Origin of the sequence: Anaeromyxobacter terrae (genome assembly GCF_022690685.1) — a bacterium.
Taxonomy (GTDB): domain Bacteria; phylum Myxococcota; class Myxococcia; order Myxococcales; family Anaeromyxobacteraceae; genus Anaeromyxobacter; species Anaeromyxobacter terrae.
The window spans coordinates 55,605-111,292 of record NZ_JALCYY010000008.1 but is presented as its reverse complement, the minus strand read 5'-3'; the positions used below and the strand labels follow the sequence as shown (position 1 = coordinate 111,292).

At 74.2% G+C, this 55,688-nt stretch carries 53 protein-coding genes (2 of these 53 cut by a window edge); 39 read left to right on the top strand and 14 right to left on the bottom strand.

Translation table 11 applies throughout. The features are described from left to right. Positions 1-1,141: the 3' portion of an alanyl-tRNA editing protein gene (locus tag MNY62_RS05675; RefSeq protein ID WP_242343138.1), read on the top strand. 68 nt of this gene lie to the left of the window's left edge; the window shows 1,141 of its 1,209 coding nt (coding positions 69-1,209); its start codon lies off the left edge, out of view; it ends in the stop codon at positions 1,139-1,141. On the opposite strand, the gene MNY62_RS05670 is transcribed toward MNY62_RS05675, so the two are convergent. After that, positions 1,128-1,445: a Smr/MutS family protein gene (locus tag MNY62_RS05670; protein WP_242343137.1), complete on the bottom strand. Its 318-nt coding sequence runs from the start codon at positions 1,443-1,445 to the stop codon at positions 1,128-1,130. The two genes, MNY62_RS05675 and MNY62_RS05670, sit on opposite strands and share 14 nt — an antisense overlap. 29 nt (positions 1,446-1,474) lie before the next feature. Here MNY62_RS05670 and MNY62_RS05665 point away from each other — a divergent pair, with 29 nt between their 5' ends. Continuing rightward, positions 1,475-2,302, top strand: a complete 828-nt coding sequence (locus tag MNY62_RS05665) for a phosphatase PAP2 family protein (protein ID WP_242343136.1) — start codon at positions 1,475-1,477, stop codon at positions 2,300-2,302. A gap of 79 nt (positions 2,303-2,381) precedes the next feature. Here MNY62_RS05665 and MNY62_RS05660 read toward each other — a convergent pair whose 3' ends face one another. Then, positions 2,382-4,802 (bottom strand): hybrid sensor histidine kinase/response regulator, encoded by a 2,421-nt coding sequence (locus MNY62_RS05660; RefSeq protein WP_242343135.1) that lies wholly within the window; start codon positions 4,800-4,802, stop codon positions 2,382-2,384. A gap of 147 nt (positions 4,803-4,949) precedes the next feature. Continuing rightward, a complete protein-coding gene (locus MNY62_RS05655; RefSeq protein ID WP_242343134.1) occupies positions 4,950-5,321 on the bottom strand; it encodes an ArsC/Spx/MgsR family protein in 372 nt (123 codons plus the stop codon). 22 nt (positions 5,322-5,343) lie between these two features. Here MNY62_RS05655 and MNY62_RS05650 point away from each other — a divergent pair, with 22 nt between their 5' ends. The 7 genes from MNY62_RS05650 (at position 5,344) to MNY62_RS05620 (ending at position 16,047) form a co-directional block, all read left to right on the top strand. After that, entirely contained in the window at positions 5,344-7,221 is a 1,878-nt protein-coding gene (locus MNY62_RS05650; protein WP_242343133.1) for an AAA domain-containing protein, read from the top strand. A gap of 143 nt (positions 7,222-7,364) precedes the next feature. Then, positions 7,365-8,855 carry a sensor histidine kinase gene (locus MNY62_RS05645; RefSeq protein ID WP_242343132.1) on the top strand — a complete coding sequence of 497 codons (1,491 nt, stop codon included), beginning with the start codon at positions 7,365-7,367 and terminating at the stop codon, positions 8,853-8,855. Positions 8,856-8,941: 86 nt separating this feature from the next. Continuing rightward, entirely contained in the window at positions 8,942-9,742 is an 801-nt protein-coding gene (locus tag MNY62_RS05640; RefSeq protein ID WP_242343131.1) for a ribonuclease H-like domain-containing protein, read from the top strand. Between the two features lie 95 nt (positions 9,743-9,837). Next, positions 9,838-10,830 (top strand): MBL fold metallo-hydrolase, encoded by a 993-nt coding sequence (locus MNY62_RS05635; RefSeq protein ID WP_242343130.1) that lies wholly within the window; start codon positions 9,838-9,840, stop codon positions 10,828-10,830. A 251-nt stretch (positions 10,831-11,081) separates the two neighbouring features. Then, on the top strand, positions 11,082-11,903 hold the full coding sequence (locus MNY62_RS05630) for a GIN domain-containing protein (protein ID WP_242343129.1): 822 nt from the start codon (positions 11,082-11,084) through the stop codon (positions 11,901-11,903). Positions 11,904-12,127: 224 nt separating this feature from the next. Then, the gene (gene purL, locus MNY62_RS05625; protein ID WP_242343128.1) at positions 12,128-14,431 is read left to right on the top strand and encodes a phosphoribosylformylglycinamidine synthase subunit PurL; all 2,304 of its coding nucleotides are present in this window, start codon (positions 12,128-12,130) and stop codon (positions 14,429-14,431) included. A 137-nt stretch (positions 14,432-14,568) separates the two neighbouring features. Continuing rightward, positions 14,569-16,047: a response regulator gene (locus MNY62_RS05620; RefSeq protein WP_242343127.1), complete on the top strand. Its 1,479-nt coding sequence runs from the start codon at positions 14,569-14,571 to the stop codon at positions 16,045-16,047. Here the strand turns inward: MNY62_RS05620 and MNY62_RS05615 are convergent. Continuing rightward, a complete protein-coding gene (locus tag MNY62_RS05615; protein ID WP_242343126.1) occupies positions 16,025-17,851 on the bottom strand; it encodes a hypothetical protein in 1,827 nt (608 codons plus the stop codon). The two genes, MNY62_RS05620 and MNY62_RS05615, sit on opposite strands and share 23 nt — an antisense overlap. Positions 17,852-18,145: 294 nt before the next feature. Between MNY62_RS05615 and MNY62_RS05610 the strand changes: the two genes are divergently transcribed. From MNY62_RS05610 to MNY62_RS05595, 4 genes are all read left to right on the top strand, one after another. Further along, positions 18,146-18,799, top strand: coding sequence for a hypothetical protein (locus MNY62_RS05610; protein ID WP_242343125.1), 654 nt, complete (start codon positions 18,146-18,148; stop codon positions 18,797-18,799). Between the two features lie 11 nt (positions 18,800-18,810). Next, entirely contained in the window at positions 18,811-20,370 is a 1,560-nt protein-coding gene (locus MNY62_RS05605; RefSeq protein WP_242343124.1) for a PQQ-binding-like beta-propeller repeat protein, read from the top strand. Beyond that, a complete protein-coding gene (locus MNY62_RS05600; RefSeq protein WP_242343123.1) occupies positions 20,367-22,073 on the top strand; it encodes a PEGA domain-containing protein in 1,707 nt (568 codons plus the stop codon). Before MNY62_RS05605 ends, MNY62_RS05600 begins: the two co-directional genes overlap by 4 nt. A gap of 85 nt (positions 22,074-22,158) precedes the next feature. Next, positions 22,159-22,617 (top strand): acyl-CoA thioesterase, encoded by a 459-nt coding sequence (locus MNY62_RS05595; RefSeq protein WP_242343122.1) that lies wholly within the window; start codon positions 22,159-22,161, stop codon positions 22,615-22,617. Here the strand turns inward: MNY62_RS05595 and MNY62_RS05590 are convergent, their stop codons facing one another. After that, entirely contained in the window at positions 22,618-23,991 is a 1,374-nt protein-coding gene (locus tag MNY62_RS05590; protein ID WP_242343121.1) for a neutral/alkaline non-lysosomal ceramidase N-terminal domain-containing protein, read from the bottom strand. 27 nt (positions 23,992-24,018) lie between these two features. On the opposite strand from MNY62_RS05590, the gene purF reads away from it, so the two are divergent. The 4 genes from purF to MNY62_RS05570 all read left to right on the top strand — a co-directional run bounded on the left by purF (position 24,019) and on the right by MNY62_RS05570 (position 27,743). Then, complete coding sequence (gene purF / locus MNY62_RS05585; protein ID WP_242343120.1) at positions 24,019-25,473, top strand: amidophosphoribosyltransferase; 1,455 nt, start codon at positions 24,019-24,021, stop codon at positions 25,471-25,473. A gap of 138 nt (positions 25,474-25,611) precedes the next feature. Beyond that, positions 25,612-26,748 carry a hypothetical protein gene (locus MNY62_RS05580; RefSeq protein WP_242343119.1) on the top strand — a complete coding sequence of 379 codons (1,137 nt, stop codon included), beginning with the start codon at positions 25,612-25,614 and terminating at the stop codon, positions 26,746-26,748. A gap of 160 nt (positions 26,749-26,908) precedes the next feature. Continuing rightward, positions 26,909-27,196: an HU family DNA-binding protein gene (locus tag MNY62_RS05575; protein ID WP_242337065.1), complete on the top strand. Its 288-nt coding sequence runs from the start codon at positions 26,909-26,911 to the stop codon at positions 27,194-27,196. A gap of 115 nt (positions 27,197-27,311) precedes the next feature. Further along, positions 27,312-27,743, top strand: coding sequence for a GNAT family N-acetyltransferase (locus MNY62_RS05570; protein ID WP_242343118.1), 432 nt, complete (start codon positions 27,312-27,314; stop codon positions 27,741-27,743). A gap of 66 nt (positions 27,744-27,809) precedes the next feature. On the opposite strand, the gene MNY62_RS05565 is transcribed toward MNY62_RS05570, so the two are convergent. Then, positions 27,810-28,553: a TIGR02266 family protein gene (locus MNY62_RS05565; RefSeq protein WP_408628825.1), complete on the bottom strand. Its 744-nt coding sequence runs from the start codon at positions 28,551-28,553 to the stop codon at positions 27,810-27,812. Positions 28,554-28,599: 46 nt separating this feature from the next. Here MNY62_RS05565 and MNY62_RS05560 point away from each other — a divergent pair, with 46 nt between their 5' ends. The 7 genes from MNY62_RS05560 (at position 28,600) to plsY (ending at position 33,584) form a co-directional block, all read left to right on the top strand. Next, positions 28,600-29,166, top strand: coding sequence for a complex I 24 kDa subunit family protein (locus MNY62_RS05560; RefSeq protein WP_332842103.1), 567 nt, complete (start codon positions 28,600-28,602; stop codon positions 29,164-29,166). Further along, complete coding sequence (nuoF, locus tag MNY62_RS05555) at positions 29,163-30,488, top strand: NADH-quinone oxidoreductase subunit NuoF (RefSeq protein ID WP_242343115.1); 1,326 nt, start codon at positions 29,163-29,165, stop codon at positions 30,486-30,488. The genes MNY62_RS05560 and nuoF overlap by 4 nt, the downstream gene beginning before the upstream one ends. Positions 30,489-30,491: 3 nt before the next feature. Next, positions 30,492-31,004: an NADH-quinone oxidoreductase subunit J gene (locus MNY62_RS05550; protein ID WP_242343114.1), complete on the top strand. Its 513-nt coding sequence runs from the start codon at positions 30,492-30,494 to the stop codon at positions 31,002-31,004. 3 nt (positions 31,005-31,007) lie between these two features. Next, positions 31,008-31,310: an NADH-quinone oxidoreductase subunit NuoK gene (gene nuoK / locus MNY62_RS05545; protein ID WP_242343113.1), complete on the top strand. Its 303-nt coding sequence runs from the start codon at positions 31,008-31,010 to the stop codon at positions 31,308-31,310. A 68-nt stretch (positions 31,311-31,378) separates the two neighbouring features. Next, complete coding sequence (locus tag MNY62_RS05540) at positions 31,379-32,569, top strand: YIP1 family protein (protein WP_242343112.1); 1,191 nt, start codon at positions 31,379-31,381, stop codon at positions 32,567-32,569. Continuing rightward, complete coding sequence (locus tag MNY62_RS05535; RefSeq protein ID WP_242343111.1) at positions 32,566-32,976, top strand: DUF2752 domain-containing protein; 411 nt, start codon at positions 32,566-32,568, stop codon at positions 32,974-32,976. The genes MNY62_RS05540 and MNY62_RS05535 overlap by 4 nt, the downstream gene beginning before the upstream one ends. Further along, the gene (plsY, locus tag MNY62_RS05530; RefSeq protein WP_242343110.1) at positions 32,973-33,584 is read left to right on the top strand and encodes a glycerol-3-phosphate 1-O-acyltransferase PlsY; all 612 of its coding nucleotides are present in this window, start codon (positions 32,973-32,975) and stop codon (positions 33,582-33,584) included. Before MNY62_RS05535 ends, plsY begins: the two co-directional genes overlap by 4 nt. 39 nt (positions 33,585-33,623) lie before the next feature. On the opposite strand, the gene MNY62_RS05525 is transcribed toward plsY, so the two are convergent. Continuing rightward, positions 33,624-36,383, bottom strand: a complete 2,760-nt coding sequence (locus tag MNY62_RS05525) for a DNA translocase FtsK (RefSeq protein ID WP_242343109.1) — start codon at positions 36,381-36,383, stop codon at positions 33,624-33,626. A gap of 194 nt (positions 36,384-36,577) precedes the next feature. Here MNY62_RS05525 and MNY62_RS05520 point away from each other — a divergent pair, with 194 nt between their 5' ends. The 10 genes from MNY62_RS05520 (at position 36,578) to MNY62_RS05475 (ending at position 44,740) form a co-directional block, all read left to right on the top strand. Beyond that, on the top strand, positions 36,578-37,963 hold the full coding sequence (locus MNY62_RS05520) for a tetratricopeptide repeat protein (protein ID WP_242343108.1): 1,386 nt from the start codon (positions 36,578-36,580) through the stop codon (positions 37,961-37,963). A gap of 5 nt (positions 37,964-37,968) precedes the next feature. Further along, entirely contained in the window at positions 37,969-38,310 is a 342-nt protein-coding gene (locus MNY62_RS05515) for a TFIIB-type zinc ribbon-containing protein (RefSeq protein ID WP_242337102.1), read from the top strand. A gap of 7 nt (positions 38,311-38,317) precedes the next feature. Beyond that, a complete protein-coding gene (gene gatC, locus MNY62_RS05510) occupies positions 38,318-38,605 on the top strand; it encodes an Asp-tRNA(Asn)/Glu-tRNA(Gln) amidotransferase subunit GatC (protein WP_242343107.1) in 288 nt (95 codons plus the stop codon). Next, positions 38,602-40,077, top strand: a complete 1,476-nt coding sequence (gene gatA / locus MNY62_RS05505; protein WP_242343106.1) for an Asp-tRNA(Asn)/Glu-tRNA(Gln) amidotransferase subunit GatA — start codon at positions 38,602-38,604, stop codon at positions 40,075-40,077. The genes gatC and gatA overlap by 4 nt, the downstream gene beginning before the upstream one ends. Positions 40,078-40,079: 2 nt before the next feature. Continuing rightward, positions 40,080-40,517, top strand: a complete 438-nt coding sequence (locus tag MNY62_RS05500) for a hypothetical protein (protein WP_242343105.1) — start codon at positions 40,080-40,082, stop codon at positions 40,515-40,517. Further along, positions 40,518-41,969: an Asp-tRNA(Asn)/Glu-tRNA(Gln) amidotransferase subunit GatB gene (gene gatB / locus MNY62_RS05495; protein ID WP_242343104.1), complete on the top strand. Its 1,452-nt coding sequence runs from the start codon at positions 40,518-40,520 to the stop codon at positions 41,967-41,969. Between the two features lie 57 nt (positions 41,970-42,026). Continuing rightward, positions 42,027-42,239 carry a hypothetical protein gene (locus MNY62_RS05490; RefSeq protein WP_242343103.1) on the top strand — a complete coding sequence of 71 codons (213 nt, stop codon included), beginning with the start codon at positions 42,027-42,029 and terminating at the stop codon, positions 42,237-42,239. Further along, complete coding sequence (gene mtnA, locus MNY62_RS05485) at positions 42,236-43,249, top strand: S-methyl-5-thioribose-1-phosphate isomerase (protein WP_242343102.1); 1,014 nt, start codon at positions 42,236-42,238, stop codon at positions 43,247-43,249. Before MNY62_RS05490 ends, mtnA begins: the two co-directional genes overlap by 4 nt. Positions 43,250-43,301: 52 nt before the next feature. Beyond that, positions 43,302-44,204: a potassium transporter gene (locus tag MNY62_RS05480; protein ID WP_242343101.1), complete on the top strand. Its 903-nt coding sequence runs from the start codon at positions 43,302-43,304 to the stop codon at positions 44,202-44,204. Positions 44,205-44,275: 71 nt separating this feature from the next. Beyond that, the gene (locus MNY62_RS05475; protein WP_242343100.1) at positions 44,276-44,740 is read left to right on the top strand and encodes a YkvA family protein; all 465 of its coding nucleotides are present in this window, start codon (positions 44,276-44,278) and stop codon (positions 44,738-44,740) included. A gap of 8 nt (positions 44,741-44,748) precedes the next feature. Here MNY62_RS05475 and MNY62_RS05470 read toward each other — a convergent pair whose 3' ends face one another. Continuing rightward, positions 44,749-45,630 (bottom strand): MBL fold metallo-hydrolase, encoded by an 882-nt coding sequence (locus MNY62_RS05470; RefSeq protein ID WP_242343099.1) that lies wholly within the window; start codon positions 45,628-45,630, stop codon positions 44,749-44,751. Positions 45,631-45,679: 49 nt separating this feature from the next. Then, positions 45,680-46,177 (bottom strand): hypothetical protein, encoded by a 498-nt coding sequence (locus tag MNY62_RS05465; protein WP_242343098.1) that lies wholly within the window; start codon positions 46,175-46,177, stop codon positions 45,680-45,682. Positions 46,178-46,375: 198 nt separating this feature from the next. Between MNY62_RS05465 and rplU the strand changes: the two genes are divergently transcribed. From rplU to MNY62_RS05440, 5 genes are all read left to right on the top strand, one after another. Beyond that, positions 46,376-46,681, top strand: a complete 306-nt coding sequence (rplU, locus tag MNY62_RS05460) for a 50S ribosomal protein L21 (RefSeq protein WP_242343097.1) — start codon at positions 46,376-46,378, stop codon at positions 46,679-46,681. Positions 46,682-46,728: 47 nt separating this feature from the next. Continuing rightward, on the top strand, positions 46,729-46,986 hold the full coding sequence (rpmA, locus tag MNY62_RS05455; RefSeq protein WP_242343096.1) for a 50S ribosomal protein L27: 258 nt from the start codon (positions 46,729-46,731) through the stop codon (positions 46,984-46,986). Between the two features lie 102 nt (positions 46,987-47,088). After that, positions 47,089-48,156, top strand: coding sequence for a GTPase ObgE (gene obgE / locus MNY62_RS05450; protein ID WP_242343095.1), 1,068 nt, complete (start codon positions 47,089-47,091; stop codon positions 48,154-48,156). After that, complete coding sequence (locus MNY62_RS05445) at positions 48,153-48,875, top strand: TrmH family RNA methyltransferase (RefSeq protein WP_242343094.1); 723 nt, start codon at positions 48,153-48,155, stop codon at positions 48,873-48,875. Before obgE ends, MNY62_RS05445 begins: the two co-directional genes overlap by 4 nt. A 52-nt stretch (positions 48,876-48,927) precedes the next feature. After that, positions 48,928-50,118 carry an aminotransferase-like domain-containing protein gene (locus MNY62_RS05440; protein WP_242343093.1) on the top strand — a complete coding sequence of 397 codons (1,191 nt, stop codon included), beginning with the start codon at positions 48,928-48,930 and terminating at the stop codon, positions 50,116-50,118. A 31-nt stretch (positions 50,119-50,149) separates the two neighbouring features. On the opposite strand, the gene MNY62_RS05435 is transcribed toward MNY62_RS05440, so the two are convergent. The 5 genes from MNY62_RS05435 to MNY62_RS05415 form a co-directional block, all read right to left on the bottom strand. After that, the gene (locus MNY62_RS05435; RefSeq protein ID WP_242343092.1) at positions 50,150-51,247 is read right to left on the bottom strand and encodes an AbrB family transcriptional regulator; all 1,098 of its coding nucleotides are present in this window, start codon (positions 51,245-51,247) and stop codon (positions 50,150-50,152) included. Then, positions 51,244-52,338 carry a DUF475 domain-containing protein gene (locus tag MNY62_RS05430; RefSeq protein ID WP_242343091.1) on the bottom strand — a complete coding sequence of 365 codons (1,095 nt, stop codon included), beginning with the start codon at positions 52,336-52,338 and terminating at the stop codon, positions 51,244-51,246. Before MNY62_RS05430 ends, MNY62_RS05435 begins: the two co-directional genes overlap by 4 nt. Before the next feature lie 138 nt (positions 52,339-52,476). Continuing rightward, positions 52,477-53,619 (bottom strand): OprO/OprP family phosphate-selective porin, encoded by a 1,143-nt coding sequence (locus MNY62_RS05425; protein ID WP_242343090.1) that lies wholly within the window; start codon positions 53,617-53,619, stop codon positions 52,477-52,479. Positions 53,620-53,836: 217 nt separating this feature from the next. After that, positions 53,837-55,225, bottom strand: a complete 1,389-nt coding sequence (locus MNY62_RS05420; RefSeq protein ID WP_242343089.1) for a sensor histidine kinase — start codon at positions 55,223-55,225, stop codon at positions 53,837-53,839. Then, positions 55,222-55,688, bottom strand: the 3' portion of a protein-coding gene (locus tag MNY62_RS05415) for a response regulator (RefSeq protein WP_242343088.1). 199 nt of this gene lie beyond the right edge of the window; the window shows 467 of its 666 coding nt (coding positions 200-666); its start codon lies beyond the right edge, outside the window; its stop codon occupies positions 55,222-55,224. The genes MNY62_RS05420 and MNY62_RS05415 overlap by 4 nt, the downstream gene beginning before the upstream one ends.

Below are 55,688 nucleotides of genomic sequence, written 5' to 3'. Positions count from 1 at the left end.
CGAGCTGTCCGGACGCACCGCGGTCCTCCTCGACCGGACGGCCTTCTACCCCGAGGGCGGCGGCCAGCCCGCCGACCATGGCACCATCGCCGGCGTGCCCGTGGTGGACGTGCAGGACGACGGCGGCGAGATCCTCCACGTCCTCGACGGGCCGGCGCCCGCGGGCCAGGTCGCCTGCCGGGTCGACGGGGCGCGCCGGCGGGACCACGTGCAGCAGCACCACGGCCAGCACCTCCTCTCGGCCGCCTTCGAGGCGACGCGGAGCGCGCGCACGCTCTCCTTCCACCTCGGCGAGATCACCTGCACGATCGACCTCGACGCTCCCGCCGCCACGCTCGGCGACGACGCGCTGCGCGCGGTCGAGGCGGCCGCGAACGACCTCGTCTTCCGCGACCTGCCGGTCGTGGCGCGGGAGCTCTCGGCGGAGGAGCTCGCGGCGCTGCCGCTGCGCAAGGCGCCGACCAAGGGCGCGCGGGTCGTCGTCGTCTCCGATCCCGGCGCCGCCGGAGTGGGCGTGGTGGACGCCTCGCCGTGCGGCGGGACGCACCCGCGCCGCACGGGAGAGGTCGGCGCGATCGCCGTGCTCGGCGCGCAGAAGTGGGGAGCAGGATCGCGCGTCGAGTTCGTCTGCGGCGGGCGCGTCGTCGCCGCGCTCGCGCAGGCGCGGAGCCGGCTCGGCGAGGCGGCGCGCGCGCTCCGCTGCGCCCCGGCGGAGCTTCCGGCCGTGGCCGCGCGCGCGGCGGAGGACGGGGCGGCGCGGCGCAAGGAGGTGGAGCGGCTCCTTCTCGCGCTCGCCGCGGTCGAGGCGGAGCGGCTCGCCGGGCAGGGCGGCGGGGCGGTGCGGGCCGTGGTCGTCCCGCCCGCGCCGGGCGCCGCCGCGTTCGTGAAGGCCGTCGCCGCTGCGCTCGCCGCGCGCGGTCGGGTGGCGCTCGTCGGCGCCGTCGAGGATGGGCGCGCCCACCTCGCCTTCGCGCGGCCCAGGGGCGAAGGTCCGCACCTCGGGGAGCTCGTCCGGGCCGCGGCGGTGGCGCTCTCCGGAAAGGGCGGCGGCGCCCCCGATCTCGCGCAGGGGAGCGGCCCGGACGCCTCCCGCCTCGAGGCGGCGCTGGCCGAGGCCGAGGCCGCGCTCACCCGCTCCTGAGCGACACGAGCGTCGCACCCCAGCCGCCCGCGCCCTCATCGGCCGCGCGGAACGCGGCGACCGCCGGATGCCTCGAGAGGATCCCCTCCACGGTGCGGCGAAGCGCGCCGGTGCCCTTTCCGTGAACGATGCGTAGCTCGAGGATCCCGGCTGCACGGCACGCCTCGATCCACTCGGGGACGAGCTCGCCGATCTCGGAGGGCCGGAACGCGTGCAGATCGAGCGTCCCGTCGATGGGGAGCGGCACCGGATCGGGGGAGGGCGGATCGCCGGGCGGTCCGCCGCCATGGGGCGGAAGCGGCATGGGGATCCGGGGGATGATAGCTTGCGCGCATGCTCGCCGCCCGCGCCGCCGCCCTCGCGCTCGCCGCCGCCCTCGCGCTCGCCGCCGCCGTCGCCGCGCCGCTCCCCGCCCACGCCGCTCCGCACGCACTCCATTACGATCTCGCCCTCGACGTCCCGCTCACCGCCGGGGCGAGCGTCATCTGGTTCGGGACGGAGCTCGCGAAGTCTCAGCTCGCGCCCACCACCTGCCGCTGGTGCGATCCGCCCGCGTTCGATCGTGAGGCGCGGAAGCTCCTCGTGTGGGGGTACGGCCAGCAGGCCCGCACCGCCTCGGACGTGCTCGCGTTCGGGGTGGTGCCGGCGGCGGCGCTCGCGCAGTTCGCGCTCGTCGCGGACTCCCGGCGCGACGCGCTCCTCGACGCGCTCTTCGTCGTGGAGGCGGTGGCGCTCGCCGCGGACGTGAACCAGATCGTGAAGCTGTCGGTGGGGCGCGAACGGCCGTTCGTGCGCTACGGGAACTACCCCGAGCCCGTCCACAAGCCCGACCCGGACGACCAGCTCTCCTTCTACTCAGGCCACTCGTCGCTCGCGTTCTCGTTCGCTGCCGCGGCGGGGACGGTCTCGAGCCTGCGCGGCTACCGGAGCGCACCGTGGGTGTGGGGCGTCGGGATGGCGCTCGCGACGAGCGTCGCGTACTTCCGGGTCGCCGCCGACAAGCACTACCTCTCCGACGTCCTCACGGGCGCCGCCGTCGGAACCGCGATCGGGGTCGCCGCCCCGCGGCTCCTCCACCCGCGCGAGCGCGAGTCGGAGGCCGGCGCCCCCCAGCGCGTCGCGCTCGTGCCGCTGCCCCTCGGCGTGCGGGTGGTGTTCTGATCTGACCGGGGCCGCGCCCCCGCCCCTGCTCGCCGGGTCTCGCGCGCCACCGCGGGCGGCTTCGCTCGCCCGTGCGCGCTCAGCGGGCGGCCGCCGCGCCCGCACCTTCGAGGAGGCGCGCGAGCGCCGCGCGGAGCGTCTCGAGCTCGAACGGCTTCTCGAGGCAGTCGACGCCGGACCCGTCGAGGAAGACGCGGGCGGACGTCGTGAACGCGCCGCCGGTGAGGAAGAGCATGCGCCCCGCGTGCGGATCGTGCGCCGCGACGAGCGCGCGGTGCAGGTCCATCCCGCTCATCTCCGGCATGAGGAGGTCGCAGAGGATGGCGTCGAAGCGCTCGCCGCGCCCGAGCCGCTCGAGCGCCTCGCGCGCCCTCCCGGCGACGACCACGTCGTGGTCGGCCTGCAGCGTGCGCTGGAGCACCGTCGCGACGAGCGGCTCGTCGTCCACGACCAGGATCTGCGCCCGGGGACGGGCCGCCCGCGCCGTCGTCGCCGCGCCGGACGCCCCCGCCGCCGCGCGCGCGCAGGGCAGGACGACGCGGAAGGACGCGCCTGCGCCGGGCGTGCTCTCGACCTCGAGCGCGCCGCCGAGCCGGGTCACGATCCCGTGGCAGATGGAGAGGCCGAGGCCGGTGCCGACGCCCGGCGGCTTCGTCGTGAAGAACGGGTCGAAGACGCGCTGGAGGTTCTCCGCCGCGATCCCGCAGCCCGTGTCGCGCACCTCCGCCGCCACGCGGCCATCGGGCAGCGCCCGGGTGACGACGCGGATCTCGTTCCGCTCGGGCGCGCCCTCCGCGATCGCCTGCGCCGCGTTGACGAGCAGGTTCAGGAACACCTGCCCGAGCCGGGCGGCGTTGCCGTGGACCGGTGGCACGGGCGCGAGGTCGAGGGTGAGCCGCGCCCGCCGCCGGATCTCCGGGCGCGCCATGTTGATGCAGGACGCGATCACCGGCGCGAGGTCCACCGGCCCGGAGCGGTCGTCCTCGCCGCGCGAGAAGGTGCGCAGGTCGCGGACGATCACGCGCATGCGCTGCGCGCCGTCGCGCGCCTCGCGCACCGCGTCCCCGAGCTGATGCGCGAGGTCCGCGTCGGACGGGGCGGGCGGCGCGCCGGTGAGGAGGCGCTCGACGCGCTCGAGCCGGTCGGAGAGGAACGCCAGGTTCGCGCTCACGTAGGCGAGCGGGTTGTTGAGCTCGTGCGCGACGCCGGCGGCGAGCGTCCCCACCGAGGCGAGGCGATCCGCAAGCGCGAGCCGCGCGTGGAGGAGTCGCGTCTCGGTGACGTCGCGCAGCGCGACGAGGGCGCGCCCGGGGAGGATGCCCGTCGTGACGGTGACCTCGACCTGGCGCCGGCGCCCGCCGCCCTCGAGCTCCGCCTCTCCGCGGTCGCCGCCCTTCGCGAGGAGCGCGCGCCAGCCGCCGGCACCCGCCCCGTCCGTCGCGAGCGCCGCGACCTCGTCGAGCGGCCGTCCCGCGAGCCCAGCGCGCGTCGCGCCGAGCAGGGCGCAGGTGGCGGCGTTCGCGTCCACGATCGCCGCGCCGTCGTCGACGATGAGCATCGGGTCGCGCGCGCCGTCGAAGACGGCGCGGAGCTGGCGCTCGCGCGCGATGAGCTCCTGCTCCGCGTCGGACCGGGCGAGCGCCGAGGCGAGGACGCTCGCCGCGGCGGTGAGGAAGCGCTCGTCGTCGAGCGAGAACGCCCGCGGGCCCCGCGCGTACGCCCCGAGCAAGCGCACCGGCCCGTCGCGGCCCGGAAGCGCCACCTCCAGCGCCGCGGCGAAGCCGAGCGGGGCGAGGTGGCCGCCCGGCCCGCCCGGCGGATCTGCCGGAGGCAGCCTCGCGTGCCGGAGGTCGCCGGCGAGCCGCGCCGCGGAGAGGATCGTCGCGCCGGCCGGTCCCGCCTCGATCACCGCGGCCGCGTCGAGCGCGAGGAGCCCCGCCGTCGTCGCGCAGACCGCGTGCAGGAGCGGCGCGACGCTCTCGGCGTTCATGGCGAGCTCACCGAAGGTCGCGAGCGCCGCCTCGTGCCGGACGCCCGCGCGCAGCTCGTTCTCGTCGCGCTTGCGGCGGGTGATGTCGTGGAAGACCACCACCCGGCCCGCCGGGACGCCGTCGTGACCGAGCGTCGGCGCGACGTGCCGCTCGAGGACGCGGCCGTCGCGGAGCACGATCTCGTCGACGTGGGCCGCGGCGGGATCGCGAAGGCTCGAGCACTCGAGCTCGCCGGACGCGCGGCCCTTCAAGGCATGGAGCAGCGCCTGGCGGGCCGCCGCCGTGTTCCCGAGCTCGCGGACCTCGGCGCGCTCGGTGGCGGGGATCCCCCACAGCTCGAAGAGCCGCTCGTTCGCCGCGAGCAGGCGCCCATCGGCGGCAGTGATGAGGAAGCCGTCCGGCGAGGCCGCGGACAGCGCGTCGAACAGCGTGGCCGGGCTGCCCGTGAACAGGTCCGGCGCGCGCGCGACGGGGAGAATCCGGACGTTGGAGGGGAGCGGGTCGGTCACCGACCCGGCTGGGATGCATGAACCGGTGCGCTTCGGAGCCGAGGTGCGCCGACGAAATGCTCAACGACTTCCGAAGACTTCACGCACAGCCGTGCGACATTGACAGAGGTGTAGGAGGACCCGGGTGCGCTGAGCCTCGCTGCCGGTTCACCCCCCGCGGGAGTCCGGGGGGAAGAGCTCCCCGATCCGCTCCGGCGGCCGGGCCACCAGCGCCCGTCCGCCGGAGATCACGATCGGGCGGTCGAGGATGCGCGGGTGCTGGGAGAGGGCGCGGAGGAGCTCCTCCGCCGGCGTTCGCTCCGACAGGCGGAGGGCCTGGTACTCGTCGGCGTCCGCGCGCGCGAGCGCGTGCGGCGGTGCGCCGAGCAGCGCGAGCAGCGCGCCGAGCTCCGCGACCGTCGGCGGCTCCTCGAGGAAGCGGCGGAGCTCGGGCTCGACGCCCCGCGCGCGGAGGAGCTCCAGGACCCGGCGGCTCGCCGAGCAGCGCGGGTCGAACCAGAGGACGCAGTCGGCGGGCATCGCGGCGGATAATAGGAGAGCCTTGGATCTCGTGCACCACCTCGACCACCTGTCCTCCCTCCTCGCGGCCGAGCGCGAGGAGGAGCGCGCTCGCCTCGACGACGCCCGCCGCCGGCTCGCCCTCGCGGAGCGGGAGGCGCGCGGGCTCGCCCTCGCGGACGTGGAGGCCATCGAGGAGGCGGCGCTCGCCGGGCGAGCGCTCGTCACCTACGCGCGCCCCGGGGGGCGCCCGCTCGGCGGCGCGCGGGTGGGCGTCGGCAGCCTGGTCTCGGTCACCCTACGCCGGGAGGAGCGGACCGACGCGCCGCGCGGCGTGGTGGCGCGGCGGACGCGCGCGTCGCTCGCCGTGGCGTTCGACGAGCCGCCGCCCGACTGGGCGACGGACGGCCGAGTGGTGCTGGAGCTCGAGCCCTCGCCGGTCACCTGGGAGCGGCTCGCCGGCGGCCTCGCGCGCCTGCGGGACGATCCGGCCGGGCGGCGCTGGCACGGCGTGCTCTCCGGGACGCCCCCACGGTTCGAGCGCGCCGCGCGCGGACCGGTCCTGCCCGGCCCGCTCAACGCGGAGCAGGCGTCGGCGCTCGACCTCGCCGACCGCGCGGTCGATCTGGCCCTCGTCCACGGTCCGCCCGGGACCGGGAAGACGACCGTGCTCGTGGAGGTGATCCGGCGCGCCGTGGCTCGCGGCGAGAAGGTACTCGCCACCGCGCCCTCCAACCTCGCGGTCGACAACCTCGTCGAGCGGCTCGCGGCCGCCGGCCTCGCCTGCGTGAGGGTCGGACATCCGGCGCGGGTGCTCCCGGCCGTGCTCGCCCACACGCTGGAGGCGCAGGCGGAGGCCCACGAGGCCGCGCGCATCGCGAGGGGGCTCGTGGAGGAGGCGATCGCGCTCAGGCGCTCGGCGGCGAAGCGGCGCCAGCAGCGCGGTCCCGGCCGCTACAGCGCCTCGCGCGAGAGGGAGCGCGACGCGCGCGCGCTCTTCGCGGAGGCGCGCTCGCTCGAGGCGCGAGCCGAGGCCGAGGTGCTCGATCGCGCCGACGTGGTGCTCGCGACCTTGACCGGGCTCGACGCCCCGGCGCTGGCCCGCCGGAGGTTCCCGCTCGCCGTCGCGGACGAGGCCACACAGGCGGTGGAACCCGCCCTGTACCTCGCGTTGCTCCGGGCCGAGCGGGCGGTCCTCGCCGGCGATCACCTCCAGCTCCCGCCGACGGTGCTCTCGGCGGCGGCCCAGGCGGGCGGGCTCGGCGTCTCGCTGTTCGAGCGGCTCGTCGCGCTGCACGGCGACGCGATCAAGGTCACGCTCGCCGAGCAGCACCGGATGAACGCGCGCATCATGGCGTTCCCGTCCGAGGCCCTCTACGGCGGGGCGCTGCGCGCGCACCCTGCCGTCGCCGAGCGCGCCATCGACGGCGCGCCGCTCGAGGTGGTGGACACCTCCGGGCGCGGCTTCGAGGAGGAGACGCCTGAAGGCTCCGACTCGAAGCAGAACGCGGGCGAGGCGGCGCTCGTCGCCGCCGAGGTGGAGGCGCTCCTCGCGCAGGGGCTCGATCCCTCCGAGGTGGCGGTGATCTCGCCGTACGATGCCCAGGTGCAGCGCCTCCGTCAGCTCCTCGCGGTCCACCTCGATCGCGGGCTCGAGGTGGACACGGTCGACGGCTTCCAGGGCCGCGAGAAGGACGCGGTCGTGGTCTCCCTCGTGCGGGCGAACGAGACCGGCGAGGTCGGCTTTCTCGCGGACGTGCGCCGCATGAACGTGGCGCTCACCCGCGCGCGCGTGAAGCTGGTCGTGGTCGGTGACGGCGCGACCGTGGCGCGGCACCCGTTCTACGCACGGTTCCTGTCGCACGCAGAGGCGAGCGGCGCGTGGCGCAGCGCCTGGGAGCGGGCGCACGAATTGCCGTGAACGCGTGCACGATTTGCCGCAAATGCGCGCTCCGCCGCACTCCGCAGGGGGCCGCGTCAACCTCGACCCGCCGCCATAGGTTCGGTTTCGGCGGGGGCCAAGGCACGATGGGTACAACGGGCGAGAACTCGGAGCGTCGGCTCGTGCCGGCGCCCGGGGATGTCCTTCGCGGCACCAACGGGATCAGCGTCGCGATGCTCGACGCGGTGTTCGACGCCTCGCCGGTCGCGCTCGTGCTCCTCGTCGGGCCCGAGCTCGTCGTCGATCACGTGAACGCCGCGTGCCGCGCGCTCACCCGCCCCGACGTCGATCCCGTCGGCCAGCGCTTCGCAGACGTCTGGCCCACCGGCGATCCCGTCGTCGTGCCGGCGCTCACCAACGTCCTCGCGACCGGCGCCGGTCTCAGCGTCGACGACTACATCGTGCCGGCCGCGGGGCGGTCCCGGCGCTTCTCCGTCCAGGTGAAGCGCGTCCCGTGGCGCCGGGGGCTCGCCCTCCTCCTCGCGGCCTGGGAGACCTCCGACACGTGGGAGGCCCGGCGCGCCGCCGAGGCCGCGGCGGACGCCGCGCTCCGGCGCGCCGCCGAGCTCGACGCGGCCGTGGACGCGATCGCCGACGGCCTCGTCCTCTACGGCCGCGGCGGCGAGATCCTCCGCATGAACGAGACCGCGAAGCGGATGCTCGGCTACGCGCCCGAGGAGGCCGTCTCGTCGCTCGCGGAGCGGTTCGAGGCGATGCGCGTCTTCCTGCCCGACGGCAGTCTCATGCGCCTCGAGGAGACGCCCATCGCGCGCGCGCTGCGAGGCGAGACGGTCTCGAGCGCGCACGTTCGCGTCGAGTACCAGGGCCGGTCGCTCTGGGTCCTCGCGAGCGCCGCCCCCGTGCGCGGCGCAGACGGCGCCATCGTCGGCGCGGTGCTCACCTTCTCCGACGAGACCGCGCTGCACGAGATGGAGCAGGCGCGCGACGACCTCGTGCGGATGATCTCGCACGACCTGCGGACGCCGCTGAACGCGGTCTACAACCAGGCCCATCTGCTCCGGCGTCACCCGGACGACGCCGCGCGGGTCGAGGCGCGGACGAACGTGATCCTGAAGAGCTGCGAGCGGATGAGCGCGATGATCCAGGACCTCGTCGAGGCGACCCTGCTCGAGGACCGGCAGCTGCGCCTCTCCCTCGAGCCCGTGGACCTCGGCGAGCTCGTGCCGGAGCTCCTCGAGCGCTTCCGCGGCGCCCTCGACACGGATCGGGTGAAGCTCGTCGTCCACCCGGACGTCCCGCGCGCCCTCGCCGATCCGGAGCGGGTCGAGCGCATCGTCGTGAACCTCCTCACGAACGCGCTCAAGTACTCGCCGCCGCAGGGAGACGTCACGCTGGAGGTGGCGGCGAATCCGGAAGGGGTCGCGCTCGTGGTGACGGACCGCGGTGTCGGGATCGCGCCGGAGGACATGCCGCACGTCTTCGAGCGCTTCTTCCGCGCGCGCGGCGCTCGCCAGCCGGAGGGGCTCGGGCTCGGGCTCTACATCACCCGCCTCCTCGTGCAGGCCCATGGCGGCCGCGTCGACGTGTCGAGCCAGCTCGGCCAGGGCAGCACCTTCCGCGTGATCCTCCCCGCGGCGGTCGCTTTGCACTGACCTCGCCTCCGCGCGTAAGCTCCCCACCGCTTCGTTCCCGCCGCGCGCGGGGCGCCGGCTCACTCGAACTTCTCGGACGGACCCGCTTGATCCGCAGCACCTTCCGCCTCGCGCCCGGCGTCGGCCCCTGGCTCGAGTCGAAGCTCTGGGCGAAAGGCGTGCGCACCTGGGACGACTTCCCCGCGCCGCCCGCAGTCGCGCTCTCCGCCCGCACCGACGCGCGCCTGCGCGACGCCCTCGCCGTCGCGCGCGCCGCGCTCGAGCGCGGCGACGCGGAGACCCTCGCCGCGATGCTCCCGCGCAACGAGCGCTGGCGGCTCTACGCCTCGTTCGCCGCCGACGCGGCGTTCCTCGACATCGAGACGGACGGCGAGGCGGTCACCGCCGTCGGGATCCTCGATCGCCGCGGCCCGCGCGTCTTCCTCGCCGGCCGCGATCTCGACGCGTTCCCGGACGCGACGGCGGACTGGAAGCTCCTCGTTACCTTCAATGGCCTCTCCTTCGACGTGCCCATCCTGCGGAGCGCCTTCCCCGGCTGGCGCCCGCCGCGCGCGCACGTGGACCTCCGTCACCTCTGGGCGCGGCTCGGTCACAAGGGCGGCCTGAAGCTCCTCGAGAAGGAGACCGGCGTCGGTCGGGCCGCGAACCTCGACGGCGTCGACGGGCGCGACGCGATCCGGCTCTGGCGCCTCCACCTCCGCGGCGACGCGACCGCGCTCCGCACCTTCGTCGAGTACAACCTGCACGACGCCGTGAACCTCCGGACGCTCATGGACCTGGGCTACAACCGGATGATCGAGCGACTGCGGCTCCCCGCCTCGCCGGTGCCGGTCTGCGAGCGCGGCGATCACCGCTACGACATGACGAAGCTCCTGCTCGCCTTGTGACCACGGTCCGCGCTGGCGCGCCGCCGTCGCCGCCGTTAACCGACGCGCAGCGCTCCGGAGCGGCCACCCTCCCGTCGCGCGCCCTCGCCATGCCCATGACCGCGTTCGGACAGCCGCACGATCGAGACGGTAGGTTCGTGAACCTCGACGGCTCGCATCCCGCCGGGCTCGCGACGGTCCTGCGCTGGGCGGTCTGGGACCGGCTCACCGGCAGGCGGAGGCGCGCTCCGGACCGGGCCGCCGTCCCGACCGTCGTGGCCGACGTCGCGAGCCTCTCCCGGCCGCCCGCGGAGGGCGAGCCCGCACGGCTCACCTGGCTCGGTCACGCGAGCTTCCTCGTCCAGGTCGACGGCGTGTCGCTCCTCGTCGATCCGGTGCTCCAGCCGGCGATCTTCGGCGGCATCGCCCGGAACGTCCCGCCCGGCGTGCCGCTCGACGGGCTTCCGCCCATCGACGCGCAGCTCGTCACGCACAATCACTACGACCACCTCGATCTCCCCACGCTGCGCGCGGTCGGGGCGCCGGTCGTCGCGGGCCTCGGGCTCGCACGCTGGTTCGGCGCGCGGGGCCTCGCCGCCACCGAGCTCGGCTGGTGGCGCTCGACGCAGGTCGGCTCCGTCCGGGTCACGTTCGTGCCCGCCCACCACTGGAGCCGGCGCGGCCCGCTCGACACCAACGCGACGCTCTGGGGCGGCTTCGTCGTCGAGGGCTCGAACGCCACCGTCTACCACTCGGGCGACAGCGCCTACTTCGCCGGGTTCCGGGAGATCGGCGACCGCTTCCCATCCATCGACGCGGCCCTCCTCCCCATCGGCGCCTACGAGCCCGGCTGGTTCATGCTCCGGCAGCACATGGACCCCGAGCAGGCGCTCCGCGCGTTCGCGGACCTCGGCGCCCGCACCTTCGTCCCGATGCACTGGGGCACGTTCAAGCTCGCCGACGAGCCGCTCGACGAGCCGCCGCGGCGCGTCGAGGCGGAGCGCGTGCGGCGTGACCTCTCGCCGGAGCGGGTGCGTGTGCTCGCGGTGGGCGAGACGCTTCGCGTGGCGCGCTCGCTCGCCGTGCGCGAGCCCGCTGCGCCCCGCTGAGCCGCGTCCCCGCCGTGGCGTGGCGGGCGCATCCCTTGCGCCCGCTGCGCCGGCCGGCCGGCTCGACGCGCGTCCTGCGCCGCACGACGGTCCTTGCGCACGCGCTCCCACCTCGCATGGCGACGTGCGCCCCGCGCTGGAGCGGTTTCTCGCGGGGACGGGCGGAGGAGGAATTCTCCGGCGAGCGAGTTGCAGCTATCCTCGGAGACGGCACGCTCCCGCGCGATGGGAGCCGCCGGGGAGCGTCGATCGTGAACGCAGGCGCGCATCTCCTCGGGATCCCGCAGCCCACCTCCTACGCCCGTGCTCCGAGCGCCGTGCCGGGGCGTGCAGCGGCGGCGCGGCACCGTCGCCACCTCGCGACACCCGCTCGCCGCTCGCCCGCCTGCCGCGCGGCCGCCCTCCTGTCCGCGCTCCTCGCCGGCCTGGTGCTCGCCTGCGACCCGTACGTGAAAGGGAACGGGGTCCTGCGCGAGGAGACGCGCCAGGTCGGCGCGTTCGAGGGGCTCCGCGTCGAGGACGGGATCCAGGCGCAGCTGACGGCCGGCGCGTCCGCCCAGCACGTGACGGTGAGCGGCGACGAGAACCTGCTGCAGCACATCTCGACGGCCGTGAAGGCGGACCCGCTCCACGGCCAGGTGCTGGAGGTCCGCTCCACGCTCTCGTCCTTCGACTCCACCCACCCGATCCGCGTGGTCGTCTCCGTGCCGGTGCTCCGCTTCCTCGCCGCCACCGACGGCTGCTACGTGACGGCGAGCGGTGCCGCGGCCGACGCCTTCGCCGTGGACGCCGACGACGGCGCGGACGTGCGGCTCGGAGGGACGGGCGGCGCCGAGCTCTCGGTCCGGCTCGCCGGGGGCCAGCGAGGCGGTGCGCACCTCGACGCGCGCGAGTACCGCGTCACCGACGCGTCGGTCGACCTCAGCGCCAGCGCGCGGGCCGAGCTGCGCGTGGACCAGCGCGTGACCGGGACGCTGAGCGGCGCGGCCCAGCTCGAGAACGTCGGCGCCGGCGCCTGCGAGGTGACCGCCACGGCCGACGCCACCGTGAGCTGCCTCTCCACCCCTCCCTGAGCCGCGGCGCGGATCTCGCCCGCGCCCCGCTCACGACGTCCGGCCGGCCGCCGTCCGGGCGAGCGCACGCGAGCCGACGGCCTGACGGGGGCTGCGCCCCCGCTCGCCGGGTCCCGTGCGCCACCGCGGGCGGCTTCGCCGCGGTCGCGGGGGCGCCCCGCCGGGCTCGCTTCGCTCGTTGACGGTTTCCGAATCGAGGAGCGCCGTCTAGAATCCGCCGCCTCATGACCGAGAAGATCACGCCGGAAGTGGTGGCCCAGCACGGGCTCACGCAGGCCGAGTACGACGAGGTGAAGCGCCACCTCGGCCGCGAGCCGAACCTGACCGAGCTCGGCGTCTTCTCGGTGATGTGGAGCGAGCACTGCTCGTACAAGTCCTCGCGGGTGCACCTCAAGACGTTCCCCACCTCCGGGCCGCGCGTGCTCCAGGGTCCCGGCGAGAACGCGGGCGTGGTGGACCTCGGCGACGGGCTCGCCGCCGCGTTCAAGATGGAGAGCCACAACCACCCGAGCTACATCGAGCCGTACCAGGGCGCGGCGACCGGCGTGGGCGGCATCCTCCGCGACGTCTTCACCATGGGCGCGCGCCCCATCGCCTCGGCGAACTCCCTGCGCTTCGGCGATCCCAGCCACCCGAAGACCGCCTACCTGCTCGAGGGCGTCGTCGCCGGCATCGGCGGCTACGGCAACTGCATGGGGGTCCCGACGGTGGCGGGCGAGGTGATGTTCCACCCGAGCTACAACGGGAACTGCCTCGTGAACGCGTTCACGCTCGGCATCCTCCCGGCCGACAAGATCTTCCTCGGCACCGCGGCGGGCGTCGGGAACCCCGTCATGTACATCGGCGCCAAGACCGGCCGCGACGGCATCCACGGCGCGACCATGGCCTCCGCCGAGTTCGACGCCTCCACCGAGGAGAAGCGCCCGACCGTGCAGGTCGGCGACCCGTTCATGGAGAAGCTGCTCCTCGAGGCGTGCCTCGAGCTCTTCCAGACGGACGCCGTGGTCGGCATCCAGGACATGGGCGCCGCCGGCTTCACCTCCTCGTCGGTCGAGATGGCCGGCCGCGCCGGCAACGGCCTCGACCTCTTCCTCGACCAGGTGCCGCTCCGCGAGGAGGGCATGACGCCCTACGAGATCCTCCTCTCCGAGTCGCAGGAGCGCATGCTCCTCGTCGCCGCCGAGGGCAAGGAGGACGTGGTCCGCCGCATCTGCACGAAGTGGGACCTCGACGTCGCGGTCGTGGGGCGCGTGACCGACACCGGCCGCTGGCGCGCGCACTGGCAGGGGAAGCTCGTCGCCGATCTCCCGGTGGACCCGCTCACCGAGGGCGCGCCCAAGTACCAGCGCCCGATGACGCCGCACCCGGCGCTCCCGGACCTGCACGCCTTCGACCTCTCGACGCTCCCCGAGCCCGCCGACCTCGGCGACACGCTGCTCCGCCTCCTCGCGCGCCCCACCATCGCGTCGAAGGAGTGGGTCTACCAGCAGTACGACCACATGGTCAGGCTCGTCGGCGCGGTTCGGCCCGGCGGCGACGCGGCGGTGGTGCGGATCGCCACCGGCGACGCGCGCCACGCGAAGAAGGCCATCGCCATCTCCGTCGGCGCGAACGGCCGCTACTGCTTCCTCGACCCGCACCTCGGCGCGCAGCACGCGGTCGCCGAGTGCGCGCGCAACATCGCCTGCGTGGGCGGCGAGCCCATCGCCATCACCGACTGCCTCAACTTCGGCAACCCCGAGAAGCCGGAGATCATGTGGCAGTTCGCGGAGTGCGTGCGCGGCATCGGCGACGCCTGCCGCGCGCTCGGGACGCCGGTCGTCTCCGGCAACGTCTCGCTCTACAACGAGACCGAGGGCCAGGGGATCCTCCCCACGCCCACCATCGGCATGGTCGGCCTCGTCCCGGACGTGGAGAAGACCTGCACGAGCGCGTTCAAGCACGCGGGCGACGTCATCGCCCTCGTCGGCACGCTGCAGGGCGAGGTGGGCGGCTCCGAGTACGTCGCCGCCGAGCACGGCAAGGAGGCGGGGCGCCCGCCCGCGCTCGACCTCGCCAGGGAGAAGGCGGTGCAGGAGACGGTGCGCCGCGCCGTGCGCGAGGGGCTGCTCTCGTCGGCGCACGACTGCTCCGACGGCGGCCTCGCCGTGGCGCTCGCCGAGTGCTGCATGATGCACGGCGTGCCGGCCGGCGCCGAGACGACGCCCTGGATCGGCGCGGCGGTGCGCGTGCCGTTCCCTGCGCGGAAGGACTTCGTGCTGTTCGGCGAGGACGCGAGCCGCATCCTCGTGTCGATGCCGAAGGAGAGCGCGGCCCGCTTCGTCGCGCTCGCCCAGGAGTGCGGCGCGCCGGTGATCCGGCTCGGCGCGGTGGGCGGCGACACGCTCGAGATCCAGGGCGCGCTCTCCGTCCCGGTCGCCGAGCTCGCCAAGGCCTGGCGCGACGGCATCCCCGCCGTGCTGCGGCGCGACGTCGGTCACGCCGCCGCCTCCCTCGTCGCGCGCGAGCCCCAGGAGCCGATCAGCTAGCGCCCCTTGCACTCCGGGTCGCGGGGTCGGGTATGCTGCGACCCCGCGCGGCGATGACCCGCGGCAGGACGCCTGGATCACGGGCGTCTCGACCCGGCGCCCGGGTTGCAGAAGCGCCACGCCTCGACCCCGCACGGATGAGCACCGCCGACCACCTCTGCATCTTCGAGCGCGCCAGCGGCGAGCGGCTCCTCGCCGCCGAACGCTTCGTGCTCGCCCTGCCGCAGCTCCTCGGAGCGGCGCTGGACGGCTGCGATCTCGGGATCGACCCCTCCTCGCGCCGGCTGCTCGCGCTCCTGCGCTTCTCGCCGGCCGCGGCGCCCGCGGGCGCGAGCGAGCGGCTCGCGTTCTGGGCCGCGCGCGCCGGCGGTCGAGCGAGCGACATCGGCCGCATCCCGCCGGCCGATCTCGAGGAGCTCCGGAAGGCGCTCGCCGCCTGCGAGCCCCGGCTCGCCGACGTCGCCGGCGCCGAGCTCTACCTCGCGACCGCCGCGTTCTTCACGGACGCGGGCGCGCCCGCCCTCCGCCGGCGGAGCCCCGGCGAGCGGCCGGCGCTCGCGCTCGACCTCGCCGGTGCGTCCGCCGCTGGGGCGAGCTACGACCCCGCCGCTGCCGCGCTCTTCGTCCCCTCGCCGATGGCCCCGCCCGACGGCGACGAGCTCGTGCTGGCAGTGCGCGTGCCGGGCGTCGCGCGGCAGGTGGAGGGCCGCGCGCGCGTCGCCGCCGTTCGCCCGCCGGCGGCGTCCACCTCCGGGGCGCCCGCCGGCTACACGCTCGCGGTCGAGCCCGAGCCGCCCGCGCTCGCCGCCGCGCTCGCCGCGCACGTCGCCCCGCCCGCGCCGTCGCCCTGGGAGATCACGCGCTCCGCCCCGCGCCTCGAGGTCCACGCGCCGGTGAAGGTGCTCGGCCGGATCGCGCTCCGCCCAGCCGAGGCGGCGTCCGCCATCGCCTGCGCCACGCTCGCCTACGAGACCGGCGCCGACCTCGAGCGGGACTTCGTCGAGAACCTCTCCCAGGGCGGCGCGTTCGTGCGGACCGCGAGCCCGGCGGCGGTCGGCGCGCCCGTCGCGCTCGCGATCCGGCTCCCCGACGGCGGCGACCTCCACACCCGCGCCACCGTCGCCTACGTGAACGACGAGGGCATGGGCGTGCGCTTCCAGCTCGAGCCCGCGGAGGAGGCGCGCCTCTACGCGGCCATCGTCCAGCTCACCGCGAGGCCGCGCCGCGCGCTCGTCGTGGACGACGACGCGCTCCACCGCGACATGCTCGGCGACGCGCTCGCGGCGCGCGGCTTCGAGGTGGTGACCGCCGCCGACGGCGCGTCGGGTCTCCGCGCCCTCGCCGACGAGCTCCTCACCCTCGACCTCCTCCTCACCGACGTCTGCATGCCCGGCATGGACGGCGAGGTCTTCGTGCGAACCATCCGCGAGGCGGGCGGCGAGACCGAGCTCGCGGTGGTGGTGGTGACCGGCCGCTCGGACCCCGAGCTCGCCCCCCGGCTCCTCGCCGCGGGCGCGGACGAGGTTCTCGAGAAGGCGCTCGGGGCGGAGCGGGTGGCGGAGGCGGCGGACGGGGCGGTGGAGCGGAAGCGGGTCAGAGCGCGCACGTCCGCGTAGCCAGGAACGAGCCGGTCGAGGTCGCCACCCCGTCGCTGGCGGTCACCGTGTACGAGCGGGTCGTCTCCGCGGAGCACGAGCGGTCAGCGGACCAGCCGATCGAGAAGCTGCACCGATCCGGAAGGCACACGCTCGCCGCTCCGGAGCTGAGCGTCACCTGCAGCGGGTCGCCGTCGGGATCGGCGACGAGGTTCGTCGCCGTTCCAGAGACGGCGGAGATGGCGTACTCGCCCTGGAGGCACTCCGGGTCGCAGCACACGAGCGTCTCGACGCAACTCGTGCTCATGGTGACGGCCTGCGCAGTGACGACGGGAGGCCGGTTGCCGATCACGAGCCGGGAGAGCGTCGCGGCCGGGGAGAGCGAGAACGGGTCCGCCACGCGCTGCTGGATGTCGTGCGGGCCGACGAAGTTCGCCGCCACCGGCGCCACCGCGGACGGGAGGCTGCACGCGATCAAGACGCGACCGTCTGCGTTCAGGACGTAGTCGGGGCAGGCCGCGTCGCCCGTGGGATCCCCCTGGACCATCGGATCGCCATCGGGGTCCCGCCAGGTGGCGAGCCCCGCCGAGGCGCGGTAGGCGCCCGCGACTGCGTCGTAGACGTGGTCGGTGTCCCAGGAGGAGATCCGGGCGACGATCTCCGGGGGCCGGTTCCCGATGACGACCGGCCAGGTCTCGCTCGCTGCCGCCCCATTCACGTCGCGCACCGAGAAGGTGATGGTCCGCTCGAGCCCCTCGCCGCCGATGAGGAAGGCCGCGTCGCCCGGCTCGGAGTAGGGGAGCTCGATGCTGAACGCCGCGCGATCGCCGAGATCCTGGACGTCGAACGACGCCGAGCCGTCGCCGACGTGATGCCCCGAGACGGTCTGGCCCTCGAGCGGGTCGCCGTCGGGATCCGAGAGGACGACGCCGATCGCGCCGTGCGCCGAGAACCGGGACGAGGCGGCGTCGAACGCGTGCTGGAAGACGGGGATCGTCTCCGTCACCACCGGCGGCGCATTCCCGACGCTGACGCGCGTCGCGGCCGTGCCGATCACGCCCGCGCCGTCCCGTGCCTCCACCCGGAAGACCCAGTCCCCCGAGATCGCGGCGCCGTCCGTCTCGACCCGCACGGTCGGCGTGGCGACGTCCGGCCCCGGCTCGAAGAGGACGCGCCGGGTGGCGTCGACCGCGCGCCCCGCGGGCGGCTCGACCGTCCAGCGGAAGCTCGCGCCCGCGACCGCCGAGGTCGCGGAGAGCGCGACCGCCCCCCCGAGCTCGGTGAGCGGCCGGCACGTGAGCGGTTCCCCCTCGCAGCGATGCTCCGCCACCACGTCCGCGCCGGCCGTCACGAGCGGCGCGCCGGAGCGTGGCGCGACGTCCACGAGCACGCTCGCGGGGTCGCTCTCGACGGAGAGCTCGTCGCTCACGACGAGCGACACCTCGTAGCGGCCCGGGCAGGCGAACCGCACCGCCGCCGTGGCGGCAGTCCCTGCGACGAGGGGAGGCTCGCAGGGTGCGTCCACCGCCCGGACCGTCCACGCGTAGGCGACGATCGCGTCGTCCGGCGCGTCCGGGTCGGAGCTGCGCGATCCGTCGAGCGTGACGACGGCGTTGGCCTCGACGACGCTCAGCGGGGAGATGCCCGCGAGCGGCGCCGCGTCGGCGACGCACGCACGGGCGAGGCAGCGAGAGGCGGGCGGACACGACTCGGCCGTGTCGCAGGCGATCGGGCGTGGCCCGCCCTGCGAGCAGGCGAGCGCGGCCGCGAGCGCGAGCGGAAGCGTGGCGCGGAGCACGGGGCGCGCTGGGCGATGGGTCGGCATCTCTGTTCTCCGGAGAGCGTCGGCGGTAGCGACGAAGAGTAAAGGTTCGCTGCGGGTGGTTTCAATCGCCGGGCGCCAATGCGACGATCGTTCCAGCGCTCGCGGGCGTGTCCTGCGCTTGCCGCGGCGCGGGGAGGGTCCGCGGCGCGGCCGATCGGGTCCGACACCGGGACACAGGAGCGCCCACGCGCCGACCCGCCGCTCCTCACGGTCGGCGCACGTCACTTGCAGTCCCGGCGCGGCTGCTCGAAAATCCACGGTCCGTCTCACTCGCCCCTGGAGGCACCGCCCGACATGGCTCTGTCCGGAGCGCTCACGCTGACGCTCGCGCTCGTCGCCGGCGCGAGTCAGGACCGGCTCCTCTTGTGCCGACCCCGCGTCGCCGGGGACCCGGTGCTGGCGCGCGGGGACGCGCTCGCCGAGGCGGCCCGCAAGGCCGGAGGGAAGTTCCTCGACTACGGCGTCACCTGCGAGGACGTGGCCGAGGGCGCACGGGCCGCGCGGCGGGCGGGGCTCGCCTACGCGGTCGCCGCCGGCGCCGAGGGGCGACTCGAGGGAAGCCGCTTCGTGCTCGTGCTCGCGGACGCGGCGAACGAGACGGAGCGCGCGCGCCGCACGCTCGAGGTGGCGCCGGGCGCGGACGCCGTGAAGCCGCTGCGCGCGGCGCTGCGCGAGCTGGTCCGGGCGCTGCCGCCTCCGCCGGGCCCGAGCCCGGCCCGCGTCGCCGCCTGGACGACGGTCGGCGCCGGCGTCGCCGCGGTCGCCGCCGGGACCCTCCTCGCCCTCTCCGCGCGCTCCGCCGCGGACGGGGCGAACGCCGCCACGGACCCCGCCTCGTACACGCGCTCGCGCCAGACCTGGGAAGACCGCCGCCGGTGGAGCGGCATCTCTTTCGCAGCGGGGGGCGCCGCGATCGCCGCCGGGCTCACCTGGCGCTTCGTCTTCTGAGGAGACATCCCATGAGGCACGTCGTCATCTCCGCAGCGGCCCTGGCCCTCGCGTGCAGCTCGGTCGAGGACCGCGCCGCGTGCGCCACGAGCGTCGAGTGTCCGGCCGGCCAGTACTGCGCGCGCACCGCCGACGGCAACGTGTGCTGGCCGGATGCAGTGGCGCCCGTGGTGTCGTCGGTCTCCGCGTCGTGCTCGACCACCCCGTGCCTGCGCGACGGCGTGCTGCGCGTCGAGGCCACGGTCGCGGAAGACGAGCAGGTCGCGGGCGTCGAGGTGGCGCTCGACCTCGACGCGGGCGCGCGCAAGGTCGCGATGACGCTCTCCGGAGGGCGCTGGCTCGCGGAGCTCCCGCTCCGGGAGTGGCCGTTCGAGGCGTACGCGCGGCCCGTCGTCGCGAGCGTCGTCGCCCGGGACGGCGCGCGCAACGAGGGCGGCGGAGCGGCGGCGGCGGTGGAGGTGACGAGGTTGAGGTGGGAGCGAAGCCTTGGATCCGGCCAAGCATTAACTTCCGCAGCGGTCACCGACAGCGGAATGATCCTTGTCGCGAATACGGCGGGCGAACTGCACTTCATCGCCTCGCAGGGGGACCCGGCGCGCGATCCCATTCCCGTAACGGGAGCGCAAATCGTCGCCGCGCCCACGATTGGTAAAGATGCCATATGGATCGGCAGCGTCGACGGAACGCTCTACCCGGTAACGCCTGATGGGTCTCAGGTCGGTACAGGATGTGCAACCGGCGAACGTATCGCGAGCACCCCCGCGCTCTTGGTCAACGAGTCGCGAGCTGCCGCCGGATCGCAGGCGTCGATCATAGTAACGGCAACGGCAGCCGGTTCGTGCAACGCGACGACGACCGATGCGCCCGTAATGGCGTCTCCTGTGGTCGCATCCACCGGCGAGATTCTCTCCCCTTCGACATCGGTATTCGAAAGCTTCACACCCACGACCGCAGGTGCTTTGCGGCCAAACTGGAGCCGACCCTATCCCGTCGTCGGGGATGGTGTTGTTGCGCCCCCGGCCGTGGATGCCGACAACGGGGTTTGGAGCGTCGCCCTAGATGGCTCGGTGCACCGCACGCGGCCAGACGGCTCAACCGCCAAGATGACGACGGTCGGCTCAAGCGCCTCTGGGATTGTAATCCTGAGAGATGGCTCCGTAGTGATTGGTGATCTCACCGGCAGAGTACGGCGCACCGCTGCATCCGGTACGGCTCCCTGGTCCGACAGCGGACAACTCAATGGTGTTCCGGCGGCTCCGATGGTCGTGAGCGGCCCCTCCACCCAACTCATCGTCCCCACCTCGACCGGTCGGCTCTACGCGGTGCGTGAATCCGACGGCAGCATCGCCTGGTCGGTGAAGCTCTCCGCTGCGGGCGCGGCCCTCCAGCCGGCAAACATCTACACTACCCCCGGTCAGCCCGCGGGGGCGGTGATGAGCACCGCCTACGTCGCGGGCGCGGACGGCAAGCTGTACGCGGTGATCGTCGATGGCCAGCTCGACACCGCCGCGCCCTGGCCCAAGGCGTTCCACGATCCCCGCAACACCAACAACGCGGGGACGCAGCCGTGAGCGCCCGCGGCGTTCTCGCCCTCGCGGGCGCGCTGCTCGCGCTCGGCGCGAGCGCCTCCGAGCGGCTCGGCGTCATCGCCGTCGCGTATCCGCCGGCCGGCCCGGATGCCGATCTCGCGGAGCTCGCGCACCAGCTCCGCGCGGCGTGCCGGGATCGCATCGGCGGCGTGGAGGACGTGCCGACGATGCGCGCGCGGCTCCTCGGGCAGGCGTCGAACGCGACGCTGTCGGAGCTCGATCGGGCCTACGGCGGGGCGCTCGCGGTGTACCAGAACGGCGAGTTCGAGAGCTCGGTGCGGACGCTCAGCGCGATCGTGGAGGACCTGGAGAGCATCCCGGAGAGCGACGACGCCTACGCACAGTGGACGCGGGCGCTGCTCCGGCTCGCGCACGCCGCAGCGACCATCGGGAGGGAGCGCGACGCGCAGGCCGCGCTCACGAAGCTCGCGCGCACGGAGCCGGCGCTCCAGCCGGAGCCCGACCAGTACTCGCCGGGCTACCGGCGCAGGTTCGAGGAGGTGAAGGCGAAGGTCCGCGCGCTGCCGAAGCGCAAGCTGACCGTGCTCGCCGAGGGGAGGCCCGGCGTCGTCTACGTGAACGGCCGCAACATGGGCCCGGCCCCGGTCGCGGTCACGCTGCCCGCCGGGACGTACCGGATCGGCGGGGCGGCGGAGGGGCTTCGGGTCCCGAGCTTCACCGTCGATCTCGAGGCCGAGGACCGCACCGTGGTGCTCGACTTCGCGCTCGCCGAGTCGCTCCGCGCCAACGCCGGGCCCGGGCTCGCGCTCGCGCCGGAGCAGCGCGCCTACGGCATCATCCGGGCGGGCGCGTGGCTCGGGGTGGACAGGCTGGTGGTCGCGAGCCGCGCCGTGGAGGGCGGCGCCCAGTTCCTGCTCGGCTCCATCTACGACGTGCGCCGCGGCGCGCTCCTGCGCGAGGGGAGCGTCCGGATGGTGGCGGGCAGCGTCCCCGCCGTGAACCTCGGCGCGCTGGCGTCGTTCCTGCTCACCGGCCAGTCCTCGCGCGACGTGAAGGACCGCACGCCCGACGTCCCTCGCGTGCCGCCCGCGCCGCTCATCGTCGCGGCGGCTCCTGCGCAGACTCCGCCCGCCGCGGCGGCGCAGCCGGCTCCGCAGCAGCCGAAGGACGCCTCGCGCCAGCCTTCCACCGCGCAGGCCGCAGCCGTGGCGGCTTCCCCTGCCCGAGCGCCGGCTGCGCTCGAGAGCGGCAAGTCGCCCGCCGTCCCAGCAACCCCGGCCGCCTCCGCGACGCCCGCTCCGCGCGAGACGCCGTCCACCGCCGGCGCGGCACTCGCCTTCGCTCCGCCGGCCGCCTCGAAGCAGCCAGCACTCACCGTCCTCGGTGACCGGTCGCACAGCGCACCGGGAGCCTGGATGCGCCCGACCGCCATCGGCTCCGGCGCCGCCGCAGTGCTCCTCGCGGCGCTCGCCCTCCAGCAGGGCCTGTCCGCCTCGAGCAAATCGAGGGACGCGGACGGGATGATCGACGGCGAGACCTCGAGGTTCAAGCCCGGGGCCGATCCGGCGCGCTACTACGCCCTCCAGCGCGACGCGGATGCGGCGCGGAGGAACGCCTACGTGTCCGCCGGCTTCGGAGCCGCGCTCGCAGCCGCCGCCGGCGTGCTCGGCTGGATGTCCTGGGATCGGACCCCGGAGCCGGCGCTCGTCGCGTTCAGCTTCTGACGCGCGTCCCCTCCTGGCGCGCGCAGCCCGGCCGCGTTCGCGCTAGAACGCCGCCGCGGCAGCGCCGCGCCCGGAGGATCCCACCATGGACCGATACATCCAGACCTTCACCGTCCGCTGGGGCGACTGCGACATGAACGGCCACGTGCGGAACACGATGTACAGCGAGTACGCCATCGAGACGCGCATGGCGTACCTGACCGCGAACGGCTTCAGCTACGAGCACTTCGGAGACCTCCACCTCGGCCCGGTGCTGCTCCGCGAGGAGATCGACTACCTGCGCGAGATCCGCGCCGGCGAGACGGTCACGGTGGACTTCGTCCAGCTCGGCCTCTCGCCCGAGGGCGCGAGGTGGAAGATCCGCCACGACCTCTGGAAGCCGAACGGCAAGCAGGCCGCCCGCATCGTCGTCTCGGGCGGCTGGATGGACCTCCACACCCGCAAGCTCGTCCCCGCGCCCGAGGCGCTCGCCGAGGCGATGCGGCACGTGCCGAAGGACCCGGCCTTCGAGGTGCTCCCCGCGCTCGGCTCCTCGCGGAGGTAGTCACCGCCCGCCCGCGGCGCGGGCGGCTGCCTCGGCGCCCGTGTCGCGCGGCAGCGGAGCCTCGCCCCGCGCGGCCGGATCGGCGCGGACGGCGGCGACCGCCGCCTCGATCCCGTGGCCGAGCCGTGCCGCGAGGTCCGGACCGTAGTACGTGCGCACCGTCTCGCCGCGCCGCGCCTCGATCTGCTCGGGCGTGTCCACGTAGCCCACGTAGCCGCCGGCGAGCGAGACGATCTCGGTGCCTGGACCCGCCTCGTCGCGCCACGCCTCGCCGACCTCGGCCACCGGCTCTCCGGGCACGAACGCGAGCACCGCCGGCCCGAGCCGCAGCGCGGCGAGCGGCGCGCGTGCGGGGACCGCGCCGTAGGCGAGGTTCCCCGCCGCGGCGCGCAACAGCGCGGGCAGCGCGCCGGGCGCGGGCGCGGGGAGGACCACCTCGCCCGCCGCGAAGCCGAGCGCGGGGGCGGCGACGCGCTGGAAGCGGAGAGCATCGACCGTGCGTGAGAACGCGTCCGCGTAGCGCTCCGGCGTCACCGGGCCGCCTTCGGGCAGCGCGACCGACTGATCGCCGAGCGCGCCCTGGAAGAAGAGCCGCACGCCCGCGGCGGGCGCGTCCGCGTGGAGGAAGCGGCCCGGCCAGTCGCCGGAGATGAGCCGGTTCCGCTTGCCGAGCGTGGTGGGATGGGCGGCGAGCACCGCGAGCTCCGCGAGCGGCGCGCCGCCGCGCCGCGCGAGCCGCACGGCGAGGAGCCGCGCGTCCTTCGCCCCGCCGCCGCGGTTCCGCACGAGCGCGTCGGCCCGGCCTCGCGCGAGCTCGAGCTCGACCGGGGCGACCGCGCCCGCGGCGCGCCGGATCGCCGCCGCGATCCCGGCGACGACCGCCTCGCGCATGCGGGGCTCGTAGGGCGCCGCGCCGATCCGCTCGCCGAGCAGGTTGTCCCAGTAGCCGCCCGGCCCGGCGTGCGTGTGCGTCGCGGCGAGGACGAGGCCGTCGAGCGCGAGGTCCTCGACGCGGGCGCGCACGGCCGCCACGAGCTCCTCGGGGACGACGAGCAGCTCCGCCGACACGAGCGCGATCCGGCAGCCGGGCGCGCCGAGCACGAGCGCGCGGGCGCCCACCGGATCGCGGATCCCCTCGCTCGTCCAGCGCAGGCGCGCGAAGCCGGCGATGGGCGCCTCGTTCGGAAGGGTGAAGGCGGCCTCTCCCACGCCCGCCGAGAGAGCGCCCGCTCCGCAGGGGGCGAGCGCGATGCGCGCCGGCTCCTCGGGCCGCTCCGGGCGCCACGGGAGCGACGCGATCGCCAGCACGATCACGGGGATGGCGAGCGCGATCGCGGCGCCGCGCAATGCGCGGGTGGCGGGCAGCTTTTTCAAGCGTGCATCGTTATACTCCGGCGCCTCATGGGGTACGACGCCGTCTACGACAAGATGAAGGACGAGTGCGGGGTCTTCGGGATCTGGGCGCTCGGCCAGTCCGAGGAGGCGGCGAACTACGCCTACCTGGGGCTGCACGCGCTGCAGCACCGCGGCCAGGAGTCCGCCGGGATCGTCGCCACCGACGGCGAGACCCTGCACGTCCACCGCGACATGGGGCTCGTCGCGGACGTCTTCACTGCCGAGACGATCGCGCGCCTCAAGGGCGGCGCCGCCATCGGCCACGTCCGCTACTCGACCGCCGGCGGCTCGCACGTGAAGAACGCGCAGCCGCTCGCCGTGCAGTACCAGGGCGGCGCGGTCGCGGTCGCGCACAACGGCAACCTCGTGAACGCCGAGTCACTGCGCGCCGACCTCGAGCGCGACGGCTCGATCTTCCAGGCCTCCACCGACACCGAGGTGATCGTCCACCTCCTCGCCCGCGCGCGCGCGCCGGGCGCGCCCGGCTCGGTCGAGCAGCTCGTCGGCGCGGTGCGCGAGGCCCTCTGGCGCGTGACGGGCGCGTACTCGATGCTTTTCCTCTCGCCCAAGGCGCTCATCGCCGCGCGCGATCCGATGGGCTTCCGCCCGCTCGTGCTCGGCAAGCTCAAGGGGAGCTGGGTCGTCGCGAGCGAGACGACCGCGCTCGACCTCATCGAGGCGGAGTACGTCCGTGAGGTGGAGCCGGGCGAGCTCCTCATCATCGACGGCGCGGGGCTCCGCAGCGAGCGGCTCTTCCCCGCCCAGCCGCCGTCGCGCCTCGGCCGCTGCGTCTTCGAGCACATCTACTTCGCGCGGCCGGACTCGGTGCTGTTCGGCAAGTCGGTGTACGAGGTGCGCCACGCCTTCGGCAAGCGGCTCGCCGAGGAGCACCCCGTGCCGGCGGACCTCGTCATCCCGGTGCCGGACTCCGGCGTGCCCGCCGCCATCGGCTTCGCCGAGAAGGCCGGGATCCCCTTCGCGATGGGGCTCGTCCGCTCGCACTACGTCGGCCGCACCTTCATCGAGCCGCAGCAGTCCATCCGGCACTTCGGCGTGAAGCTCAAGCTGAACGCGCTCCGCGGCGTGCTCGCCGGCAAGCGCGTGGTGGTGGTGGACGACTCGGTCGTGCGCGGCACGACGAGCCGCAAGATCGTGAAGATGATCCGCGCGGCGGGCGCGAAGGAGGTCCACCTCCGCATCAGCTCGCCGCCCACCGCCTGGCCCTGCTACTACGGCATCGACACGCCCACGCGGCAGGAGCTCATCGCGAGCACGCACTCGGTCGAGGACATCGCGACCTACGTCACCGCGGACTCGCTCGGCTACCTCTCCCTGCCCGGCCTCTACGCCGCCATCGGCGAGGATCGCGCCACGTTCTGCGACGCGTGCTTCTCGGGCGAGTACCTCGTCGCGTTCCCGAAGCGCACCCCCGCGCCGCCGCTGCGCGTCGTCGGCGCGTAGCGCCGCACCTCGCCGCTCCCGACCGTCCCGGCGCCGCGCCGCGGCATGCTTCGCGCGGTCGCGCGAGCGCGCTCCATCGGGGTGCCGCCGCGCCTCGGCCGCCCCGCGCGGCCGGGACGTGCATAAGCTCGGGCGCGCATGGCGGCGAACCCAGAGCGCTTCGTCATCGCGGACGGCAGCGTCCACGTGTACCGCCTCTTCGACGTGGCGGACGCGATCGACCTCGCCGCGGCGGAGCGCGCGGTCGAGGTGGCGATGGCCGCGCCCAAGTCGCGCGCGCGCCTCACCGGCGCGCAGTCCGCGACCGCGCTCGAGCTGCCGCGCCCGCCGCTGCGGGTGGCGCTCGGCGCGCGCGAGGTCCCGCTCCGCTTCCGCGGCGCCCGCGCCGCCGAGACGAGCGCGCACGTCTTCGACTACGGGGTCGTCTCGATCCTCTACAAGCTGCCCATCGCGCCCGGCGCGGCGCTCGAGGACCTCGTCGTCCTCGCCGAGGAGCTGTTCGTCTCGCCCACGCCGGAGATCGACCAGGCGGCGCGGCGTGAGGCGGAGGAGCTCTGCCGCGCCCTGGGCGGCGCCCTCGAGCGGCCGCACCGCTGGGATGGCCTCGAGAGCTACCAGATCTTCTTCGCGCGCCGCTTCGCGGACGGACCGCTCCGCGCCCAGGAGCTCCTCGCGAGCGCCCCCGTGGCGGAGCTGCTCCTCGGCGAGACGAGCCCGGTCCGCCTCTCGACCGCCGAGCGACAGGAGGTGCTCTCCCACCACTACACCTACCTGGAGGACGACCTCGCGGTGGTCCACTGGAACAGCGCGCTCGTGGTGGAGCCTTCGGGGGTGGAGGACATCCCCGACCTCCTCGAGTTCGCGACCGCCCACCTGCTCGAGCTGCGCTACTACGACGCGCTCCTCGACCGCGAGCTGCACCTCATCTACGACGAGATCGAGCGGGGGGGCAGCCCGGTCGCGAACATCTTCACCCGCCGGTACCGCGGCCTGCAGCGCCGCACCGCCGCGCTCCTGCTCGAGCTCTCCGAAATGGTGGAAAGGCTCGAAAACGCGGTGAAAATCGTGGGGGACTTCTACCTCGCGCGGCTCTACCAGAGCGCGGTCCGCCGCTTCCGGCTCCCGGCCTGGCAGGAGACGGTCCTGCGCAAGCAGCGGCTCCTCGCCGAGGTGAACGACCTCATCGGCGACGCCGCCGACACGAGCCGGAGCGAGCTCCTCGAGCTCGCCATCATCCTCCTCATCGTCTTCGAGATCGCCGCCGCCTTCCGCTGACGGTGCGGGGCGGCTCCCTCCCTCGACCGGGATCGATCGTCACGATCGGCCCGTTTTTCAGGCCGATCGTGACGGCGTGAAGTTGACGGGGGGATCGGGAAGCGATATCTCCGAGCCATTCGCCGCCCTGGGCGGGCGGTCGACAGGAGGGCTTTCCAACATGACGCAGGCTCAGTTCTTCCAGGCGGTGGCCGAGGGCGCGCAGCTGTCGAAGGCCCAGGTCCGTCAGGTGTTCACGGCGGTCGAGGAGGTCGTGACGAAGCGGCTGAAGGGCGAGGGGAAGATCCCGCTCGGCGGCCTGGGCGCGGTGAAGCTCGTCGATCGCAAGGCGCGCATCGGCCGGAACCCGGCGACGGGCGAGCAGATCAAGATCCCGGCCCGCACCGCCATCAAGATCACGCCCGCCAAGGGCCTGAAGGACATCTTCAACAAGAAGGGCAAGAAGTAGCCCTTCTCGCGATCGAGGTCCCCGGCGCCCGCCTGGCCTCGCGGCCCGGCGGGCGTCGCGTTTCCGGACGGTGCGCGTCACCTGTCGTGAACCGCGCGCGCCCGAGGGAGCAGTGATGAGCGTCGTCGTCGTTTCCGCCGACACCCCCGCCCTGCGCGCGCAGGCGTTCGCGCTGCGCCACGCCGTGTTCGTCGAGGAGCAAGGGGTGCCGGTCGAGCTGGAGCGCGACGAGCACGACGACGCCGCCTTCCACGCGGTCGCGCTCGAGGGCGGGCGCTGCGTCGGCACCGGCCGGCTCGTCCGGCAGCCGGGCGGCGTCGGGCGTGTCGGGCGCATGGCGGTGGAGCGGAGCCACCGCCGCCTCGGCGTGGGCGAGCAGGTCCTCGCCGCGCTGGAGGCGCAGGCGCGCGCCGAGGGGCTCGCCGAGATCGAGCTGCACGCGCAGTGCTACGTCGAGGCGTTCTACGCGCGGGCCGGGTACGCGCGCGCCGGCGAGCGGTTCGAGGAGGCCGGCATCGAGCACGTGGTGATGCGCAAGCGGCTCTGAGGGACGGGCCGGGCGCTCGCGATCACCCTCGGTGTCGCGAGGCGCGGCCTGGTTCGCCCGCGGCCGCTATCGTATCCGCAGCAGCGTCCGGACCGTCGCGATGATGTCCGCGAACTGGACCGGCTTCTGGAGGTATACGTCGATGCCGAGCTCGGCGGCGCGGTCGCGCGCGTCCGGCCCTCCGGCGCTGATGACGACGATGGGCGTGGGGGCGAGCGCGGGGTCGGCCCGCATCCGCTCGACGAGGGCGAAGCCGTCCATGACCGGCATGTAGAGGTCGGCCATGACGAGGTCGATGCGCGGCGGCTCGACGAGCCTGGCGAGCGCCTCGTGGCCGTTCGGTGCGTACTCGACCGCGACGTCCACGCCGTCGCCCTCCGAGCGGAGCTTCCGGAGGGCGTACTGGTACATCTCGACGACGCGCGCGTTGTCCTCCACCACCAGCACGCGGTAGGTGCGCTTCGCCTTGCCGCTCCCGGCGCGGGCGGTCTCGGCGATGCGGGCGAGCTTGTGCCGGTCGTCGACGCGGTCGATGGGGATCTTCACCGCGACGCCTCGCGGCTGGTCGCCGCCTGCGGCGCGCCGGCGCACGACCTCCACCTCGACCTCCACCGGCTCGAGCAGCCCGGGGAAGCTCACCTGGAGCGGGACGCGATCTCCCTCGCGGAGATCGCGATCCGTGCGTATGAAGAGACCGCCGGCCGAGACGTTCTCCGTGACGTCGCGGACGGCCTGCTGCATGCCTGGGTAATCCACGCGGAGCACGAGCGGGACGCGGGGATCGCGACGCTTTTCACGACCGATTTCCATCCGGAGCGGTCGAGTATACAGCGGCGGATCTCCTTGACAATCTTACATGTGCTCACTAGCCTCGCCCGCGCTTTCGCCCTGCCTTCATCGGACCTCTATGACGAATCCACCACTCGTCGGGACGGCCGAAGAACTGCCGCGGGAAAAGGTCGAGCACTTCGACCGTGAGCTCGCGGAGGTCCTTCGTCGCTACCCGCCCGATCGAAAGGCCGCGGCGATGCTGCCGGCCCTCCGTCTCGGCCAGGAAGTCTTCGGCTACGTCTCCCCCGCCGTGCAGCGGCTCGCCGCCGACAGGCTCGGCACCTCGCCTGCGCGCGCGGAGGAGGTGGCCACGTTCTACGTGATGTTCCACACCGCGCCGATCGGCCGTCACCTCGTGGAGGTGTGCACGAACGTATCGTGCTGCCTCACCGGCGGCGACCGGCTGTTCGAGTACCTCAAGCACAAGCTCGGGGTCGCGAACGGCGGCACCTCGCCCGACGGTCGCTTCACGCTGCGCGAGGTCGAGTGCCTCGGGGCGTGCGGCACCGCCCCGGCGATGCTCGTGGACGAGGAGATGCACGAGCGGCTCGACCCGAAGAAGGTCGAGGAGATCCTCGGGAGGCTCGAGTGAGCGACACGCTCATCCTGACGAAGCGCTGGGGGAAGCCCGACTCCGCCGCGCTGCGCACCTACCGGGCCGACGGCGGCTACGCCGCGCTCGACAAGGCGCTCGGCATGGAGCCGGCCGCCGTCGTCGACGAGGTGAAGAAGTCGAACCTCCGCGGCCGCGGCGGCGCCGGCTTCGCGACCGGGCTCAAGTGGACGTTCCTCCCGAAGGACGTCCGTCCCCGTTACCTCACGGTGAACGCGGACGAGTCCGAGCCGGGCACGTTCAAGGACCGCTACATCATCGAGCACGATCCCCACATGCTGATCGAGGGGATCGCCATCACCTGCTACGCGCTCGACATCCACGCCGCCTACGTCTACATCCGCGGCGAGTTCGCGAAGCAGGCGCGCATCCTCGAGGAGGCCATCGACGAGGCGCGCGCGGCCGGGATCCTCGGCCCGCGGCTCCTCGGCAAGAAGGACTTCGACCTCGAGGTGGTCGTGCACCGCGGCGCGGGCGCGTACATCTGCGGCGAGGAGTCGGCGCTGCTCGAGTCGCTCGAGGGCAAGAAGGGCTACCCGCGCCTCAAGCCCCCGTTCCCCGCGATCGTCGGCCTGTGGGGCAAGCCCACCATCATCAACAACGTCGAGACCATCGCGAACGTCCCCTGGATCGTCGCGAACGGCGGCGACGCGTTCGCCGCGCTCGGGGTGGGCAAGTCGGGCGGCACCCGGCTCTTCGGCGTCTCCGGCCACGTGAACCGGCCGGGCGTCTACGAGAAGCCGGTCGCCTACAACCTGAAGAAGCTCATCATGGAGGACTGCGGCGGGGTCGTCGGCGGCCGGAAGATCAAGGCCGTCATCCCCGGCGGCTCCTCCTCGCCGGTGCTGCGCGGCGACGAGATCGACATCTCGCTCGAGTTCGACGCGGTGAAGGCGGCCGGCTCGATGTCCGGCTCCGGCGGCGTCATCGTGTTCGACGACTCGACCTGCATGGTCCGCGCGCTCGCCCGCATCTCCAAGTTCTACGCGGAGGAGAGCTGCGGGCAGTGCACCCCCTGCCGCGAGGGCACCTCGTGGATGGAGGGGATCGTCGAGAAGATCGAGCACGGCCACGCGACCGCCGAGGACGTCGCCAAGCTCGAGCAGGTGGCGGGCAACATCGGCGGGCAGACCATCTGCGCGCTCGGTGACGCCGCGTCGATGCCGGTGCAGTCGTTCGTGAAGAAGTTCCGCGACGAGTTCCTGCGACACGTCGAGGAGCGGCGCTGCCCGTACGGCGACCACGGCTGGGGTCTCGATCAGTCCTCTCGCCCGGCGGTGGTGGGCGGGGTGAGGTACTAGGCGATGCAAATCACGGCCGAGCTCGTCTGCTTCTGGATCTTCGCCGTCCCCCTCGTCGTCACCGCGCTCGGCGTGGTGGTCGCGCGGAGCCCGGTCTACGCGGCGATGAACCTCGTCGCCGCCTTCTTCTTCATGGCCGGGATCTACGTCCTCCTCGCCGCGCACCTCATCGCGTTCATGCAGATCCTGGTCTACGCGGGCGCGGTGATGGTGCTCTTCCTGTTCGTCATCATGCTCCTGTCGCTCGGCGACGAGCACCCGCAGCCCGAGCGCCGCAAGGCGATGCAGTACGTGGGCGTCATGGGCGCGGTCTCGCTCCTCGCCGTGCTCGCCTCCGCCATCTACCGGGTGCCCGACGCCGCCATGGCGACCCTCGCCCAGCCGGAGCGCTTCGGCACGGTGAAGGCGGTCGGGCAGGTGCTCTACACCGACTTCCTGCTGCCCTTCGAGGTGACGAGCCTGCTCCTCCTCGTCGCCATCGTGGGCGCGGTCGTCGTCGCGAAGGAGAGGATCTGAGCCATGGTCCCCGTCACCTGGTACCTCTGGCTCGCCGCGCTCCTCTTCACCATCGGCCTCTCCGGCGTCCTCCTGAAGCGCAACGCGCTCATCGTCATGATGAGCGTCGAGCTCATGCTCAACGCGGCGAACCTCACGTTCCTCGCGTTCGCGCGGCAGTCGGGGAACATCGGCGGGCACGCCATCGCCTTCTTCGTCATCGCGGTGGCGGCGGCCGAGGCGGCGGTCGGCCTGGCGGTGGTCATCGCCATCTACCGCACCCGCGGCAGCGTGAACGTGGACGAGGTCCGCGCGCTGCACGAGTGATCCTGGCCCGGGGCGGGCTCGGTCCCCGAGTTTCACCGCCCTGGGGCGCGCCGCGGTAAGCTCGCGGCATGATCGCTCGCTGCGCCCGGTGCCAGGGCACGTTCCAGACCGACCGCTTCGGCCGCCAGAGCTGTCCGCACTGCGGCGCGGAGCTGCTCCTCGCCGATCCGAACGCGCCGCCCCCCGCGGCCCCTGGGCCGGGGCCCGTCGCACCGGCGCAGCCCGAGGCCCGCCCCGCCGCGGGCGAGGCGCAGGGTGCCGCGGCGCCAGGCCCGGAGGCGCCGCAGGAGCCCCCTCCGTCCCCGACCTCCCCCGAGGCACCTGCGCCCGAGCCGGGCTGGGCGCGCACCTCGAAGCAGCCGGTGTGGGGCGCACCGCCCACGCCGCCCGAGCAGGCCGCGGGCAGAGGTCCTGAGCTGCCGCCCCCGCCAGGCCCGCCGTCGGGCGGCTACGGGCCGCCTCCCGGGGGCTGGGGCCCGCCGCCCGGAGGCTGGGGCCCGCCCCCCGGCGGCTGGGGGCCGCCGCCCGGCGGAGGCTGGGGCCCGCCGCCGGCTGGGCCGCCCGGACCGCAAGGACCGGAGGCGCCCGCGCCGTTCGCCGAGCGGAAGCAGCGCGGCCTCTTCTCGTCATTCCTCGAGACCCTGAAGCTCGTCGCCACGCAGCCGGGCGCGTTCTTCCGGCGCGTGCGCGTCGACCAGCCGGGGAGCGCGGTGCTCTTCGCCGTGATCGCCTACACGGTCGGTACGCTGTTCCAGGGGCTCTACAACCTGGCGACCGGCAGCCGCGTGGCCGAGATCGTCGAGTCGGTGGCGGAGAACATGCCCGAGGAGCAGGCGCGCTACCTCCGCATGTACGTCGAGAGCCTGTCCGGCTCGTCCGCGATCGCGCAGGTCGTGCTCGCGCCGCTCGCGGCGCTCGTGGGCGTCTACCTCTGGGCGGCCATCGTCCACGGCATCCTGCTGCTCGTCCGCGGGGCACCGCGGGGCTTCGGCGCGACGCTCACCGCGGTCGGCTACGCCGCCGGCCTCAACGTGCTGCTCATCGTGCCCGGCTGCGGCGGGTTCCTCGCGCTCGTGTGGTCCGTCGTGGCGATGATCATCGGCCTCGGCGAGACCCAGCGCTGCGGGCCGGGCAAGTCCACGCTCGCCGTGCTCTCGCCCCTCCTGCTCGTCCTCGTCTGCTCGTGCTGCGCCGCGATCGGTCTCGGCTTCGGCGGCATGCTGCAAGGCGGGCGCGGCCACGGCCCGGTGAGCCTGTGACGGCGGCGGTGGGCTGGCGGCGGACGGCGCGCTTCGGCCACGCCGAGGTGTTCGCCGTGATCGGCGCGCTGTCGTTCCTCGCGGCGCGCTTCCTGCCGCTCCTGTCCCTGCCGTTCGTCTGCCCGCTGCGCGGGCTCGCGGGCATTCCGTGCGCCACCTGCGGGATGACGCACGCCTTCGTCCACCTCGCGCACGGCGAGCTCGGCCGCGCCATCTCGGCGAGCCCGCTCGGCGCGGCGCTCGCCGCCGCCGCCTGGCTCTTCGCCGCGCTCGACCTGTCGCGCGCCGCGCTGGGGGCCCCGCTGCCGGTGCCCTCCGAGCGGCTCGCCCGCGGCGCCGTGGCGCTCGGGGTGGTGGCGCTCCTCGCCAACTGGGCGTACCTCGTCGTCCGGGAGATCGGCTCGTGAGCGACAGCGCGCTCGGCGTCCTGCTCGTCGTCGCCGGCTACCTCGCGGGCTCGATCCCGTTCGGAGTTCTCCTCGGCCGGCTCGTGCTCGGCGTGGACGTGCGGACGGTGGGCTCCGGGAACATCGGCGCGACGAACGTGGCGCGCGCCGGCGGCAAGAAGATGGGCGTCGTCGTCCTGCTCCTCGACGCGGCGAAGGCCATCGTGCCGATCCTCGTCGCGCGGGCGCTCCTCGCCGGGACGCCGCGGGCGGAGCTCTTCACGGTGCTGGTCGCGCTCGCCGCCTTCGTCGGCCACCTCTTCCCGGTGTGGCTCGGCTTCAAGGGCGGCAAGGGCGTCGCGACCGGGCTCGGCATCTTCGTCGTGCTCGCGCCGTGGGCCGCGCTCGGCGGGGTCCTCACGTACCTCCTCGCCTACGCGACGACGCGCATCTCCTCGGTGGGTTCGCTCGCCGGCACCGCCGTCTGCGCGATCGTGACCTTCGCGCTGAACGGCCCGGCGAGCCCGGTGAGCTGGGCGGGCATCGCCCTCGCGGCGCTCATCGTGCTGCGCCACCGCGAGAACATCGGGCGGCTCGTGCGCGGCGAGGAGAAGCGGATGAAGGTGTGAGCGTGAACGCCGCGGGCTCCCTCGCCCGCGCGCGCCGCGCTACACGTTCGGGATCGGCGAGACCTCGCCCACCGGCCGGATGAGCACCTGGCGCGGCTTCACGCCGTTCGCCGGGCCGACCACGCCCTCGCGCTCCATGCGCTCGATGATCTTCGCGGCCTTGTTGTAGCCGAGCCGCATCTCGCGCTGGAGCTTCGAGACGGAGACCTCCTCCATGCGCGAGACGAGGTCGAGCGCCTGGTCGTAGACCGGGTCGTCGTCGTCGGAGTCGTAGCGGCCGTCGCCGCCCGAGTCGCGCGCCTTGAGGATCGAGTCGTCGTAGACCGGCTTACCCTGCTCCTTGAGGAACTCGACGACGCGCTGCAGCTCCTCCTCGGAGACGAACGCGCCCTGCACGCGCGTGACCGGCTGGGTCGCGGTCATGACGAGCATGTCGCCGTCGCCGAGCAGGGTCTCCGCGCCCGGGCCGTTGATGATGGTCTGCGAGTCGTGGCGCGAGGCCAGGCGGAAGGAGATGCGGGCCGGGAAGTTGTTCTTGATCATCCCGGTGATGACGTCGGTCGACGGCCGCTGCGTCGCCACGATGAGGTGGATGCCGGTCGCGCGCGCCTTCTGCGCGAGGCGGGCGAGCGAGATCTCCACCTCGCGCGGCGCGGTCATCATGAGGTCGGCGAGCTCGTCGATGACGACCACGATGTACGGCAGCTTCTGCGGAAGCTTCCTCTCGTCGCGGGCCGCCACCGGGTCCGCCGGCGGGGGCGCGGTGGGATCCTCGAACTCGGGGCTCGCCGTCACCGGCTCCGGAGCGGTCTCCGCGGCGGCGCGCGCGGCGGCCTCCTCCTCGGTCTCGCCCGCGACCTCGTCGACCACCACGAGCTTCCGCGGCGGCGGCGCGTCCTTCTCCTCGAAGGTGCGGCTCTCGGCGCGGAGCTTCTCGACCTTGCCGTTGTAGCTCTTGAGGTCCTTCGAGCCCGTGTCGGCGAGGACCTGCGTGCGGCGCTCCATCTCGTCCACCGCCCACTGCAGCGCGCGGGCGGCCTTCTGCGGATCGGTGACGACCGGGAGGAGCAGGTGCGGGATGTCCTCGTAGAGCGACAGCTCCGTCATCTTCGGGTCCACCATGATCATCCGCACCTCGGCCGGCGTCTGCCGGTAGAGGAGCGAGCAGATCATGGTGTTGAGGCCGACCGACTTGCCGGAGCCGGTGGTGCCCGCGATGAGGAGGTGGGGCATCCTCTGCAGATCGACGCAGTACGGGATGCCCTCGATGTTCTTGCCGAGGCCGAGCGGCATGAACCCGCCCGCCGTGGCGAACGACTCCGACTCGAGGATGTCGCGCAGGTAGACGGTGGCGCGATCGCGGTTCGGGACCTCGATGCCGACGACGCCCTTGCCCGGGATCGGCGCGATGATGCGGATCCGCGTGGCGCTGAGCGCCATCGTGAGCTCCTTGTCGAGGTTCTCGATGCGGGCGAGCTTCACGCCCGCCACCGGGGAGAACTCGTAGAGCGTCACGACCGGGCCGGGCCGGATGTGCTTGATGACGCCGTCGACGCCGTGCTGCTCGAGCGTCGCGACGATGACGCCGGCGGTCCGCGTGAGGGCCTGCTCGTCGACGGCCTTCGCCTTCTCCTCGTGCGCGTCGAGGATCTCGGCCGAGGGGAGCTTGAAGACGTCGCCCGCCTTCGTGAACGCGAACGCGGGGACCTCCTTCTTCTTCTCCTTCTTCTTCCCGCGCTCGAGCATCGCCTGCGAGACGATGATCTCGGGGCGGGCGGGGGGCGTGGGCGGCTCGGGCAGCGGCTCGGGCGCGGCGGCCTCGGCCGCTGGCAGCTCCACCACCGCGGTCTTCGCCGCGGCCGGCTCCTGCTCCTCGCGCGCCTTGCGGCGCTTCCGCGCCGGCGGCTCGGCCGGCTCCGGCTCCTCCTCGGGAGCCGGGGCGGCGAGGCCGCCCACCCAGGCAGGATCCTCGAACCCGGTGCGGCGCGCGTGCTCGATCGCGAGCGCGTTCGCGATGGCGCGCGCCTCCTCGCGCGACTCGTCGTCGTCCGCCTCGATGGACGCGGCGTCCGCGAGCGCCTCCCGCTTCCGGTCGGCGGCCTCCTCCGCGCGCAGCTCGGCGACGGCGATCCGGTGCTCCTCCACCGCCGCCGCCACCCGGTCCGACGCGAACCCGAAGAGCCCGCGCGCGGCGCCGGCGATGAAGCCGCCGATCGTCTGCGGCTTCACGTCGGCCGCGACGATGAGGGCGACGATGCCGGCGGCGGTGACGACGATGGCGCTGCCCCAGGTCGAGAGGAGCCCCTCGGCGCTCGCGCTGAGCGAGCGGCCCAGCGCGCCGCCCGCCGGGAACGGCGCGAGGGAGTGGCCGCCGAGCGCGAGGTGGCCGAGCGTCGCCACGCAGAGCGTGAGGATCGCGTAGGCGATCGCGGAGACGATGGAGAGCCGCGGCGGCGCGCCGCGGAAGAGCCGCCAGGCCGCCGCGCCGAGCGCGATGGGCAGCACGAGCGCAGAGAACCCGAGGATGCCGTAGACGCCCGCCGCGAGCCGGTGCCCGACCGGGCCGACGAGGTTCGAGGGGGCCATGCCGCGCGCGATGAGCGCGCCGTCGAGCGACGAGTAGGTCGCGAGGGCGAGGCCGCTCGTCGCGGCGAGCGCGAGGAGCACCACCGCGCCGACGTCGCGGGCCATGCCGGTGCGCGGCGCCTTCTGCGCTCCGCCCCGAGGCTCGGCCTTCTTGTCGCCCTTCTTCGGGCGCTCCTTCTCGGGAAGACGACGGTTGGACCTGGCCTTGCCCATGCGCGCGACCACCTGCCCCTCGCTCCGTGAAACGCCCGCGCCGCGGTGCTGCCGCGCGGGCGCACCCGGGCCCGCCTCGAACGGACGAGGTCCCGTCCAGCGGAGGATATCGGGGGGACCCGGGGGGTCAATTTTTCGGCAGACGCCGAAACCTCGCGTAAAATCCGCGAAACTCGCGACTTTTCCGGAGCGCCATGGACGTCCGCTGCGAGCGCTGCAAGGCCCAGTACGTCTTCGACGACGAGCAGATCACTCCGTCGGGGCTCGCGGTCCAGTGCACCAACTGCGGGCACCTCTTCAGGGTGAAGAAGAAGGAGCTCGTCGTGACCGTGCCGGTGAAGCCCGGCGAGCTCGACAGCGCGCCCATGCCGGCGAGCGCCGCCGCGCCCCGCGCCACCGGCCACGCGCCCGCCGCGGCGCGGAGCGAAGCGCGCGAGTGGCGGGTGCGCCGCCCGGGCGGAGCCGTCCTCACCTGCCGCGAGCTCACCACCGTCCAGAAGTGGATCGTCGAGGGGAAGGTCGCGCGCGAGGACGAGATCTCCGCCGGCGGCGACTCCTGGAGACGGCTCGGCGAGATCGATGAGCTCTCGAGCTTCTTCTCGGTGGTGGCGGAGGCCGAGCGCGCCCGTGCGACGCCGGTCGAGACGCCGCGTCCTCCCGCGCGCGTGCCGCCGCCGCCCCCCTCCGGCTTTCCCCCGCCCGCGCTCCCGTTCCCTCCGCCCGAGGAGCTCGGGCGGTCGGCGCGAGCGAGTGAAGCGCACGCGGCCGAGCCGGCCTCTCGCCCCGCGCGCCGCGGCGCCCGAGGAGCGCTCTTCGTCGCGCTGCTCGCGGTCGCCACGGGTGTCGGCGCCTACGCGCTCAACCCGGGAATGGTGGGACGGCTGACACGCAAGGTGTTGGGCACGACGGCCGCAACCGCGACCCCGCCCCCGACCCCGACCGCGACCCCGACCCCGACCCCGACCCCGACCCCGACCGCAGACGCGACCGCAGCGGCGCCCCCCTCTGCAACGCCGGCCCCCGCCGCCAACCCCCCGTCGCCCTCGAGCCCCGACCCCGCGCACGCTGAAGGGCAGGCCGCCGCCGGCTCGCCGGCGCCCCCGGCCCCCGAGCCCCCGCCCTCCGGCACGGCCGCCGCCCCCACGCCGGAGGGCCCCTCCGCCGTGGTCGTCCCCGCTTCGGCCGAAGCCACCGCCCCGCTCGCGAAGCCGTCGCGCCCCCGCGGCCCGAAGGCGCTCCTCGCCGAGGCGGGGCGGCTCCGTGCGCGCGGCGACCCCACGCGCGCGCTCGAGCTCTACGGCCGGGTGGTCTCCGACGATCCGGAGAACGTCGCGGCCCTGACGGGCCGGGGGCTGTGCTATCTCGATCTGTCTCGTTTTGCGCCGGCGGCGGCCAGCTTCGAGAGCGCGCTAAAGCTCGTCCCGTCGGACGCGGACGCGCTCCTCGGCCTCGCCGAGGCGTACCGGGCGCAGGGACGGGACGCGGACGCCATCCGCTGCTACGAGAGATACCTGGCGGAGCACCCCGACGGCGAAGAGGCGGCCGTCGCGCGCAACGCCATCGCCGAGCTGAGGAGATGACCGACATGCCCGATCGCGGAACCCCTGGGAAGCCGTCCACCACCGAAGACGAGTACTTCGTCCGCGAGGACGCGGAGAAGAAGCGCAGGCTCGCCCTCCAGGTGAAGAAGCAGACCGAGGCGGCCGAGCTTCAGCGGCTGAAGGAGCTGCACTGGATGCGCTGCCCCAAGTGCGGGATGCAGATGCACGAGGTGCGGCTGCGCGGCGTGGACGTCGACGTGTGCTTCTCCTGCAACGGCGTCTTCCTCGACGAGGGCGAGCTCTCCCACCTCGAGAAGCCCGAGTCGAAGGGCGTCATGGCCTCGATCCTGAACTGGTTCAAGCCCGAGACGAAGAAGCCGGTCTAGGCGCGACATGGCCCTCACGCTCGACGAGGTCCGGCGCATCGCGGCGCTGGCGCGGCTCCGGCTTTCGCCGGAAGAGGAGCAGACCTTCGCAGGTCAGCTCTCGGCCATCCTCGACCATGTCGCGCAGCTCTCCGAGCTCGACGTGTCGGGCGTGGAGCCCATGACGCACGCGCTCGCGGAGGGGGTGCCCCTCCGCCCCGACGAGGTCCGCCCGGGCCTGTCGCCGGAGGAGGCGCTCGCGAACGCGCCCGCCCGCGAGGAGACGTTCTTCGTCGTGCCGAGGATCCTCGAGTGAGCGCGCCCGCGCCGGAGCTGAACACCCTCTCGCTCGCCGAGGCGGGCGAGCTCCTCGCGGCGAGGGGCGCCTCCTCGCGGGAGCTCGTCGCCGCCGCGCTCGCCCGCATCGGGGCGACCGACGGCCGCATCGGCGCGTTCCTCCGCACGACGCCCGAGCGGGCCCGCGCCGCCGCCGAGGCCGCCGACGAGCGCGCGGCGAAGGGGGCGCGGCTGTCGCCCCTCGACGGCGTCCCCATCGCCCTCAAGGACATCTTCCTCACGAAGGGCGTCGAGACGACCTGCGCGTCGCGGATCCTCGAGGGCTTCGTCCCGCCCTACGACGCGACCGTCGTGGAGCGGCTCGAGCGCGCCGGCGCGGTCGTCGTCGGCAAGCTCAACATGGACGAGTTCGCGATGGGCTCGTCGAACGAGAACAGCGCCTTCGGCCCGTGTCACAATCCGTACGACCTCGCTCGCACGCCCGGCGGCAGCTCGGGCGGCAGCGCCGCGGCGGTCGCCGCCCGCCAGGTGCACGGAACGCTCGGCACCGACACCGGCGGCTCGATCCGGCTCCCGGCCGCGTTCTGCGGAGTCGTGGGCCTGAAGCCCACCTACGGCCGCGTCTCGCGCTACGGCGTCATCGCCTTCGCCTCCTCGCTCGATCAGGTCGGCCCGCTCGGCCGCACCGTGCGCGACACGGCGCTCCTCCTCCAGGCCATCGCCGGCCACGATCCGCGCGACCTGACCTCGTCGACGCGCCCGGTGGACGACTACCTCGCCGGCCTCGAGGGCGGCGCGCGCGGGCTGCGCATCGGCGTGCCGCGCGAGTGGCTCTCGGGCGGGCTCGCGCCCGGGGTGGAGCGCGCGGTGCGCGAGGCGCTCGCGACCTACGAGCGGCTCGGCGCGACGCTCGTCGACGTCTCCTTGCCGCACTCGCGCTACGGCATCGCCGCCTACTACCTCATCGCGCCCGCCGAGGCCTCCTCGAACCTCGCCCGCTACGACGGCGTGCGCTTCGGGCTGCGCGCCGGTGAGGGAGGAGGCCTCAAGGAGATGTACGCCGAGACGCGCGAGCGCGGGTTCGGCGCGGAGCCGAAGCGGCGCATCATGCTCGGCACCTACGCGCTCAGCGCCGGCTACTACGACGCCTACTACCTGCGGGCGCAGAAGGTCCGCACCCTCGTCCGGCGCGACTTCGACGAGGCGTTCCGCGCCTGCGACGTGGTCGCCGGCCCGGTCGCGCCCTCGGTCGCGTTCCGCCTCGGCGAGAAGACCGCCGATCCGCTGCAGATGTACCTGGCGGACGTGTTCACCATCACCGCGAACCTCGCCGCCCTGCCCGGCCTGTCGGTGCCGTGCGGGCTCGAGCGCGAGAGCGGGATGCCGGTGGGGCTCCAGCTCGTGGGCCGCCCGTTCGACGAGGCGACGCTGGTCCGGGCGGCGCGCGCGCTCGAGCGCGAGGCGGGACCCCTGCCGGCGCCGGAGGTGTGATCGTGACGCGCCGGATCGCGACGCTCCTGTGGGCCGCCCTGCTCGTCCTGCCGCTCGCCTTCCTGGGCGTGGCGGTGACCCGCGCGCGCGGGGCCAACCCCGGCGGGCACGACGCGCTGCTCCTCTGGCTCGCCGTGGCCGCCTCGGCGTTCAACGTCGCGCTCTCGCGCGTCCTCCCGCCGCGCCTCGAGGCGCTCCGCCGCGGCGGCCGCGACGCGGTCACGCTCACGCGGTTCCTCGTCGCCTGGGCGCTCTGCGAGGCGGCGGCGCTCTGCCCGCTCGTCGCCTATCTCGTCACCCGCGATCCGCGCCTCGTCGTGGTGCTCGTCCTCGACCTGGCGGCGCTCGCGTTCCTCTACCCGAGCGATCGACGCTGGGACCGGCTCGCGCCGACCGGTGCCGGCGGCGTCGCGCTCGGGGCACGCCGGGGGGCGCAGTAGATGCCGGTCTCGGACTTCCAGGTGGTCCTCGGGCTCGAGGTCCACGCCCAGCTCCTCACCCGGAGCAAGATCTTCTGCGCCTGCTCGACCGCGTTCGGCGCGGCGCCCAACACGCAGGTCTGCCCGGTGTGCCTCGGCCTGCCCGGCGCGCTGCCCGCGCTCAACGCGGAGGTGGTCGAGCTGGCGGTCCGCGCCGGGCTCGCGCTCGGCTGCGAGATCCGCGCGAAGAGCGTGTTCGCGCGGAAGAACTACTTCTACCCGGACCTGCCGAAGGGCTACCAGATCTCGCAGTACGAGCTGCCCATCTGCGTGGGCGGCGGCGTCGAGATCCCGGTCGACGGCGCGACGCGCACCATCCGGCTCACGCGGATCCACATGGAGGAGGACGCCGGCAAGAACGTGCACGACGTCACCGCCGCCGGCTCGGGGGTCGACCTCAACCGCGCCGGGGTGCCGCTCCTCGAGATCGTCTCCGAGCCGGACCTCCGCTCGACCGACGAGGCCATCGCCTACCTCAAGACCCTGCGCGCGATCCTCATGGCGCTCGGCGTGAACGACGGGAACCTGCAGGAGGGCTCGTTCCGCTGCGACGCGAACGTGTCGGTCATGCCGAAGGGCGCGGTCGAGCTCGGCACCCGCTGCGAGCTCAAGAACATGAACTCGTTCCGCTTCCTGCGGCAGGCGATCGACTACGAGGTCCGCCGCCAGGTCGAGCTCATCGAGGCGGGCGGCAAGGTCGTGCAGGAGACGCGGCTGTTCGATCCCGACCGCGGCGAGACGCGCTCGATGCGCTCCAAGGAGGAGGCGCACGACTACCGCTACTTCCCCGAGCCGGATCTCCCGCCGGTGAGGGTCGACGACGCGCTCGTCCAGCGGGTGCGGCGCGCGCTGCCCGAGCTGCCGCGGGCGCGCTCGGCGCGCTACCAGCGCGAGCTCGGCCTCTCCCCCTACGACGCGGAGCTGCTCGTCGCCGACAAGGCGATCTCCGAGTTCTTCGACGCGACACTCGCCGCGTACGGCAGCACGCCGGAGGCCGCGAAGCGCGCCGCGAACTGGCTCAACGGCGACCTCGCGCGGCTCGCGAACGAGCTCGCGCAGGAGCCCGCCGCCTGGCGCATCACGCCCGCCCAGCTCGCGGAGATCCTGCGGCTCCAGGACGCGCAGACCATCGGCGGCCCCGGCGCGAAGCAGGTGATCGAGGAGGTCTTCCGCACGGGCGCCGCGCCGGCCGAGGTGGTGCGGGCGAAGGGGCTCGCGCAGGTGTCGGACGAGGGCGCCATCGAGGCGGCGGTGGACCGCGTGATCGCCGCCAGCGCGACGGAGGTGGAGCGCTACCGCGGCGGGAACAAGAAGCTCCTCGGCTTCTTCGTCGGGCAGGTGATGAAGGAGATGCGGGGCAAGGGCAACCCGGCCGTCGTGAACGCCCTCCTCAAGAGGAAGCTGGGCGAGTAGAGTCCCGCGCGGGTCCGAACGGGCGGTCCCCGGGCGCGTGGCGGATCGGAGCGAGCGATGGCGAGGTGGGCGGGATGGGGCGCCGGTCCGGCCGGAGCGGGCGCGGCGGGTCCGACGAAGGTGTTCCTGTGGATCGCGCTCGTGAGCTGCGCCGTGGTCGCGGGGGTGCTCGCGAGCGAGCGGCGCCTCCCGGCCGCGGCGGTGGCCGCGCTCGCGGCCGTCTACTTCGCCCTGCGGCTCTTCGCGGGACTGGGGAGGGAGAGTCGATGAACGCGGAGCCGCTCAGGCCGGTGCTCTACGACGAGGCGCGCGACGTCGTCCGCGTCCTCGACCAGCGGCGCCTGCCGGCCGACGAGGTCTGGCTCGAGCTCGCCTCCGCCGAGGAGGTCGTGCAGGCGATCAAGAACCTCACCGTGCGCGGGGCGCCGGCGATCGGCGTCGCCGCCGCCTACGGGCTCGCCGTCGAGGCGCGCCGCGGGGCCGAGGCGCCGCGGCTCCGCGAGGTGGCCGAGACGCTCGTGCACGCGCGGCCGACCGCGGTGAACCTCGCCTGGGCGGTGCGGCGGATGTCGCGCCGGCTCGGGCTGGGTGCGGCGGCGATCCTCAGGGAGGCGCACGCCATCCGCGACGAGGACGAGGCCGCCTGCCGGCGCATCGGCGCGCTCGGCGCGCCGCTCCTCCCGCCGCGCGCGAGCGTCCTCACCCACTGCAACGCCGGCGCGCTCGCGACGGCCGGCTACGGCACCGCGCTCGGCGTCGTCCGGGCGGCGGTGGAGGCGGGGAACGCCATCTCCGTGTTCGCCGACGAGACGCGCCCGTTCCTGCAGGGCGCCCGGCTCACCGCCTGGGAGCTGAAGCGCGACGGGATCCCGGTGACGCTCCTCACCGACGGCATGGCCGGCTGGCTCATGGCGCGCGGGGAGATCGCCTGCGTCGTGGTCGGCGCCGATCGCATCGCCGCGAACGGCGACGTCGCGAACAAGATCGGCACCTACGCGCTCGCCGTGCTCGCCGCCTACCACCACCTGCCGTTCTACGTGGCGGCGCCGTGGAGCACGGTCGACCTGCAGACGGCGGATGGCGCGGCGATCCCGATCGAGGAGCGCGGCGACGAGGAGGTGCTGATGCTCGCCGGCCAGCGCATCGCGCCGGTGGGCGTGCCGGCCCGCTACCCGGCCTTCGACGTCACGCCCGAGGCGCTCGTCACCGCCCTCATCACCGAGCGTGGCGTCGTGCGGCGTCCGTTCGGGCCCGGCCTCGCGGCCCTCGCCGCGAGGTAGGCAAACCGGCGCCTTCCCGCGCCCGACACCCTCCGTCTAACATCCGCGCCGCATGGCCGACATCGGCTCGACCCGGGTGTTCGGGCACGCCCGCCGCGGCGTGAAGGTCATCGGGCTCCGCCGGCGCCCGCTGGCCGACCTCTACCATCGGCTCGTGACGGGCAGCTGGACCCGCCTCGTCACGATCTACGCGCTGGTCTTCTTCGGCACCCAGGCGCTCTTCGGCCTCGCGCACCTCGCCCTCGCGGCGGAGTGGCCGCCGGGTGCGTCAGTCATCCCCGCGCTCCTCGCCGCCGCCGACGCGCCGCCGGCGCCGGCGCCGCCGCTCTCCGGCCGCTGGCTCGCCGGCGGGGCGGTCTCCGCGGTCGAGACCTTCGTGCGCTGGCTGCTCGCGGTCATCGGCGCCGGGATCCTGCTCGCCAAGTACTCGCGCATCCCCGCGCGCGTCATCTTCAGCCGCGTCGCGGTCATCGGCCCGCACGCGGGCGGCCGCGCACTCCTCTTCCGCATGGCGAACGAGCGGACGAGCCACATCCTCGACGCGAAGGTGTCCGTCATGCTCGTGCGCAACGAGCGCGGCGAGGACGGCGAGGTGGTGCGCCGCGCCCATGACCTCCCGCTCGCGCGCGGCGGCTCGGCGCTCTTCTCCCACGCCTGGACGGCGGTGCACCCGGTCACCCGCGAGAGCCCCCTCTTCGGCGAGACCGAGTCGTCCCTCGCGGCGGAGGACGCCGAGCTCGTCGTGACCCTCTCCGGCTTCGACGAGGGGCTCTCCCGCGTCATCCACGCGCGCCGCACCTACCTCCCCGAGGAGCTCCGCTGGGACGTGCGCTTCCGCGACATCGTGAAGGTGCTCCCCGGCGGAGATCACGCCGTCGATTACCGCCGCTTCCACGAGGTGGTGGCGATCGAGCCTCCCGACGAGCGCACCCCGCGCCGGAGCGCGGTGCGCTGAAGCGCGTCGCGGCGGGAGTCCACGCGCGGGGGTACGCGGACGCCGCGGCGCGGCGTTAGATTGAAGAGACGATGGCCACCCGCACCTGCCCCGCCTGCGCGCGCCTGCTCGGCTCGAACGCGGACTGCCTCTCCTGCCGCGAGGCCGCCGCGAGCGAGCTCGCCCGCGAGGCGAAGGACATCACCCCCGAGAGCCTCCCCGGGCGCGCCTCCGCCGCGCGCCGCTTCCTTCGGCGCCCGCCGTGGTACGCGCGCCGCGCGCCCGGCGCGTTCCGCGCGAAGCTGAGGCTCCTCTGGATGGTGCTCCGCGACTACGCGAACGGCACGTACCGCAAGGTGCCGTGGAAGTCCGTCGCCGCGCTCGCCGCCGCGGTCGCGTACGTGCTCTCGCCCATCGACCTCGTACCGGACTTCCTCTTCCCGGTGGGCCTCGCGGACGACGCGGTGCTGCTCGCGCTGACCTGGGGCCTCGTGAAGCGCGAGCTGCGCGAGTACTGTGCGTGGAAGGGGCTGTCGCCGGCCCATTTCGGACTCTAGCGCCGGCTTCAGCGCTCCCGCATCTCCGCCGCGAGCGCGCGCACCGCCGCTTGCGCCGCCTCGACGGTCGGCGCGCGCCAGGGTCGGCCGTGGCCGGGGATCACCCACTCGAAGCGATGGGCCGCGAGGCGCTCCATCGAGCGGATCTGCTCGCCCCAGTCCCACCAGCACACCGCCCGCGACGCGCCGAGCCGGCCCTCGGCGTCGCCCCACAGGTGATCGCCCGTGAAGAGGTACGTCTCGCGGAAGAGGAGCGCCGCCGAGCCCGGCGTGTGGCCGGGCACCGGGATCGCGAGGAGGTCGTCCGCGAGCCGGACGGGGTCGTCGCCCTCGAGGCGGAGCTCCACGCCGCGGGTCGCGGCGGTCACGTCGCGCGCGTGGAGCACGCGGGCGCAGCCGAGCGCCTCCGCCCAGCGGGCGTGATCGGCGACGTCGTCGCGGTGGCTGAGGAACATGAGGCGCGCCCCGCCGAGCGCGCGCACCCGCTCGGCGAGCGGCGCCGCGAAGCGCGGGGAGTCGACGAGGACGTTGCCGGCCGGTCGCAGGAGGAGCCAGGACGCCGCGCCGAACGAGGACTCCGCCGCGTAGCCGCAGTCGAGGACGTCGCGCGCCTCCGGCGCGAGCGCGACGGGGAACGCGCGGGAGGCCTCGCGTACGCCCGCGCCCGAGGCGGAGCCGATGGCGGCGACCGGGCAGGAGACGAGCGCGAGGAGCGCCCGCCGGCGCGCCTCGCCGTCGGCGGGCTGCGCCGCGACGAAGGCGCGCTCGTCCTCGCCGCCGCCGAACGTCGCGGGCGCGAGGCGGCGGCAGGTGTCGCAGGAGATGCAGCGATCGTCGACGAAGAGATCGCCGGGCACGTTCCCGGGGACGGCGCGCGCACGAAGGGCCACGCCGCTCGATTAAGCGAACGTGGCCCTCGGGGCAGCGCGATGGAGATGGCTAGTGCTTGCCCTTGTGCTTCCCGTTGCCGTGGCCGCCGCGGCCGTGATCGTCGTCCCAGTCGCCGCGATCGTGATCGTGGCGATCGTAGTCGCGCTCGCCGCCGCGGTAGTACGCGGGCGCGGGCTGCGGGCGGCCGCCATAGTAGGCGCGGCCCGGGCCCGGCCCGCCGTGCTTCTCCGGCTTCCAGTGCTTGTAGTGGCCGGGCGGGACCCTCACGAGGGCGACCGGCACGGTGCGGACGGGCGCCATCACCCACCCGCCGCGGTGCGAGCGCGAGCGGTACCAGACGTCGTCCTCGCGGGCCCAGTAGTAGCCGTTGGTGTAGAAGACCTCGTGATCGCAGTCTGGCACGACCTGCACGCCGGGCTGGATGACGACGAGCTGCGGGAGCACCACCGGCAGATCGAAGCTGATACCCGCCGAGGCGCGGAGCTGGGCCTCGGCGATCGCCGGCAGGAGGAGCGCCCCGGCGAGAGCGAGCGTGAGCTTTCGCATAAGGCCGGCAGGATCGGGTGATCGGACGCCCGGCGCAATGTGGGGCGGGGAGGCAGGCGATCCCACCTTTCCAAGCCCCGGGATTCCTTGACAGCCCTGGCGGCCTGATCGTATATGACCGCCCTTCCGGAGGCCCGGAGGCGCGCCGTTTCGCGGCCGCGCGCTGGTGAAATCCTCCCAGATTTCGAGGAGAAGGCGATGTACGCGGTGATTCGGACCGGCGGGAAGCAGTACCGCGTCGCGCAGGGCGATCGGCTCAAGGTCGAGAAGCTCGCGGGCGACGTCGGCGGCAAGATCAGCTTCGAGGTGCTGCTCGTCGGCGGAGAGGGCGAGGCCAAGATCGGCGCGCCGGTCGTCGCGTCCGCCTCGGTCGAGGGCGAGATCGTCGCCCAGGACAAGCACAAGAAGGTCGTCCACTTCCGCAAGAAGAAGGAAGGCTGGACGAAGAAGCGGGGCCACCGGCAGCCGTACACCGAGGTCCTCATCACGACGGTGCGCGCGTAACGCTCGCGCCCCCGACGACCCGGTTCCGGGTTCAGGTGGAGTAGAAAATGGCTCACAAAAAGGGACAGGGCTCCTCGCGCAACGGCCGTGACTCTCCCGGCCAGCACCGCGGCATCAAGGTCTACGGGTCCGAGAAGGTCGTGGCGGGGAACATCCTCGTCCGCCAGGTCGGCACCCTCGTCCACCCCGGCCCGAACGTCGGGATGGGCAAGGACTTCACGCTCTTCGCGCTCGTGGACGGCACCGTGAAGTACAGCCGCGCCCGCGGCGATCGGCGCTTCGTCTCCATCGTCCCGGGGGCGTAGCGCTCCGCCGTCCGGTCCGCCCTGGCGGACGAGCGGCTTCCACTCATCACGGCGCCGCGGGCCAGCCAGGTCCGCGGCGTTCGCGTTTGTAAAAGGCTCCGCATGAAGTTCGTCGACGAGGTCCGCATCCACGTGAAGGCCGGCGACGGCGGCAACGGCGCCGTCGCGTGGCGGCGGGAGAAGTTCATCCCGCGCGGCGGGCCGGCCGGGGGCGACGGCGGGAACGGCGGCGACGTGGTGCTGGTCGTCGATCCGCAGCTCTCGACGCTGCTCGACTACCGCTACGTCCGCGAGCACCGCGCGCGGAGCGGCGAGCACGGCCAGGGCTCGGACATGAACGGCCGCGACGGCGAGCCGCTCGTCCTGCGCGTGCCGCCGGGCACGGTCGTGAAGGACGCCGGCACCGGGGAGCTCGTCGCGGATCTCGGCGCCGAGGGCGAGCGGATCGTGATCGCCAAGGGCGGGCGCGGCGGCCTCGGCAACATGAACTTCGCGTCGTCCACGAACCAGGCGCCGCGCTACGCCCAGGATGGCACGCCGGGCGAGGAGCGCGAGCTCGTCCTCGAGCTGAAGCTCCTCGCCGACGTGGGCATCGTCGGCTACCCGAACGCCGGCAAGTCGACCCTCATCAGCCGCATCTCCCGCGCCCGGCCGAAGATCGCGGACTACCCGTTCACGACGCTCGTCCCGAACCTCGGCGTCGTCTCCTGGCGCGGGGAGAAGAGCTTCGTCGTCGCCGACATCCCCGGCCTCATCGAGGGGGCGCACGAGGGCGCCGGGCTCGGCCACCAGTTCCTCCGCCACGTGGAGCGCTGCCGCGTGCTCGTGCACCTCGTCGAGGGCGCGAACCCGGAGGAGGGCCGCTCGCCCAAGGCGGACCACGACGCGATCAACCGCGAGCTCGAAGCCTACTCGCCGGCGCTCGCGGAGAAGCCGCAGATCCTGGCGGTGACGAAGATCGACATCCCCGAGGCGCGCGCCGCCGGGGAGAAGCTCAAGAAGGCGTTCGCGCGCCGAAAGCAGCCGATCGACGTGCACCTCGTGTCGGCGGTCACGGGCGAGGGGCTGCCGGAGCTGCTCGACGCCGTGGGCCGCGCGCTCTTCGAGGAGGCGAGGCCGCGGCGGGGCGGGCGCGGGCGCCGGCTCGGGAAGCCGAGGGCCGAGAAGTGAGCCGGCGGGGCGACGCCGGCGCCGAGCGGGCGCCGGAGGCCACGGAGGCGACGGAGCCCGGCGGGCCGGGCTTCCTCGTCCCGGAGCGACGCGCCCGCATCGACGCGGTGGTGGCGAGCCGCACCCGGACCCTCACGGTGGTGATGGAGGCGTTCTGCGATCCGCAGAACGTGAACGCCGTCCTCCGCACCTGCGAGGCGTTCGGGATCCAGGAGCTGCACGCGATCGAGGGGCCGATGAAGCCCTACGACCGCAACAAGAAGATCAGCCAGAACGCCGACAAGTGGCTCGACGTCCGGCGCTGGACCTCCACCCGCGAGTGCCTCGCGCACCTCAAGGAGGAGGGCTTCTCGATCTACGTCACCCACCTCGGCGAGGGGACGCGCTCGCTCGACGCGCTGCCGTTCGCGGGCAAGGTCGCGCTCGTCTTCGGCAACGAGCACCGCGGCGTGTCGGACGACGCGCTCGCCCTCGCCGACGCCTCGTACGCCATCCCGATGCGCGGGTTCGTGCAGTCGCTCAACGTCTCGGTCGCGGCGGCCATCTCGCTCGCGAAGGCGGTCGAGCGGCGCGAGGCGGAGCGCGGCCGCCACGGCGATCTCTCCGAGCTCGAGGCGGCGGCGCTGCGCGAGCGGTTCTACGTGATCGCCGTGAAGCAGCGCGCCCGGATCGCCAAGGCCGAGCGGGCCGAGGCGCGGCGCGCAGCGCACCGGCGCTGAGCGAGCGGACGCCAGGCGCGCGATCGCGGGCCGGATGGCCTAGACTCGGGGGATGCCGGACGCCCCCGGGTACCCGTTCTCCGCGCGCGTCGCGTCGCTCAAGAGCTCCGCCATCCGGGAGATCCTGCGCGTCGTCGCCCGCCCCGACGTCATCTCGTTCGCCGGGGGTCTGCCGGCGCCCGAGCTCTTCCCGACCGAGGCCCTCGCCTCGCTCGCGCGGGAGCTGCTCGCGTCGCCGCGCGGGCCGGCGGCGCTCCAGTACTCGGAGACCGAGGGGCACGCGGGGCTGCGCGCGCGCATCCTCGGGCGGGTGCCGTTCCCCGCGAGCGCGTTCGGCGACGACGGGGTCCTCGTCACGCAGGGCTCGCAGCAGGGGCTCGATCTCCTCGCGAAGCTGTTCCTCGATCCGGGCGACGAGGTCCTCGTCGAGACCCCCGCCTATCTCGGCGCGCTCCAGGTGTTCCGCTTCTTCGGGGCGCGCGTGACCTTCCTGCCCTGCGACGCCGACGGGCTCCGGCCCGAAGCGCTCGCGGACGCGCTCCGGCGCCGCCCGAAGCTCCTCTACCTCACGCCCACGTTCCAGAACCCGAGCGGCGTCTGCTACCCGGAGGCGCGCCGGCGCGAGGTCCGCGAGGTCCTCCGCAGCTCCGACGTGATCGTGCTCGAGGACGATCCGTACCGCGACATCTGGTTCGACGAGGCACCGCCCCCGCCCGTCGTGCTCGGACACGACCCCTCGCGCGCCGTGTACCTCGGCAGCTTCTCGAAGATCGCTGCCCCAGGCCTGCGCGTCGGCTTCCTGCTCGGGCCGCCCGCCATCGTCCGCCGCTGCGTCCTCGCGAAGCAGGCGACGGATCTCCAGACCAACTCGCTCGGCCAGCACCTGCTCTTCGACCTGCTCGGCCAGGAGGGGTTCGCGCGCCACGTCGAGGGTCTCCGGCGCGAGTACCGCGCGCGCCGCGACGCGCTCGACCGCGGCCTGGCGACGCTCGAGGAGCGGCTCACCTGGAACCGCCCCGGGGGCGGCATGTTTCTGTGGGCGCGCATCGCCGACGGCGGCGACGCGGCGGAGCTCCTCACGCACGCGCTGGCGGAGGGGCTCGCGTTCGTGCCCGGCGGCGAGTTCCACCCGGAGGGCGAGGGCGAGGCCACGCTCCGGCTCAACTTCACCCACAGCTCGCCCGCGCGGATCGCCGAGGGCGTCGCGCGGCTCGGGCGCGCGTTCGGGCGGTGGGGTCGCTAGCCTCGGGCCTCGCCAGGCCCGCCTCGGGCGATCACCGCCTCGAGGTCTTCGGGTGAGGGTCCACCGCCCGCGTTCGCTGCCACGCCCTGAACGCGAGGGGCGCGGCGGTGAGCAGGACGACGAGCCGCAGCACGTGGAAGGCGGTGACGAGCGGCACGCCGAGCTGCAGGGTGCGGGCGGTGAGGCACATCTCGGCGATCCCTCCCGGCGCGGTGGCGAGGATGAGGGTCCAGGGCGAGAGCCCCGACGCCGGGGAGAGGACGACGGCGAAGAGGGCGAGGAGGGCCACGCCCTGCCCGATGGCGAGGACGATCGCGGTCACGAGCGCGCCCGCGCCCCGGAAGCTCTCGCGCCCGAAGCGGCTCCCCAGCGCGCAGCCCATGAGCACCTGGGCGGCGTCGACGAGGGGGCGCGGGACTGAGCTCGCGCCGAGGCCGCCCGCCGTCACGGCCGCGCTCGCCGCGAGCGAGCCGAGCAGCCACGCGTTCGGGAGGCGGAGGAGGTGGGCGAGGAGACCCGCCGCGCCGCAGCCTGCGGCGAGGCGCGCGAGCCCGGCCGCGTTCGTGGCGAGGGCCGCCGGGGCCCAGGGGTCGGCGCCGCGGGCGCCGGCCAGGGTGAGGGCGAGGGGGACGACGGTGACGACGACGAGCACGCGCAGCGCCTGGGCGACCGCGATGACCGAGGGGTCCCCGCCCGCCCGCTCGCCGAGGACCGCCATCTCCGCGGCACCACCGGGCATGCTCGCGAAGAACGCGGTGGCGTCGGAGAGGCCCGCGCGCCGGGACAGGAGACGCGCGCCCGCGACCCCGGCCCCCACCGCGGCCGCGCAGCCCGCGAGCATCCAGGGCAGGGCGCCCGCCACGACGGCGAGCACCTCGCGCGTGAAGTACAGCCCGAGGGCCGCGCCGATGACGGCCTGCCCGAGCTGCCGCGAGGCCGGGAGGATGGAGCGCGGCGCCCCGGCGAGGCTCGCGGCGCCGGTGGCGAAGAGCGGACCGAGGAGCCACGGCAGCGGCACGTGGAGCGCCCGCGCGGCGGCCCCGCCCACCGCGCCGAGCGCGTAGGTGGCGAGGAGTCCCGCGACGCGGCGCGCGGGCGCGGGGGCCGAGGCCGAGAGCGCCCGCGTCATTCCGCGACCGCGGGCCCGGTGCTCGGCGAGGGTCCGTGCTCCCCGCCCGCCACCGCGGCCGCCTCCTTGGCGCGGTGCCGCACGGACGACCAGAGGGAGAGCCCGATGAGGATCGCGCCCAGGAGCCCCGTCGCGGCCTCTGGCACGTGCACCACGGTCCCCACCAGCATGAGGATCGCGAGGGCGCCGATGGCCCAGAAGGCGCCGTGCTCGAGGTACCGGTACGACCCGAGCGTCCCGCGGTCCACGAGGAGGACCGTGAGGCTCCGGACGAACATCGCGCCGATGCCGAGGCCGATGGCGATGACGAACAGGTCGTTCGTGAGGGCGAAGGCACCGATCACGCCGTCGAAGCTGAAGCTCGCGTCGAGCACCTCGAGGTAGAGGAAGCTCGCCGCGCTCGCCCGGTGCACGTCGCGCATGCGCTCCGGCCCCGCCTTCATGGCCGCCCCGATCCCGTCCACGGCGATGAAGGTGACGAGGCCGAGGACGCCGGCCGCGAGGAACCCGTGGGCTTCGGGGGCCGGAACGATCCTCGAGAAGAGCCAGAGGACGACCATCACGACGGCGAGCGCGATCGCCTCGACCTGGCCGAGGCGCGCGAGCCGCCGCTCGATCCAGGCGACCCAGTGAACGTCCTTCTCCGCGTCGAAGAAGAACCTCAGGCAGACCATGCCGAGGAACGCGCCGCCGAAGGCGCCGAGGAGCACGTGCGCGCTGCCGAGGATCCGCGCGTACTCGGCGGGCTCGAGGACGGCGAGCCGGAGCGCCTCCAGCGGGCCGACCCAGGCGACCACGCTCACGACGACGAGGGGGAAGGCGATCCGCATGCCGAAGACGGCAATGGCGATGCCCCAGGTGAGGAAGCGCCGGCGCCAGACCGGCGTCATGTCCCGGAGCACCGTCGCGTTCACCACGGCGTTGTCGAAGGAGATGGAGGTCTCGAGGACCCCGAGCACCGCGATGACGAAGAGCGTGGCCGCCACGCCGGCGGCCGTGCCGTGGTTGCGCCAGCCGACGAGCGCGCCGAGGGCGAGGCCGGCAGCGGTGAAGAGGAAGGAGCCCTTGAAGTACCCGAGCGTGCGGCGCATGAACACCTCGTCGATGGAATCCGGGGCCCCGGGGCGGCCGGCTGGCGCCGCCCCGGGGTCTCGGTCCCCGCGCGCAACCACGTCGAGCTCTCGCGAGCGCCCGCGCCTCGACCGCGGGGTCGTCGAGGGCGGCCGGTCTCAGTAGTCCAGGTAGACGCCGACGACGAACGAGTCGATCTTGTCCTGCGACGCCGAGAGCGGGACGTCGGGATCGAAGCGCTCGAAGCCCGCGACGACCTTGGCCCCGTGCCCCTTGAGGAAGTAGTTCACGCCCGCGCGGTAGGCCTTGAAGCTCCCCCGGTCGTCGGTCGCGTCGCTGCTCCACTGCTCGTAGTTGACCCAAGGCTGGAAGTTCTTCAGGAGGTAGCCGGCCTGCGCGAAGAACCCGTCGCCCTGCGCGCGGGAGGCGTTGCCGAGGGCGACGGGCGTCGCGGCCGCCCGGGCCAGCGTCTCGCCGCCGCCCAGGTCGAGGTTCACGTACCCGGCCTCGGCGGTCACCACGCCGACGGGAAGCGGGACCTCGCCGAACGCGTCCACCGAGAAGAGCTCGTAGTCCACCTTGCTCCCCGTGGCCTGGTCGAGGGCGACCATGTTCTGCCGGTCGTAGGAGCCGCCGACGCCGATCGTCCTCTTCTCGCCGAGATACGTGCCGTCGTTGTAGTAGCCGGTCTCGGGATCGAAGAAGTTCACCTGCGCGCGCCCGGTGAGCCGCAGGGCGTCGGCGCCGGCGGCCTGCACGCCATCGTAGACGCCGAGGTAGTACTTGAGGTGGACCTTCGGCGTGACGGAGTAGTTGCCGAACAGCGTCGCGCCCAGGTCGCGGACCGGGGCCCGGGCCGCCGAGTTCAGCTTGGCGTTCGAGTCTCCGAACGTCGTGTTCGTGAACGCGTACTTGGCGCGGCCGCCCCAGGTCAGGGCCTTGTAGGCGATGGCGGGGCGGTCGAGGGCCATGAAGGCGCCGGAGCTCGTGACGTTCTGACGGATCGCCGGCGCCATGTTGAGGCCGAAGTAGAGCCACGCGAGCTTGTGGGGCTTGAGCAGGACGTAGGCGTCGATGATGCGCATGTCCGCGGACGTCCCGCCCAGCTCCTCGAAGTCGCCCTGAACGTACGCGGTCGCCCACGCGCCGTAGTTCCCGCGGAACTTGACGCGCGCGCGCCGGATGTTGAAGTCGTTCTGGCTCTCGAACGACCCGTCGCCGTCACGGTCCGCCTCGGTCGAGACGAACTGGGACTGCAGCCTGAGCCCGAGCTCGAGCGACGTCTCGTCGTCGATCTTCACCTTGGCTCCTGCGCGGGCGGTCGCTGGCATTGCCACTGCGACAAGAAGCATGACGGCGAGACACCTCGGGTTCATGCGTGCTCTCCTTCCCAGGTCTGGCTGGGCAGCGGGGAATGCGAGGCACACGTTAGCGGGTCGAAACTTTCACAAAGCTGTCGCGCTCCGCGCGGCGCGGATGCCTCGCGCCGCGCGCGCAGCCGGCGCGAGGGCGGCGGCGTCAGGTGGCTTCGGTGAAGCGCAGCTCGACGCGCAGCCCCCGGCCGCCCGCGCCGTCGAGCAGGTGCAGGGTCGCGTCGTGCCCGTCGGCGATCTGCTTCACGATGGCGAGGCCGAGCCCCGCGCCCGGGCGGCGCGTGCCGGGGCGTCGGTAGAACCGCTCGACCACGCGGCTGCGCTCCGCCTCGGGGATGCCGGGGCCGTCGTCCTCCACGGCGAGCACCGCCCGCCCGTCCCTGCGAGAGACGCTCACCGTCACGGTGCCCGGGGTCATGCCGTAGTGCACGGCGTTCTGTATGAGGTTCGCGAGCGCCTCGCGGAGGAGGTGCTCCCGGCCCACGACGCGGAGCTCGCCCTGGCCCTCGAACCCGAGGTCCACGTCGCGGGCGAACGCGTAGGGGACGAGCGACGCGCAGGCCTGCCGCGCCAGCGCGACGAGGTCGAGGACGCAGGTCTCCCCCGCCTGCTCGGGGTCCGCGCGCGCGAGGCTGAGGAGCTGCGTGGCGAGGTGCGTGGTCGCCTTCGAGTGCTCGTGGACGTCGGCGAGGGCGAGCATGACGGCCTCGGGGTCCTCCTCGCGCAGCGCGAGCTCCGCCTTGGCCTGCACGACCGCGAGGGGCGTGCGAAGCTGGTGCGACGCATCGGCGATGAACCGGCGCTGCGCGGCGATCGTCGTTCGCAGGCGCGCCATGAGGTCGTTCACCGCGAAGACGAGGGGCGCCACCTCCTGCGGCACGTCTTGCGGCGCGATGGCGGTGAGGTCCACCGCGGAACGATGGGCGACGTCGCGGCTCACCCGCGTGAGCGGCCGGAGGCCGCGAGCGATCCCGAGCCACACGGTGCCCGCGGCGAGGGCGATGAGGAGGAGCTGCGACACGAGCTCGCGCGCGACGAGCGCCTGGGTACGCCCCCCGCGCCCGCCCACGGTCTCGGCGACCTGGACGAGCACCGTCACCCGGGGCTCGCTCGGGAAGTCGGTGCGGAGCGCCGAGACGCGCACCTCGTCCCCGCGGTAGCGCTGGTCGTAGAACACCGGCGCGCCCGAGGGCCCGGCGGTTGGCTCGGGAAGATCGGGGTAGCCCGTGACGAAGACGTCCGCTCCCTCGCCGACGCGGTAGCCCACCCGGTAGAAGAGGCGCTCGTGGGTGGCGGTGTCGAGCACCTCCAGGGCGACCGGGGGGATGTCCACCACCGGCGTGGTCCCCGAGAGCGTGACGCGCTCCGAGATGGCGAGGGCGGAGGCGTAGAGGGCCCGGTCGTACGCGGCGTTGATGGCCGCGCGCACGGTGAGGAAGGTGTGGAGGGCGTCCACGGTCCAGAGGAGGCCGAGGGGGACGAGGAGGTACACGAGGAGCTGCGCCCGGAGCGTTCGCCCCGGCCCCGCCGTCACGGGCCCTCCAGCAGGTAGCCGAGCCCGCGCACGGTCCGGATGCGGAGGCCGGCCGGCTCGAGCTTCTTGCGCAGGCGGTGGACGTAGATCTCCACGGCGTTCACCCCGGCCTCCTCGTCGAAGCCGAAGAGCTTCTCGTGGAGGGCCTGCTTCGCGACGACCTGGCCGCGGTGGACGAGCAGGACCTCGAGGACGTTCAGCTCGCGCCGCGGCAGATCGACCGGCTTCCCGTCCACCTGGACGATGCGGGCGCCGGTGTCGAGGGTGAGCCGGCCGTGAGTGAGCACCGCCGCTGCCCCGCCGACGCCGCGGCGGATGAGGGCGCCCGCCCGGGCCTCCAGCTCGGCCACCGCGAAAGGCTTGCAGAGGTAGTCGTCGGCGCCGAGGTTCAGGCCCTGGACGCGGTCCTGGAGCGCGTCGCGCGCGGTGAGGACGAGCACCGGCACCCGCGAGCCCCGCCTGC

Bases quoted from the DNA above. Each gene is read 5' to 3' on its own strand.
- MNY62_RS05670 (WP_242343137.1), bottom strand. From the start codon at position 1,445: ATGCCGCTTCCGCCCCATGGCGGCGGACCGCCCGGCGATCCGCCCTCC.
- MNY62_RS05665 (WP_242343136.1), top strand. From the start codon at position 1,475: ATGCTCGCCGCCCGCGCCGCCGCCCTCGCGCTCGCCGCCGCCCTCGCG.
- MNY62_RS05655 (WP_242343134.1), bottom strand. From the start codon at position 5,321: ATGCCCGCCGACTGCGTCCTCTGGTTCGACCCGCGCTGCTCGGCGAGC.
- MNY62_RS05635 (WP_242343130.1), top strand. From the start codon at position 9,838: ATGACCGCGTTCGGACAGCCGCACGATCGAGACGGTAGGTTCGTGAAC.
- purL (WP_242343128.1), top strand. From the start codon at position 12,128: ATGACCGAGAAGATCACGCCGGAAGTGGTGGCCCAGCACGGGCTCACG.
- MNY62_RS05620 (WP_242343127.1), top strand. From the start codon at position 14,569: ATGAGCACCGCCGACCACCTCTGCATCTTCGAGCGCGCCAGCGGCGAG.
- MNY62_RS05615 (WP_242343126.1), bottom strand. From the start codon at position 17,851: ATGCCGACCCATCGCCCAGCGCGCCCCGTGCTCCGCGCCACGCTTCCG.
- MNY62_RS05610 (WP_242343125.1), top strand. From the start codon at position 18,146: ATGGCTCTGTCCGGAGCGCTCACGCTGACGCTCGCGCTCGTCGCCGGC.
- MNY62_RS05605 (WP_242343124.1), top strand. From the start codon at position 18,811: ATGAGGCACGTCGTCATCTCCGCAGCGGCCCTGGCCCTCGCGTGCAGC.
- MNY62_RS05595 (WP_242343122.1), top strand. From the start codon at position 22,159: ATGGACCGATACATCCAGACCTTCACCGTCCGCTGGGGCGACTGCGAC.
- purF (WP_242343120.1), top strand. From the start codon at position 24,019: ATGGGGTACGACGCCGTCTACGACAAGATGAAGGACGAGTGCGGGGTC.
- MNY62_RS05580 (WP_242343119.1), top strand. From the start codon at position 25,612: ATGGCGGCGAACCCAGAGCGCTTCGTCATCGCGGACGGCAGCGTCCAC.
- MNY62_RS05575 (WP_242337065.1), top strand. From the start codon at position 26,909: ATGACGCAGGCTCAGTTCTTCCAGGCGGTGGCCGAGGGCGCGCAGCTG.
- MNY62_RS05570 (WP_242343118.1), top strand. From the start codon at position 27,312: ATGAGCGTCGTCGTCGTTTCCGCCGACACCCCCGCCCTGCGCGCGCAG.
- MNY62_RS05565 (WP_408628825.1), bottom strand. From the start codon at position 28,553: ATGGAAATCGGTCGTGAAAAGCGTCGCGATCCCCGCGTCCCGCTCGTG.
- MNY62_RS05560 (WP_332842103.1), top strand. From the start codon at position 28,600: ATGTGCTCACTAGCCTCGCCCGCGCTTTCGCCCTGCCTTCATCGGACC.
- MNY62_RS05550 (WP_242343114.1), top strand. From the start codon at position 30,492: ATGCAAATCACGGCCGAGCTCGTCTGCTTCTGGATCTTCGCCGTCCCC.
- nuoK (WP_242343113.1), top strand. From the start codon at position 31,008: ATGGTCCCCGTCACCTGGTACCTCTGGCTCGCCGCGCTCCTCTTCACC.
- MNY62_RS05540 (WP_242343112.1), top strand. From the start codon at position 31,379: ATGATCGCTCGCTGCGCCCGGTGCCAGGGCACGTTCCAGACCGACCGC.
- MNY62_RS05525 (WP_242343109.1), bottom strand. From the start codon at position 36,383: ATGGGCAAGGCCAGGTCCAACCGTCGTCTTCCCGAGAAGGAGCGCCCG.
- MNY62_RS05520 (WP_242343108.1), top strand. From the start codon at position 36,578: ATGGACGTCCGCTGCGAGCGCTGCAAGGCCCAGTACGTCTTCGACGAC.
- MNY62_RS05515 (WP_242337102.1), top strand. From the start codon at position 37,969: ATGCCCGATCGCGGAACCCCTGGGAAGCCGTCCACCACCGAAGACGAG.
- gatC (WP_242343107.1), top strand. From the start codon at position 38,318: ATGGCCCTCACGCTCGACGAGGTCCGGCGCATCGCGGCGCTGGCGCGG.
- gatB (WP_242343104.1), top strand. From the start codon at position 40,518: ATGCCGGTCTCGGACTTCCAGGTGGTCCTCGGGCTCGAGGTCCACGCC.
- MNY62_RS05490 (WP_242343103.1), top strand. From the start codon at position 42,027: ATGGCGAGGTGGGCGGGATGGGGCGCCGGTCCGGCCGGAGCGGGCGCG.
- mtnA (WP_242343102.1), top strand. From the start codon at position 42,236: ATGAACGCGGAGCCGCTCAGGCCGGTGCTCTACGACGAGGCGCGCGAC.
- MNY62_RS05480 (WP_242343101.1), top strand. From the start codon at position 43,302: ATGGCCGACATCGGCTCGACCCGGGTGTTCGGGCACGCCCGCCGCGGC.
- MNY62_RS05475 (WP_242343100.1), top strand. From the start codon at position 44,276: ATGGCCACCCGCACCTGCCCCGCCTGCGCGCGCCTGCTCGGCTCGAAC.
- MNY62_RS05465 (WP_242343098.1), bottom strand. From the start codon at position 46,177: ATGCGAAAGCTCACGCTCGCTCTCGCCGGGGCGCTCCTCCTGCCGGCG.
- rplU (WP_242343097.1), top strand. From the start codon at position 46,376: ATGTACGCGGTGATTCGGACCGGCGGGAAGCAGTACCGCGTCGCGCAG.
- rpmA (WP_242343096.1), top strand. From the start codon at position 46,729: ATGGCTCACAAAAAGGGACAGGGCTCCTCGCGCAACGGCCGTGACTCT.
- obgE (WP_242343095.1), top strand. From the start codon at position 47,089: ATGAAGTTCGTCGACGAGGTCCGCATCCACGTGAAGGCCGGCGACGGC.
- MNY62_RS05440 (WP_242343093.1), top strand. From the start codon at position 48,928: ATGCCGGACGCCCCCGGGTACCCGTTCTCCGCGCGCGTCGCGTCGCTC.
- MNY62_RS05435 (WP_242343092.1), bottom strand. From the start codon at position 51,247: ATGACGCGGGCGCTCTCGGCCTCGGCCCCCGCGCCCGCGCGCCGCGTC.
- MNY62_RS05430 (WP_242343091.1), bottom strand. From the start codon at position 52,338: ATGCGCCGCACGCTCGGGTACTTCAAGGGCTCCTTCCTCTTCACCGCT.